This window comes from Acinetobacter sp. 'aerobic (ED)' (assembly GCF_904886855.1).
In the GTDB taxonomy this organism is placed as follows: Bacteria; Pseudomonadota; Gammaproteobacteria; order Pseudomonadales; family Moraxellaceae; genus Acinetobacter; species Acinetobacter courvalinii.
This window is the reverse complement of sequence record NZ_CAJHGI010000003.1, coordinates 288,357-346,027: the sequence shown is the minus strand read 5'-3', so window position 1 is coordinate 346,027 and position 57,671 is coordinate 288,357. Positions and strand designations below refer to the sequence as shown.

Annotated in this window: 47 protein-coding genes, 4 tRNA genes and 2 pseudogenes (1 of these 53 only partly in view); 15 read left to right on the top strand and 38 right to left on the bottom strand. The window is 45.3% G+C overall.

The window, feature by feature from the left end; translation table 11 throughout:
- From pilV to ispH, 3 genes are all read right to left on the bottom strand, one after another.
- Window positions 1-15: the 5' portion of a type IV pilus modification protein PilV gene (pilV, locus tag JO943_RS07750; RefSeq protein WP_202740442.1), read on the bottom strand. 528 nt of this gene lie to the left of the window's left edge; the window shows 15 of its 543 coding nt (coding positions 1-15); its start codon is at window positions 13-15; its stop codon lies beyond the left edge, outside the window.
- On the bottom strand, window positions 15-581 hold the full coding sequence (locus JO943_RS07745) for a Tfp pilus assembly protein FimT/FimU (protein ID WP_202740441.1): 567 nt from the start codon (window positions 579-581) through the stop codon (window positions 15-17). The genes pilV and JO943_RS07745 overlap by 1 nt, the downstream gene beginning before the upstream one ends.
- Window positions 582-721: 140 nt before the next feature.
- Entirely contained in the window at window positions 722-1,672 is a 951-nt protein-coding gene (ispH, locus tag JO943_RS07740; RefSeq protein WP_005227615.1) for a 4-hydroxy-3-methylbut-2-enyl diphosphate reductase, read from the bottom strand.
- Between the two features lie 103 nt (window positions 1,673-1,775).
- On the opposite strand from ispH, the gene gmk reads away from it, so the two are divergent.
- The 6 genes from gmk (at window position 1,776) to bfr (ending at window position 6,722) form a co-directional block, all read left to right on the top strand.
- Window positions 1,776-2,399, top strand: coding sequence for a guanylate kinase (gene gmk, locus JO943_RS07735; protein WP_005227618.1), 624 nt, complete (start codon window positions 1,776-1,778; stop codon window positions 2,397-2,399).
- Between the two features lie 69 nt (window positions 2,400-2,468).
- Complete coding sequence (gene rpoZ, locus JO943_RS07730) at window positions 2,469-2,747, top strand: DNA-directed RNA polymerase subunit omega (protein WP_004657467.1); 279 nt, start codon at window positions 2,469-2,471, stop codon at window positions 2,745-2,747.
- Between the two features lie 207 nt (window positions 2,748-2,954).
- Window positions 2,955-5,069 (top strand): RelA/SpoT family protein, encoded by a 2,115-nt coding sequence (locus JO943_RS07725; protein ID WP_005282720.1) that lies wholly within the window; start codon window positions 2,955-2,957, stop codon window positions 5,067-5,069.
- Window positions 5,070-5,233: 164 nt separating this feature from the next.
- Entirely contained in the window at window positions 5,234-5,614 is a 381-nt protein-coding gene (locus JO943_RS07720) for a RidA family protein (protein ID WP_005227623.1), read from the top strand.
- A 182-nt stretch (window positions 5,615-5,796) separates the two neighbouring features.
- Window positions 5,797-5,991 (top strand): bacterioferritin-associated ferredoxin, encoded by a 195-nt coding sequence (locus tag JO943_RS07715; protein WP_004776027.1) that lies wholly within the window; start codon window positions 5,797-5,799, stop codon window positions 5,989-5,991.
- A gap of 266 nt (window positions 5,992-6,257) precedes the next feature.
- Window positions 6,258-6,722 carry a heteropolymeric bacterioferritin subunit Bfr gene (bfr, locus tag JO943_RS07710; RefSeq protein WP_005227625.1) on the top strand — a complete coding sequence of 155 codons (465 nt, stop codon included), beginning with the start codon at window positions 6,258-6,260 and terminating at the stop codon, window positions 6,720-6,722.
- 62 nt (window positions 6,723-6,784) lie between these two features.
- On the opposite strand, the gene JO943_RS07705 is transcribed toward bfr, so the two are convergent.
- From JO943_RS07705 to JO943_RS07615, 20 genes and pseudogenes are all read right to left on the bottom strand, one after another.
- On the bottom strand, window positions 6,785-8,437 hold the full coding sequence (locus tag JO943_RS07705) for a PglL family O-oligosaccharyltransferase (protein WP_202740440.1): 1,653 nt from the start codon (window positions 8,435-8,437) through the stop codon (window positions 6,785-6,787).
- Between the two features lie 81 nt (window positions 8,438-8,518).
- Entirely contained in the window at window positions 8,519-9,253 is a 735-nt protein-coding gene (gene tfpZ / locus JO943_RS07700; protein WP_202740439.1) for a TfpX/TfpZ family type IV pilin accessory protein, read from the bottom strand.
- A gap of 35 nt (window positions 9,254-9,288) precedes the next feature.
- Entirely contained in the window at window positions 9,289-9,723 is a 435-nt protein-coding gene (locus JO943_RS07695; protein WP_413814527.1) for a pilin, read from the bottom strand.
- Window positions 9,702-9,804, bottom strand: a pseudogene (locus JO943_RS18640) (pilin); the annotation flags it as partial. The pseudogene JO943_RS18640 and the gene JO943_RS07695, both read right to left, overlap by 22 nt.
- A gap of 195 nt (window positions 9,805-9,999) precedes the next feature.
- Complete coding sequence (locus JO943_RS07690) at window positions 10,000-10,527, bottom strand: pilin (RefSeq protein ID WP_265102659.1); 528 nt, start codon at window positions 10,525-10,527, stop codon at window positions 10,000-10,002.
- A 435-nt stretch (window positions 10,528-10,962) separates the two neighbouring features.
- Window positions 10,963-11,523 carry a TPM domain-containing protein gene (locus JO943_RS07685; RefSeq protein ID WP_032873663.1) on the bottom strand — a complete coding sequence of 187 codons (561 nt, stop codon included), beginning with the start codon at window positions 11,521-11,523 and terminating at the stop codon, window positions 10,963-10,965.
- Entirely contained in the window at window positions 11,517-12,584 is a 1,068-nt protein-coding gene (locus tag JO943_RS07680) for a TPM domain-containing protein (RefSeq protein WP_202740436.1), read from the bottom strand. The genes JO943_RS07685 and JO943_RS07680 overlap by 7 nt, the downstream gene beginning before the upstream one ends.
- Before the next feature lie 37 nt (window positions 12,585-12,621).
- Window positions 12,622-13,212, bottom strand: a complete 591-nt coding sequence (locus JO943_RS07675) for a LemA family protein (protein WP_005227639.1) — start codon at window positions 13,210-13,212, stop codon at window positions 12,622-12,624.
- Window positions 13,213-13,390: 178 nt separating this feature from the next.
- Entirely contained in the window at window positions 13,391-14,281 is an 891-nt protein-coding gene (locus tag JO943_RS07670) for a metal-dependent hydrolase (protein ID WP_032868557.1), read from the bottom strand.
- A 114-nt stretch (window positions 14,282-14,395) separates the two neighbouring features.
- On the bottom strand, window positions 14,396-15,805 hold the full coding sequence (locus JO943_RS07665) for an MFS transporter (protein ID WP_202740435.1): 1,410 nt from the start codon (window positions 15,803-15,805) through the stop codon (window positions 14,396-14,398).
- A 199-nt stretch (window positions 15,806-16,004) separates the two neighbouring features.
- Window positions 16,005-17,426: an FAD-dependent oxidoreductase gene (locus JO943_RS07660; RefSeq protein ID WP_004776047.1), complete on the bottom strand. Its 1,422-nt coding sequence runs from the start codon at window positions 17,424-17,426 to the stop codon at window positions 16,005-16,007.
- Window positions 17,427-17,497: 71 nt separating this feature from the next.
- Entirely contained in the window at window positions 17,498-21,979 is a 4,482-nt protein-coding gene (gene gltB / locus JO943_RS07655; RefSeq protein ID WP_202740434.1) for a glutamate synthase large subunit, read from the bottom strand.
- Between the two features lie 461 nt (window positions 21,980-22,440).
- Window positions 22,441-23,298, bottom strand: a complete 858-nt coding sequence (locus JO943_RS07650) for a hypothetical protein (protein ID WP_199949041.1) — start codon at window positions 23,296-23,298, stop codon at window positions 22,441-22,443.
- A 19-nt stretch (window positions 23,299-23,317) separates the two neighbouring features.
- Window positions 23,318-24,400: a 3-dehydroquinate synthase gene (aroB, locus tag JO943_RS07645; protein ID WP_199973320.1), complete on the bottom strand. Its 1,083-nt coding sequence runs from the start codon at window positions 24,398-24,400 to the stop codon at window positions 23,318-23,320.
- 19 nt (window positions 24,401-24,419) lie between these two features.
- Entirely contained in the window at window positions 24,420-24,989 is a 570-nt protein-coding gene (aroK, locus tag JO943_RS07640) for a shikimate kinase AroK (protein WP_104021896.1), read from the bottom strand.
- A 10-nt stretch (window positions 24,990-24,999) separates the two neighbouring features.
- The gene (gene pilQ / locus JO943_RS07635; protein WP_171070963.1) at window positions 25,000-27,132 is read right to left on the bottom strand and encodes a type IV pilus secretin PilQ; all 2,133 of its coding nucleotides are present in this window, start codon (window positions 27,130-27,132) and stop codon (window positions 25,000-25,002) included.
- Between the two features lie 61 nt (window positions 27,133-27,193).
- Window positions 27,194-27,721, bottom strand: a complete 528-nt coding sequence (locus JO943_RS07630; protein ID WP_005227658.1) for a pilus assembly protein PilP — start codon at window positions 27,719-27,721, stop codon at window positions 27,194-27,196.
- 3 nt (window positions 27,722-27,724) lie between these two features.
- Window positions 27,725-28,444 (bottom strand): type 4a pilus biogenesis protein PilO, encoded by a 720-nt coding sequence (locus JO943_RS07625; protein ID WP_009506583.1) that lies wholly within the window; start codon window positions 28,442-28,444, stop codon window positions 27,725-27,727.
- On the bottom strand, window positions 28,441-29,097 hold the full coding sequence (locus JO943_RS07620) for a PilN domain-containing protein (RefSeq protein ID WP_005227663.1): 657 nt from the start codon (window positions 29,095-29,097) through the stop codon (window positions 28,441-28,443). The genes JO943_RS07625 and JO943_RS07620 overlap by 4 nt, the downstream gene beginning before the upstream one ends.
- Window positions 29,097-30,155: a pilus assembly protein PilM gene (locus JO943_RS07615; protein ID WP_005227665.1), complete on the bottom strand. Its 1,059-nt coding sequence runs from the start codon at window positions 30,153-30,155 to the stop codon at window positions 29,097-29,099. The genes JO943_RS07620 and JO943_RS07615 overlap by 1 nt, the downstream gene beginning before the upstream one ends.
- Before the next feature lie 163 nt (window positions 30,156-30,318).
- Here JO943_RS07615 and ponA point away from each other — a divergent pair, with 163 nt between their 5' ends.
- Entirely contained in the window at window positions 30,319-32,913 is a 2,595-nt protein-coding gene (ponA, locus tag JO943_RS07610) for a penicillin-binding protein PBP1a (protein ID WP_202740433.1), read from the top strand.
- A gap of 16 nt (window positions 32,914-32,929) precedes the next feature.
- On the opposite strand, the gene JO943_RS07605 is transcribed toward ponA, so the two are convergent.
- From JO943_RS07605 to JO943_RS07570, 8 genes and pseudogenes are all read right to left on the bottom strand, one after another.
- On the bottom strand, window positions 32,930-33,748 hold the full coding sequence (locus JO943_RS07605; protein ID WP_202740432.1) for a putative RNA methyltransferase: 819 nt from the start codon (window positions 33,746-33,748) through the stop codon (window positions 32,930-32,932).
- 59 nt (window positions 33,749-33,807) lie between these two features.
- A complete protein-coding gene (gene mraY / locus JO943_RS07600) occupies window positions 33,808-34,926 on the bottom strand; it encodes a phospho-N-acetylmuramoyl-pentapeptide-transferase (protein ID WP_005227668.1) in 1,119 nt (372 codons plus the stop codon).
- On the bottom strand, window positions 34,927-36,324 hold the full coding sequence (locus tag JO943_RS07595; protein WP_202740431.1) for a UDP-N-acetylmuramoyl-tripeptide--D-alanyl-D-alanine ligase: 1,398 nt from the start codon (window positions 36,322-36,324) through the stop codon (window positions 34,927-34,929).
- A gap of 25 nt (window positions 36,325-36,349) precedes the next feature.
- Window positions 36,350-37,849, bottom strand: a complete 1,500-nt coding sequence (locus tag JO943_RS07590; RefSeq protein WP_202740430.1) for a UDP-N-acetylmuramoyl-L-alanyl-D-glutamate--2,6-diaminopimelate ligase — start codon at window positions 37,847-37,849, stop codon at window positions 36,350-36,352.
- 3 nt (window positions 37,850-37,852) lie between these two features.
- Window positions 37,853-39,686, bottom strand: a pseudogene (gene ftsI, locus JO943_RS07585) (penicillin-binding protein PBP3).
- 10 nt (window positions 39,687-39,696) lie between these two features.
- Complete coding sequence (locus JO943_RS07580; protein ID WP_202740429.1) at window positions 39,697-40,035, bottom strand: cell division protein FtsL; 339 nt, start codon at window positions 40,033-40,035, stop codon at window positions 39,697-39,699.
- 2 nt (window positions 40,036-40,037) lie between these two features.
- Window positions 40,038-40,958, bottom strand: coding sequence for a 16S rRNA (cytosine(1402)-N(4))-methyltransferase RsmH (gene rsmH, locus JO943_RS07575; protein WP_005227683.1), 921 nt, complete (start codon window positions 40,956-40,958; stop codon window positions 40,038-40,040).
- 197 nt (window positions 40,959-41,155) lie between these two features.
- Entirely contained in the window at window positions 41,156-42,151 is a 996-nt protein-coding gene (locus JO943_RS07570; protein WP_009506617.1) for a sulfate ABC transporter substrate-binding protein, read from the bottom strand.
- A gap of 404 nt (window positions 42,152-42,555) precedes the next feature.
- On the opposite strand from JO943_RS07570, the gene JO943_RS07565 reads away from it, so the two are divergent.
- The 7 genes from JO943_RS07565 to JO943_RS07535 all read left to right on the top strand — a co-directional run bounded on the left by JO943_RS07565 (window position 42,556) and on the right by JO943_RS07535 (window position 46,723).
- Window positions 42,556-42,861: a hypothetical protein gene (locus JO943_RS07565; RefSeq protein WP_005227687.1), complete on the top strand. Its 306-nt coding sequence runs from the start codon at window positions 42,556-42,558 to the stop codon at window positions 42,859-42,861.
- Between the two features lie 104 nt (window positions 42,862-42,965).
- A complete protein-coding gene (gltX, locus tag JO943_RS07560) occupies window positions 42,966-44,474 on the top strand; it encodes a glutamate--tRNA ligase (RefSeq protein WP_202740428.1) in 1,509 nt (502 codons plus the stop codon).
- A 58-nt stretch (window positions 44,475-44,532) separates the two neighbouring features.
- Window positions 44,533-44,608, top strand: a tRNA-Ala gene (locus tag JO943_RS07555).
- A gap of 62 nt (window positions 44,609-44,670) precedes the next feature.
- Window positions 44,671-44,746, top strand: a tRNA-Glu gene (locus tag JO943_RS07550).
- Window positions 44,747-44,857: 111 nt separating this feature from the next.
- On the top strand, window positions 44,858-46,264 hold the full coding sequence (locus tag JO943_RS07545; protein ID WP_005227689.1) for an amino acid permease: 1,407 nt from the start codon (window positions 44,858-44,860) through the stop codon (window positions 46,262-46,264).
- A gap of 210 nt (window positions 46,265-46,474) precedes the next feature.
- Window positions 46,475-46,550, top strand: a tRNA-Glu gene (locus JO943_RS07540).
- A gap of 97 nt (window positions 46,551-46,647) precedes the next feature.
- Window positions 46,648-46,723: transfer RNA gene (locus JO943_RS07535), tRNA-Glu, on the top strand.
- Window positions 46,724-46,761: 38 nt separating this feature from the next.
- Here the strand turns inward: JO943_RS07535 and JO943_RS07530 are convergent.
- Together JO943_RS07530 and JO943_RS07525 are read right to left on the bottom strand one after the other, a co-directional pair.
- Window positions 46,762-47,715: a hypothetical protein gene (locus tag JO943_RS07530; protein ID WP_005282654.1), complete on the bottom strand. Its 954-nt coding sequence runs from the start codon at window positions 47,713-47,715 to the stop codon at window positions 46,762-46,764.
- A 172-nt stretch (window positions 47,716-47,887) separates the two neighbouring features.
- Window positions 47,888-49,507, bottom strand: a complete 1,620-nt coding sequence (locus JO943_RS07525; RefSeq protein ID WP_202740427.1) for a hypothetical protein — start codon at window positions 49,505-49,507, stop codon at window positions 47,888-47,890.
- 230 nt (window positions 49,508-49,737) lie between these two features.
- Here JO943_RS07525 and JO943_RS07520 point away from each other — a divergent pair, with 230 nt between their 5' ends.
- Window positions 49,738-50,076: a hypothetical protein gene (locus JO943_RS07520; protein WP_005227693.1), complete on the top strand. Its 339-nt coding sequence runs from the start codon at window positions 49,738-49,740 to the stop codon at window positions 50,074-50,076.
- A gap of 30 nt (window positions 50,077-50,106) precedes the next feature.
- Here JO943_RS07520 and JO943_RS07515 read toward each other — a convergent pair whose 3' ends face one another.
- From JO943_RS07515 to JO943_RS07495, 5 genes are all read right to left on the bottom strand, one after another.
- Window positions 50,107-51,051 (bottom strand): cation diffusion facilitator family transporter, encoded by a 945-nt coding sequence (locus JO943_RS07515; protein ID WP_202740426.1) that lies wholly within the window; start codon window positions 51,049-51,051, stop codon window positions 50,107-50,109.
- Between the two features lie 266 nt (window positions 51,052-51,317).
- A complete protein-coding gene (locus tag JO943_RS07510) occupies window positions 51,318-54,467 on the bottom strand; it encodes an efflux RND transporter permease subunit (RefSeq protein ID WP_005227695.1) in 3,150 nt (1,049 codons plus the stop codon).
- Window positions 54,457-55,683 carry an efflux RND transporter periplasmic adaptor subunit gene (locus tag JO943_RS07505; protein WP_005227696.1) on the bottom strand — a complete coding sequence of 409 codons (1,227 nt, stop codon included), beginning with the start codon at window positions 55,681-55,683 and terminating at the stop codon, window positions 54,457-54,459. Before JO943_RS07505 ends, JO943_RS07510 begins: the two co-directional genes overlap by 11 nt.
- Window positions 55,683-57,104, bottom strand: coding sequence for a TolC family protein (locus JO943_RS07500; protein ID WP_202740425.1), 1,422 nt, complete (start codon window positions 57,102-57,104; stop codon window positions 55,683-55,685). Before JO943_RS07500 ends, JO943_RS07505 begins: the two co-directional genes overlap by 1 nt.
- 53 nt (window positions 57,105-57,157) lie before the next feature.
- A complete protein-coding gene (locus JO943_RS07495) occupies window positions 57,158-57,556 on the bottom strand; it encodes a cation efflux protein, CzcI-like (RefSeq protein ID WP_202740424.1) in 399 nt (132 codons plus the stop codon).
- Window positions 57,557-57,671 lie beyond the last annotated feature (115 nt).

Here is a 57,671-nt window from a genome sequence, read left to right as displayed (position 1 = left end):
CTTTCTTGTTATCATCAACACGTCCCCGAGCTAATACTATCTACAGTACCGATTTTCGAGACAAAAATTGTCCGGCTTTCAGCCAGTTCTGCATTACATAGAGTAAATTCCAGAGGAACAATTTCAGGAATTTTACGAGGATTATTCGTCGGATCATTATCACATTCGTTTGGACTAGGTGTCGCACTACAAACCGGATTATCAACAAGCTTGGTACGTTGTTGTGCTATACCCAAACCAGAAAATACGACATCCACCTTATCACTCGTCAATTCAATGTCATCACGAGGTGAAATCCAATGTAATTCATTCGCAGTATTTGCAGGACAAACCATTTTCGTTTCACCAGTTATCGAGTCTGCCTCCGTCGGGCAAGTCAATTTCAAGGTAATCTTTTTACGTAGTGAAATGGCCTGTCCTCTTGTTTCCCCAAAAACTAGAGCAAAATCTTTAGCGGTTGTATCTAATTGCTTTCTTGCAATGAGATTGCCAAATGAAGGCACCGCCATCATCGCAATCACAGCCAGCACCGCAATCGTCACCATCAATTCAATTAAGGTGAATCCCCGAGTTTTCCCCATTTCCCCAGCACCCAATTTTTAAAAATTCACTACTCTATCTTAAATTTTATTTTTACAGAACCAATACAAAGCAGATAAGCAGCAAAAAAAACGGATGGAGTGTCATCCATCCGTTTCCAGTTCACATTTTTCTAATAAAATTAGGCTTGTATCACCTGTATACGCAACTCTTTTGGTAGACTAAAAGTGATATTTTCCTCACGTCCCTGTAGCTCTTTTGGTGGTGTTGCACCCCAATCTTGTAAACGCTGGATCACCTGTTTAATTAAAATTTCAGGTGCAGATGCACCCGCAGTCACCCCAATTTTACTGTCGGCTTTAAACCAGTCTTTTTGCAGCTGATCGGCATTATCAACCAGATAAGCAGATTTGCCCATGCGCTCGGCCAGTTCGCGTAAACGGTTTGAATTGGATGAGTTTGGCGAACCCACCACCAATACTACATCACATTGCTCCGCCAGATCACGTACCGCATCTTGACGGTTTTGTGTGGCATAACAAATATCATCTTTACGTGGACCTTGGATTTGTGGAAATTTCGCCCGTAACGCATCAATCACTTTCGCCGTATCATCAATTGAAAGCGTGGTTTGGGTAACGAAGGCCACTTTATCAGGATGATTGACCGTTAAGGCTTCCACATCTTCTTCATCTTCAACCAGATAAATGGCGCCGCCTTTGGTTTTATCATACTGGCCCATGGTGCCTTCAACTTCCGGATGGCCTTCATGTCCAATTAGAATCGCTTCAGTCCCTTCACGGGCATATTTAGTTACTTCGATATGTACTTTGGTGACTAAGGGACAAGTCGCATCAAATACTTTTAGACCACGGCGTTCTGCTTCTTGCTGTACTGCTTTGGATACGCCATGCGCACTAAAAATCACAATGGAATCGTCAGGAACCTGATCCAGCTCATCCACAAAAACGGCGCCACGCTGACGCAGATCATCGACCACAAATTTGTTGTGGACCACTTCATGACGGACATAAATTGGCGGATTAAAACATTCCAGTGCCCGATTGACGATTGCTATAGCACGGTCAACACCAGCACAAAAGCCTCGTGGATTGGCCAACACGATTTCCATAACAACCTCTCTGATCAACTGAATTTTTACGCCAAACTATTTCGTTTAATGGCACGCTACACTACAATAGCCAAGATATTTTATCATATTCAGGAAAAATATCATGTCGGGTCTCTTGTTTGTCGTTTCTGCAGCCTCAGGAACGGGCAAAACATCTTTGGTCAAAGCCCTACTCGATCGAGTCAGCAACCTGCACGTTTCTGTCTCACATACTACACGCGGTCAACGTCCTGGTGAACTCGATGGCGTTCACTATCATTTTACCAGTAAAGAAAGCTTTTTAGCACAAGTCGATGAAGGTGGTTTCATCGAATATGCCGAGGTGTTTGGAAACTATTACGGTACGTCACAAGCCAAAGTGAAAGAGCAGCTTGAACAAGGTCATGATGTTTTACTCGAAATTGACTGGCAAGGTGCTGAACAGGTTCGTCGACTTTTTCCTGAATCAAAACAGATCTTTATTCTCCCACCAACCCAGTATGACTTAAGACAGCGCCTGTCAAATCGTGGTACCGACTCTGTCGACGTGATTGAACACCGCTTAAGTTGTGCCGTAGAGGATATGCGTCATTTTGCCAGTTTTGACTATGTCATTATCAATGATGATTTCAATAAAGCAGTACATGACCTGGAAGCCATTATTACCGCAAACCGTTTGGTGACCTTGCAGCAAAGCAATCGTCATCAGCAATTAATCCAAAACTTGATTACCCTTAATCGCGAATAACTTGAGTCTTGTATAAAAGCCTTTTATACTACTCAGTCTTTCAAATGTGATGTTCAGACGAGACAACTTATGGCACGTGTAACCGTTGAAGATTGTTTAGACCATGTAGATAACCGCTTCGAGTTGGTACTGGTAGCGAGTAAACGTGCACGTCAATTGGCACGTCAAGGCATGGAACCAACTGTAGAGTGGGATAATGACAAACCAACAGTGGTTGCATTACGCGAGATCGCAGTAGGACATGTGACTAAAGAAATTTTAAAACAACGCGATCAAGACTATCAAACATCAAACCTTGATATGGTGTTGTCTACAAATTCATTAAACTTAGAAGGTTTCACTTTCTAAATCGAATTTGCTCTGCTGAAAAGCCCATTGTGAAGACACTGGGCTTTTTTGTTTGTTATAAAATTCGGCGTTATATTGGTAAAAACAATATACTTCATTGAAAAAATTTACGAGTTTTTATAATGAACAAATTGACAAGCTTTGCAATTTGCTTTTCATTAGAAGATAAGCTTATTCATTACTGAATTCATGTTAAAAAGGTGTTATATGCCAGGCGAAGAAGTCAGCCAAGCCAAGCAACAGCTCAAAGTCATCATTGAAGCCTATCTCAAGGATAGTGACGTTCAACGTGTGCTTGCTGCCTGCGATTTTGCTGATTTAGCCCATAGCGGTATTACCCGTAAAAGCGGTGAACCCTATGTATTACACCCGATTGCGGTCAGTTGCATTCTTGCGCATATGCGTCTGGATGCCGATACCCTGATGGCCGCTTTACTACATGACGTGATTGAAGACACTGACTTTACCAAAGACGAAATCGGACAGAAATATGGTCTGGTGGTAGCCGAACTGGTGGATGGCGTGACCAAACTCAGCCATTCCAGCGATAAAGAATATAACAAAGCCGCATCATTCCGAAAAATTTTACAGGCAACTCTACAAGACCCGCGTGTCATTATTATTAAACTGGCAGACCGCTATCATAATATGACCACCTTGGGCGCACTGCGTCCCGATAAGCGTGCCCGTATTGCGCAGGAAACCTTTGATATTTTTGTACCTATGGCGCGTCTGGTCGGTATGAATGAAATGGCGGATAACCTTGAACATCTCTGCTATCAAAATCTTGATCTGGATATGTTCAATGATGTGCAAACCGCCTTATTGGAAACCAAACCCAAACGTTGCGAATATCAGGCCATCTGGGAACAAAAACTGACCGACCTATTAAAAAATCATGACTTAAAAGGTCGTATTAAAAAGAAAAATAACAATATCGAATTACTGCGTCACTTTGTTAAAAATGAAATCGACCTGAATGAACTCAGCCATAGCCATGCCTTTGAAATCATTTTACAAAGCATCGCTGACTGTGACCGTCTGGTCGATGCGCTCAAAGATAATTTTCAGGTTTTACAATATAGCGACCATATTCGCCGCCCTCTTCCAGGGGGTAACCAGTCCTTAATGATCAAGCTCAAGGGCGAGAAAACCACGCTTTCCTTGACCATTCAAACCGAACTAATGCGCAAAGCTGCACGTTTCGGGGTGGTGCTGGGTGAAAATGCGCCACAAGCCTGCCGTTCTGCGATCCAAGCGTCGATGCAGAATCTGAATACCTTAATCGATAGCGGTTGTGCCAAAACCACATTTAGCGACTTGCTGGACTATTTGCATCAGGAAAAAATCTGGGTCTATACCCCACACGGGCAATTACACGAATTACCGCAAGGTGCAACGGTGGTTGATTTTGCCTATTCAGCCAGCCTATTTTTAGGTAACCATGCAGTGGGCGCCAAAGTCGATGGCGAAATCCGTCCTTTATCGACGCCCTTGCATAGCGGACAGGTGGTCGAGATCATTACCGATGTACTGGCCACCCCCAATCCGGACTGGCTCAGCTTTATCAACACCCAGAAAGCCCGTCGTGCCTTACAGAACATGCTACGCGAGCAAGACATTGATGAACAGCGTCTGGTCGGTCAGCAAGCCCTGAACCGGGCCTTAAAACTGTTCCAGCGTTCGATCAATGACCTGTCGCAAACCGACTGGATTAACGTACTTGAATGGCGTCACTTAAGTAGCAAAGACACCCTGTTTGAACAGATTGCAGTCGGTGATTTACTGCCTCAGCTGGTCGCCAATCATTTATTTTCACAAGACTATTCACAGCATCAGGAAACATCTGACCGCTTGATCGCTGGGACTGAAGGTGTCGATGTCAAATATGCGCATTGCTGCAATCCAGTTCTGGGCGATCCGATTCAGGGGCACTTATCACGACGCGGCTTAATCGTGCATCGTTCACGTTGTCGTAATTTATTACATGAACAACATCTACACCCAGAAAATATTATGCCGCTTAACTGGCAATCTGAAGAAATTGATGATGTCCGCTTCAGTGCTTATCTGTGCATTCATATGGAAATGAATGATGAACAAATCTCTGACCTGATCTATCAATGCCGTAAGGCCAAAACAGGCGTTGAAATGGTCCATTCCCAAGACCAGAAAACCTACGTCAACATCGTCGTCAGTAACCGTAACCAGATTGCCCAGATCATTCGTGATTTACGTATGCACTTCGGTTTCCCACGCATTGAACGCCTGAATATGCCAATTGTGCAGCCCGAAGTTGCCAAAGCCGAAACAGTGCATTAACACTCAGGCTGTGCCGTAATCAATATTGCACAGATTCCAATCCAGTAAAAACTCAAGAATAGATTCAAACAACAGCGACTAAACAGTATTCAGCGCTTTCGTGTCTGCACTTTTGTGTTAAAGTCGCATTGTTTAAGAGAAAACATAGGACTTAGGAGAGCTTAATGTCACGTCAAGTTATTCATACTGAACACGCCCCTGCTGCTATCGGAACATATTCTCAGGCAATTCTTGTTGGCAACACGCTCTATCTCTCAGGCCAGATTGGTTTAGATCCGTACAGTATGGAACTTGTAGAAGGCATTGAAGCGCAAATCCGCCGTGTATTCGACAATCTGAAAGCGGTATGTACTGCTGCTGGCGGTAGCTTGGCGGATATTGCCAAACTGAATATTTTCCTGACCGATCTTTCACACTTTCAACTGGTGAACCAGATCATGGGCGAATATTTTGCTCAACCTTATCCAGCGCGTGCAGCACTGGGTGTCGCGAGTCTACCCAAAGGTGCACTGGTCGAAATGGATGGTATTGTGATCATTGCATAAGATATTTTTTAACTTATAATTATCAATAAGATAAAAAATACTCAAAATACCGCCGATCAAGCGGTATTTTTTTATTCAAATTCCCAATAAAGTTATGAGCTGCATTAGAATGAAATTCATTGACAAACGATAACAATTATCAATAATATCAATTATCACATTTATATTTGTGGATCACTCCCATGTATGTCTGTTTATGTCGTGGAATTACAGATCAGGATATCAAAGACGCTGTTGCAAACGGCGCTGAAAGCTATCGTGAAATCCGTGACCTACTCGACCTAGGCACCTGTTGTGGTCGTTGTGCACCTGAAGCACGTGCAATTATTAGTGATGAGCTTGCTGAAATTGCAGCACGTATCTCCATTGCAGCCTGATTTAATTTAAAAACGACGCATTCATGTAAGTATCTTTTACGACTCCACCGCTTCTTGCAGAACCGCAAAGGTTCCTCATCCAGCGGTTTTTTTATGAAAATCACATCCCTAACTGAATTTCGGTTGTTTCAAATACTCCTCTTATGATTGTGATTTTCATTTGCCGTTCTATAAATTACTCGCCAGAACATTATTTGTTGATTAATATAAGATAAATTGCCTTAGCTACTAGGGCATCAACACTTGGTGTTTTTGGAGTAAACGCAATGAAAGGCAATCGCGAAGTTATCAACCAACTGAATCAGGTGCTTTACCACCATTTAACCGCCATCAACCAGTATTTCTTGCACTCACGTATGTTTAATGACTGGGGGATTGAACAGTTAGGTTCAGCTGAATACAAAGAATCGATCCGTCAGATGAAACACGCCGATAAAGTCATTGAGCGTATTTTATTTCTGGAAGGCTTACCGAATTTACAACATTTAGGCAAACTCTATATCGGCCAACATACCGAAGAAGTGCTGAACTGCGATATTCGTAAAGTCAAAGAAAATATCGAAGCGATCAAGCAAGCGGTTGAGCTTGCCGAAGCTCAACAAGATTATGTGACCCGTGACCTGGTCCAGGAAATTCTAGAGAAAGAAGAAGAATATTGGGACTGGCTCGATACCCAACTTGATCTGGTTGAAAATGTAGGTATTGAAAACTATATTCAAAGCCAGATTTAAATCTGCATCAAATAAAAAAACCAAAGCATTGCTTTGGTTTTTTTTATTGCAAACAGCCTAGTTTAAGACTGTTTTACCTTTGTCTTATTATTTAATTCGATAATCTCTGCCAGACTCACCTTTTGCTTATACAACTGTCTCAAAACCACCAACTGTTGCTCTGCTTCCTCCAACTTTTGATTGTAGGCCAGTAACTGCGCATACTTCTTCAGGTTATACGGCGTGGCTTTATTCTTGACCATTTCTCCCAACAGGCTTAGCTCAGTCTCAGACATTTTGGTTTGCGGTTTTAAAGCAATCCAGTCAAGACGTTGCTGAAACTGGGTCAGTACTATAATTTTAGAACTACCCAAAATTTCTGCTGTAGGCGCTTGGTTTTTAAAGACCAGACGGCTATTTTCCTGATAGAGCTTATAATCACGCCAGATCAGCAATACCACGATCAGTGCAAGCACTCCAATACAGCGAATGACATGCTTATTGACCGTTATGCCTTTTAGTTTTGGTGTTTGGGCCTGAATGAGTCCCAGCAAAAAGCCCATAGGCAGCAGGAAGTAAGCATAGCGTTGTGGAAACTCCAGCATGGCATGAATCAGGATGGCACAGACCATCAAGATCGCAATAATCGAGCTGGTTTCCTTGGCATTCTTATTCAGCCAGAACAACCATAACGAGATATAGCCAATAATCAGCAGCCCGAGTGGCACACCATTCCAGACCAGCAAATCCAGCATTACATTATGCGCGCTGTTAAACCAGACCTGTACGGTATTAAACTGAATACTCTCGAATACCGCAATACTGGTTTGACTCCAGCCATAACCAAACCATGGCTTCTCGGCAATGGCATGTAAGATCTGCACCCACATACCCAGGCGCTCATGCCCCGACCCTGCACGTTGCGCAATGGATGCAGTCTGGGTCACACCAGTATCAATACTTGAGCTTAAGAATTGGCTCAGAACAGGAAGTAAGTAACCTGCAATGATCAAGTACAGCCCGACCCAAAGCAGTAGTCTCGGAAAATTAAATCGCGGTGAATTTTTGTATTGTTTATAAATCCAGTAAAAGAACAGAAATATACACACCACCCAGGAAGTTCTGGATTGAGTCAGCGTGATGGCAAAGAGCGTGACCAAGCTTGCTGGGATTAACAGCCACAAAGTCAGCCTTCTTTTTTCATATAAATATAAGCCACCCATCAGGCCCATAATTAAAAAGGTGGCCAGATTATTCGGTTGTCCGAAATTGGCATAAGGTCGGCTGGTCTTGAGCTTTATAATTCCATCAATATAGGCTTCGAGATTTAACCACTGCACAATGGCCATAATTGCACTGATGAACGAAATACTCAGCAACAGATAGCTTACGCCCAGCATGATCCGTTCACGTTGCTCTGCTTGTAGGCTTAAGTTGTAGCCCGCAATAATCATTAACCAGAACACAAACAGGTAACCGAAGCTCAGGAATGCGGTACTAAAATCCGTAAGTAAACCAAAAGCCCACTGGCATAGCGGAATAAACGCAATACCCAGCATCAAGATTTGAGGACGCGGGATTTTTACATTTTTATTGAACAGCAGGGCCAGTAACGCCACGCCACCACCAAAGCTTGCCAGTTCACTGGAAAAGGTCACCCAGGGATAGGTATGGACTGGGGATAGCCAGGCAAAACTAAACAAGATGCTGGCAAGTAAAAAGCATAAAAATTGCATAGGTCATACATGAAAAAAGGCCTAACGAATTATATCGTTAAGCCTTGGGATAGAAATCGAATATTAGATAAAAACTACAATTTACTTCCATGGACGTAAGTCGACAATCTTAACCACTTCGCCTTTTTCTGTGTTAATGAGAACGGTCATATCTACTGCATTGGCTTTTAGAGGAACAAAGGCAGTTGCTTGTGGATAGTTAGATAGCGTCTTTTCCACCAAAGCTTTATCGTTGAATTGGTTTAAAACATCCAAATTTTGTGCCCGTTGTTGAATCTGTTTTTTTACGTTATCCAAAGGTACATAACGTTCTGGCTTCTGGGCAATCGAAATTCCTCCAAGCACTTCTGCAAACATTTCATCGCCACGAATATTTTTATCTTTAGCAAATTCAACACCGACCAATTGAGGTTTTAACCATGAAGGCTGTTGATATTGAGGACTTGCTTGAGCTATCTGTTCTCTAAGAATCTCGTTATTACGTATCAGCTCAAAGCGATCTACATTATAAGCCAGCCACGCTGGTCGCCCCTGAGCAATACTATAAACGCCATAACCTAATGCTATAATCTGAATCAGGATAATGATACTAAGATCCATCTTTAAAGTCTTTTTTCCTTCTTTATAAACCAGCAGCCCTAGTGATGGTCCAATAATCACGTCAATTGCCAGCATCATTAAAAAGATATGTGTCACTCCAACTGCTTTTGCCAATGGAAATGGATACCAGATAAAAAACACCACCCCGACCACGATTAAAGCAATGAAAAAAGAAATTACTAAGTGACCTAAAAAAAACTTAAGGCGTTTTGACACTAAAATTACCTATCTATTCTCAAAAATTAATATTTCTACCTACATTCTGCAGGTGCATATTTTGCAGGTAAACTTCCCAAATCTGCAGCTAGACCTTTTGCTGTAGCATTCGTAGCAGATGTAGTCGCACAGGCCCAATCTATTGTTCCATTTGATGTTGCTGTTAATTTAGTTCCACCGATATTCGGTGTTAATACTACCGTCTCTCCCAGCACATCAGTTGGTAAACCAACTGCTGTATTACTCGTTAACGTCACAGTAATCACACCATCATTATCAATTTTTATATCATCGACATAACGCGTCTTTTTTTCGCTGGCAGCCCTTGCACTATAATCTGCTGCTGTACTCGCCATTACAGCCGCCCCACCCACAAGAAAAGACTCGCTCACCATTGTTTTGGCAGCACTCGCCATCACCAAAGCTTCACTGACTTTTGCACGTGCAGCATGGTATTGATATGCAGGTATAGCGATAGCAGCCAATACCCCAATAATTGCCACAACAATCATCAGTTCAATAAGGGTAAAACCTTGTGACGATTTATGCATGACCCAACTTCCTAAATATAATTTAATTGTTCAATTCAAGAACCATGCCACAAATATAACCCTTATAATTCAAAAGCTTAACTTAATACAAGTTTAATATCTATATACAATAAAGTCATAATATGACAACTTTTAAAACTATATGTATAAAAAAAGAGTGCCTCAGCACTCTTTTTAAAATTTCTTATATACAAATTAACGGCATTCTGATGGGGCAAATTTAGCTGGTAAAGCATCAGCAGCTGCAGGAGCACCAGTTGCAAAACCACGAGCCGTTGCTTGAGCTGTTGTAGAAGTCATACAAGACCATTCAACTGAACCTTCCAAACCATCAGCTAATGCTTTAGGCGAACCAGCTACAGAAATATAAGGAGCCATCACCACTTGTTTTTGGCGAGCATCAGTTGGCAAACTTGCATCTGCAGAAGTTAATAATGTAAGTGTACCTGTTCCTGTATCAGCAGTAATAGACTCAAGATACTTACTTACTTCAGCCCCCGATGCACCACGCGTTACTGCTTGAGCAGCAGAATCAACACCAACCATACCATTGGTTTGGAAACCTTCAGAAATTGCAGATTTAGCAGATGCGCCCGCAGCAATTACTTCAGATACTTTTGCACGTACCGTATAGTCTTGATAAGCAGGAATTGCCACTGCCGCCAAAATACCAATGATCGCCACAACGATCATCAATTCGATAAGAGTAAAACCCTTTTGCATTGATTTCATAACATTTCTCCAATGGATATTTTTTATAAGCTTTTTTCAGCTACTTAGTATTTAGCATGTTTTATGCCAGTCCTTAGCTTAGCCAATTTTACTCTAAAAAAACAGGGACTTAAAAAATTTTCATGCTGTATAAAAGCAGAGCAATTTAGACGTTTTAAGAAAAAAAATGACAAATAACGTCAGCTTTACTGCTTTATTATGCGTTTTTTTAGATATTAAATTTGACTACTTTCGAATTGTATTTAAATTGAGCGACCTGAATCACACAAAATTTATTTCAATTATTTTTTATTATTTCTTGCCGTTTATCGGAAGCTGATAAGAAGGCTTGCGATTTAGAAATTTATCTATACAGAATTGTCTGCACAATAATTTATTTTTTCTAAAATAACAAGCCAGGTTTTTGATGAAAATTAAAAACCGAACTTAATTTAAAATGATCGGCTCATTTGGCAGTTCATTCTGATCATTCAGGTCTGATTTTACATAATACTGATCTAGAATCTGTCCAATTTCAGTCACCCCATTAGTCACCGCTTGCAGATATTGCTTCTGGGCCAGTAACAACACCATACTTTGACAAATGCCGTTCCAGATTTCAGTCTGGGTCGCGTTCTTTAAGCCACGATCAATCACGATTTCAACTTTACGCTCGCACAGATTCAAATACAGCAATACACCGCTATTCAGTTCAGTATCCCAGACACCCAGTTCAGCAAATAGTTGCTGCGCGCGTAAGCGGGTATTTTGCTGATAGGCTTGAGAACATGGGATATGCCCTTCAATCACCACCTGTATTTCACCGACATGGCCTTTTTCTGCCTGCTGTACCGCTTTGGCAATCTCGGTTCGGTCCTGCTTGCTAAAATAACGATGCGCCGATGAGACATAGAGAAAATGCTTGAACCAGCGTTTTAAACTCGGTTGCACATGCTCTTCCAGTTTCGGCTGGGTAATAATCTGTGTTGTATCTGTCTTGGTTACCATGAGCCTGATGCTCCTCCCCCGCCAAAGCTACCACCGCCGCCACTATAGCCACCGCCGCTGCCGCCAAAACCTCCACCACCACCGCCTCCGCGGCCGCCACCTGATAAGAACATCTGGAAAATCAGCTGTGCCAATGAAGTAATCAATAAAAAGAACACCCCGACACCAAGTAACAAACTCATCACCAGACCTGCACCATTGACCAAGCCAGCAACCGTTGCTGCCACGGCGGCGGTTGAGGCACTTAAGCGCTTGCCGATAATAAATGAGCCGACCACACCCGCAATCAGGATAAATAAGGCCATCATGAGGGTATTGTCTTTGGCTTGCTGCGCATGTAAGGCCTGCTCATGTCGGTCTTTCAACTCTTGAGCCGCCTGCTGGGCAATTTCAGGGTCTAAATTCACAATACGGGTGATTTCATCTAAACCCGCTGAAATACCCTGTGCATATTGGCCCTGTTTAAAATAAGGCGTAATCTGGTTGCGAATAATCCGGCTCAGCACCAGATCTGGCAGTACCCCTTCCAGACCATAACCGGTCAAAATCTGGATATTACGGTCATTTACCGCAATTGCCATCAGCAAACCGTTATCGCGTTTGGCTGAACCCAGTTGCCATTTTTCTCCAGCACGCAGGGCAAAATCAAAAATCGCTTCCTGCCCGGTGGTCGGCACGATAATTACACCGACTTGGGCCTTCCCTTGCTGGTACAGACTTAGAATTTTCTGATTGAGCTGCTGCATTTCTGCATCACTCAGGATTTTAGCCTGGTCAATCACGGGCTGGTTTAATGTGGGTAAGCCACGAATGGACTCACCCTCCGCCATATCATCGGCGACTTTAGGCAATACTGGTGTTTCAGTATTCGTGCTGCTTGCAGGTGCGGTTTTATTGTTTTGCTGTTCCTGAATAATTTTGCCTGCAACCACCAGATCACTTTGATCCGTTGCGGTTGCAACCTCGGCCCAGACCGTATGTTGAAAACAAAATGTCGCAAACACCAGCAACAATGCAGCCCCGAGCTGCTGTTTTAATCTTTGCGTTAACATTGCGAACATACGGTCACTCCCCAGCATTCAAAAACAATTTCAGAACTTAATTAAATGAAACTGTTGGTGCCTGTTGGGCAGACTGTTCTGCCTTGAAGTTTTCCTTGGTTTTCATGCCGATTACTTTAGCAGTCAAGGCTTGAGGGAATTGACGCACATAGCCGTTATAGTCCTGAACCGTTGTAATATAACGGTTACGCGCAACCGCAATACGGTTTTCAGTGCCTTCAAGCTGCGCCTGAAGATCGCGGAACTGTTCATTGGCTTTCAGGTCAGGATAGTTTTCCGAAACGGCGATCAGACGTGACAATGCACCGGTTAATTGACTTTGCGCCTGTTGGTATTTCTCAAATAAGGCAGGATCTTCCAGCACTTCTTTATCGACTTTCAAGCCCGCCACATTCGAACGTGCCTGAGTTACTTCAGTGAGCACCTGTTCTTCGTGTTTGGCATAGCCTTTTACCACATTGACCAGATTCGGCACCAGGTCAGCACGGCGTTGATATTGGTTCTGTACCTCAGACCAAGATGCGTTCACCGCCTCATCTTTCACTTGTAAAGTGTTATAGCCACACCCTGTGAACAGAAGCGTGCTTGCCAATACGGTTGCCAGTGCGGTTTGTTTCATGACTTTCATAAAAATTTATCCTCAAGTTTTTCTTTATATTTTTGCGTTAGTTCATTGTAATGGGATTTTTTTGCCTGCTGTGTAACATTTATTAAAGTTGATGAATGAGACTGTTTAAATAAAAAAGGCATTACTCAAGCCTGTTGATGTAATGCCGCGCTAAGCAAACTTTATTTTAAGAGGGAATTTAACTATACAACTGGGGTGGGGCGCCCTCCTGAAAGCTGACCATGTCATACTCATCCGCCATACGTGCCTTCCAGTAATTGACCAACTGCGTGTAATCATGTTTTGCGGGATGAAAATCCGCCTGATAATAGGACAAATATTCTGGAATCAGCTGGATTAACATTTTCGCCAGTAAATAGGTTCCGAACAGATTACCCCCCAGTTTAGGCAGACTTTTCCATTTGTCCTGCCAGATCAGCCGCGACGTGGCGTAAAAAGTCAGACTGGCAAAGCCCGTAGTCACGCTACGCATTAGGAGACGGCGGATACGGTCATCACCATAGACTTGCTGATAGACATCAAAAGCAACCGAACGATGCTCAATTTCCTCAATCGCATGCCATACCCACAATTTCATGGCATCCTCATCCAGTGTGCTTAAAATTTCTGGATGTTTCAGGATATAGCCGCCTAGCATGGCAGTAAAATGTTCAAAGGCACAGGTCAAGGCCAGCTGTAATTTAGGATGAATATTGCGAAGCAGCTCATCGCGTTTTGCCAGCCACGCCTGAAAACGGTCTAGATTATAGTCATCGCGTCGCCATGCATCATTAAATTCGGTATGGGCCTTGGAGTGCATCGCTTCTTGCCCGATAAAAGCCGCAATTTGTGCCTGTAATTGGGGATCTTTTACTTTGTCTCGAACATTGCGGACACTATTAACAAAATACTGCTCACCAATCGGGAAAGTGGAAGACAGTGCGGTCAGCAGATGCGACATCACCGGTGAATTGGCAAAATAATGACGTTTGATTTTTTCTGGGTTAAATTGCAGACGACGTACAGTAATCCCCAATGCCTTGGGACGATTTAAATAGCTTTTTCCTACATTCGCATTTGCAAGTGCCATCGTGATTACCTTGTTCATTTTATAGTCCGTCTTCGAGTATTGCGCTGTAAAAAACTCTAGGACAGGGCAAAAAAGCTTAGAAGATTTGCCAAAACTACCAAAATGATGACCGGTCTATGACGATGAAACAGGCGCGACACATTCTTCTGGTTTAATTTTTCTCAAGCTCAGCATGCCTATAATAAACAGTCCCCCCATGATGGCGACCACACTGTGAAAGGCCAATAACTGGGCTTGAGCCATAGAATAATGCAAGCTTGTCACCGCCCATTTGATCATAAATGCAGTCAGCGTACCTAATACTGCTATCCCAAAAGTTAGACCTAGTTGTCTGAGCATATTTAAAATTGCCGCAGCAAAACTGGCATCTGCCTGCGTTACCGCATGCAAGCTCAAGCTACTGGAACTAGGGACAATCAAGCCAATACCAGCTCCCAGCATGCCGCTTAAACCAATAAACAACAGATAAGAAGCGTTACTCTGGAAACTGATCATTGCGATCAAGGCGATACCCGAAATGAGCAACCCCATTTTGAGTAAGGGCAATACGCCATAACTTTGCTGTAAGCGACCAAAGCCAATAGAAACCACCGCCTGCATCAGAAATTGCGGGGCGATCAACCAACCGGCTTGGGCCGCACTTAAATGCACCTGCTCCTGATAAAACAGGGCAAAAACAAATAAGGAACTATAGCCTGCAAATCCCAACAGAAAGGAGATCAGGTTAAAACGTAAAAAAATACGGTTATGGAATAAATGACGTGGAATGAGCGGATGCGAAGCCGTGTTCTGATGTCGAATAAAAATCAGCGCAAACACCATCGAAAGCAGGAAACTAAAGACGATCAGATAGCCAATATGCGCTTGCTGTACCATGATGATGCTATAGGTTAAGCTGGCAATTGCAACTACACTATAAATCAGTCCTAAATAGTCAAAACTTATGCTTTGCTGATGCTCATCGGCAACAATGCCTTTCCAGCCTAAAAACAATGCCAACAAGCCAACGGGCAGATTTAACCAGAAAATACTTTGCCACCCCAGATAATGTACCATCAGGCCGCCCATCAAGGGCCCAACAATCAAGGCAAAGGCACTGAATGAACTCCAGTTGCCAATTTCCCGTGCCTTGCGATCGACTTGGGTAAAATGATGCACAATGATCGCCAAAGTCAGGGGGATCAACATCGCCCCTGCAATGCCCTGAATTACGCGTCCCACAATCAATACGTTAAAAGCAGGTGCTGCGGCACAAATCACCGAGCCGAAAATAAAAATCACGACACCAGCCAACCACAAGCGTTTACGTCCTAGCCACTGGCTTAACGCCCCCACCGCGAGCATCAAGCTCGACATGCTCAAAGCATAACTATCAATCACCCATTGTAGATCGGCAAGCTGGCTATTGAACTGTGTCTGAATTGCGGTTAAAGCCAGATTGACACTGCTCAAATCAACCAGGCAGAGAAAAGTACTGGTATATAGTGCCGCAATTAAAAGCCTGTCATTAAGTTTTGATGTCATTATTTTATCTACTTTAAAATGAGAATTATTATCATTTAAAGAATAGCAATTTATTGCGCTTTTATTCAAGTCTTTTCATTATTCTACTTATTGCATAGATGCTGACCATCAATCGCTTTTATCCAACGCCTGTAATTCATATAAAAAAATGCCCAAGCATGAGGCTTGGGCATTTAAAACTTAAATACTGAAAAAGAGCTTACACGCCAAGATAATCCAGAATACCTTCCGCTGCTTGACGGCCTTCCCAGATCGCAGTCACAACCAGATCAGAACCACGTACCATATCGCCACCGGCAAAGATTTTTGGATTTGAAGTCTGGAACTTGAACTCTTGTTGTTCCGCTGCAACCACTCGGCCTGAACCATCTAAACTTACATTGGCGCCACCAAACCAGTCTGCAGGACTTGGGCGGAAACCAAAGGCAAGCAACACTGCATCTGCAGGCAAGATTTCTTCAGAACCAGGAACAGGCTCAGGGCTACGACGACCACGGCTATCAGGCTCGCCCATTTGCGTAGTCACGACTTTAACGCCAGTCACTTTACCGTTTTCACCGACAATCTCGATCGGTTGACGGTTGAACAGGAATTTGACACCCTCTTCATAAGCATTCTTCACTTCACGTGCAGAACCCGGCATGTTGCTTTCGTCACGACGATATGCACAGGTCACATCGTGCGCGCCTTGGCGTAATGAGGTACGGTTACAGTCCATCGCAGTATCACCACCACCCAATACGATGACTTTCTTGCCATCAACACTGATGTATTCGCTTGGATCTTTTTCCCAGCCTTGGCAACGGTTGACATTGGCAATCAGGAAGTCTAATGCATCGTAAACACCATTCAGGTCTTCACCCGGGAAACCACCTTTCATATAGGTGTAGGTTCCCATGCCCATGAACACCGCATCGTATTCAGCCAGCAATTGTTCAATAGTGACATCAACGCCAATCTCGGTATTTAAACGGAACTCAATGCCCATACCGGTAAAGATTTCGCGACGACGCTTCATCACATCTTTTTCCATTTTAAATTCTGGAATACCAAATGTGAGCAAACCGCCAATTTCAGGGCGTTTATCAAATACCACTGGCTTTACACCACCACGCGCCAGAATATCCGCACAGCCCAAGCCTGCCGGGCCTGCACCAATGATCGCGACTTTTTTATTGGTCCACTTAACGCCAGACATGTCTGGACGCCAGCCCAAAGCAAAAGCAGTATCATTGATATATTTTTCAGCATTACCAATGGTCACTGCACCAAAACCGTCGTTTAAGGTACAGGCACCTTCACACAAACGGTCTTGCGGGCATACGCGACCACAGACTTCCGGCAAGGTGTTGGTTTGATGGCACAATTCAGCGGCTTGAAAAATCTGGCCTTCTGCAATCAGTTTTAACCAGTTTGGAATGTAGTTATGTACCGGACATTTCCATTCACAATAAGGGTTACCACACCCTAAACAGCGATGGGTCTGATTGGCAGCCACTTCCGCAGTAAAAGGTTTATAAATTTCCACAAACTCTGCCTTGCGGACAGTAATATCTTTTTTCTCTGGATCTTGGCGTGCTACATCCAGAAATTGAAAGTCATTATTAAGGCGCTCTGCCATGTCTCTCTCCGTGGGTAGGCGCAGCGATGTCCCTCATCTCTGCACCTGCCTATGTCTATGCAGTCGTGGAATTATTGTGGATCGGCTTGGGTAGTTTTCAAAAGCGTCTGTAAATTAGCAGCTTTTGGTTTCACCAGCCAGAACTTACGACTATAGAAGTCGAACTCATTACGGATCTTGTAAGCCCATGCACTACCCGTTTCCTGAATGTGCTCATCCAGAATACGCAGTAGGTTTTCTTTATGGTCTTCCATCGCCTCTGTCGAGATACGATTCAGATCAATCAGTTCGTGGTTATAGTAGTCGACAAAGTCATTATCAAGGTCAAGGACATACGCAAAACCACCGGTCATACCTGCACCGAAGTTATGGCCTACTTTACCTAATACGGTTACCACACCACCAGTCATGTATTCACAACAGTGATCGCCTGCACCTTCAATCACGGCAAATGCGCCTGAGTTACGCACCGCGAAACGCTCACCGGCAGTTCCCGCAGCAAAGACTTTACCGCCAGTCGCACCATATAAGCAGGTGTTCCCGATAATAGCCGTATTTTGGGTTTGGAACGGCGATCCTTTTGGCGGGAAGATCGAGACACGACCGCCTGCCATACCTTTACCGACATAGTCGTTGGCATCACCTTCAAGCTTGATATGCAAACCACCCGCATTCCATACCCCGAGTGACTGACCTGCAGTACCGATCAGGTTCATGACCACTGGATTGTTTTCCATCCCCAGATTGCCATAACGACGGGCGATTTCACCTGAGATACGCGCACCAATCGAACGGTCACAGTTACCGACAGTGAAGTTGAATGAACCCCCTGTACCCGCCTCAATTGCCGGCAACATTTCTGCTACCATTTGCTCAGCCAAGACACCCTTATCAAATGGTGCATTGCCCTGAACCTGGCAATATTGCGCCTTACCTTCAGCAGCAGGATGTGAGGTCAATAAGGCACTGAGATCAAGATGGGCATGTTTGTCTGTTTCACCTGGTAAAACTTCAAGCAAATCAACACGGCCAATCAAGTCTTTCAATGAAGCAACACCCAATGCAGCCAACCATTCACGGGTTTCTTCTGCAATAAACTTGAAGAAGTTGATCAGCATTTCAGGTTCACCAATATAGTGTTCCTGACGTAAATGATCTTGCTGTGTTGCAACACCGGTTGCACAGTTGTTCAAGTGACAGATACGCAGATATTTACAACCCAATGCGATCATTGGCGTAGAACCGAAACCGAAGCTTTCTGCACCTAAAATAGCCGCCTTGATCACATCCAGACCGGTTTTCAAACCACCATCGGTTTGTACACGAACCTTGCCACGCAAGTCATTGACACGGAGGGCTTGATGCGCTTCGCTTAGACCTAATTCCCATGGTGAACCCGCATGGTGAATCGATGAAAGTGGTGATGCCGCTGTACCACCGTCATAACCTGAAATGGTAATGAAGTCGGCATAGGCTTTTGCAACACCCGCAGCAATGGTTCCCACACCCGGCTCAGAGACCAGTTTGACCGAGACCATGGCTTGAGGATTAACCTGTTTCAAGTCAAAGATCAATTGTGATAAATCTTCAATCGAATAAATATCATGATGCGGTGGTGGTGAAATCAGGGTCACACCCGGCACCGAGTAACGTAAACGTGCAATTAAGCCATTCACTTTACCACCTGGTAACTGACCACCCTCACCCGGTTTTGCACCTTGTGCCACTTTGATCTGCAACACTTCAGCAGAGGTCAGGTAGGCAGGTGTTACCCCAAAACGACCAGAAGCAATCTGTTTGATTTTCGAGTTACGAATCGTGCCATAACGCGCAGGATCTTCACCGCCCTCACCCGAGTTAGAACGACCACCAATGGTATTCATGGCAATCGCAATTGCTTCATGTGCTTCTGGTGATAATGCACCTAAAGACATACCTGCAGAGTCAAAACGTGGCAGGATGTCTTCAATCGTTTCAACCTGATCAAGCGCAATTCCAGCAGTGGTTTTTAACTTGAATAAGTCACGAATGGTCGCCACTGGACGGTTATTCACCAGTTCTGCGTATTCTTTAAAGTCCTGATATTGGCCTGAACGTACCGCTTTATGCAAGGCATTGATCACGTCTGGATTAAACGCATGGTACTCTTTACCAAATACGAATTTAAGCAGACCACCTTGATCAATCGGCTTACGGTTCTGCCAAGCAGTGGTCGCCAATTTCTTCTGGTCATTTTCCAGATCGGCAAAGGTTGCACCTTGAATACGGCTTGGCACGCCGAGGAAACATTTATCTACCACTTCAGATGATAGACCTACCGCTTCAAATAACTGACCGCCACGATAAGAAGCAACCGTCGAGATGCCCATTTTAGAAAGAACTTTCAGTAAGCCTTTCTCAATCCCTTTACGGAAGTTGGCTTGCGCTTGAATTGGATCGCCCAGTAGCTCACCTTTCGCAACCAGATCATTGATCACATCATAGGCCAGATATGGGTAAACCGCAGTCGCACCAAAGCCAAGTAATACCGCAAACTGATGTGGATCACGCGCAAAACCGGTTTCAACCATAATGTTCGCGTCAGTACGCAAACCGGTCTTGATTAAATGGTGATGTACCGCACCTGTTGCTAAGGCAGCATTTGCAGGCAAATACCCTTCGCGGAAATTTTTATCAGTTAATACAATCAGTGTTTTACCATCACGAACCGCTTGTGCAGATTCTTCACAGATACGCTCAATCGCGGCCTGTAAACCTTCAGCTTCTGCATAGTTCAGGTCAATATCTACTACGCCATAGCCTTCGCGATCTTTCTCTACATCACGCAGCTGCTGCATTTTTGAATTAGACAAGACCGGGCTGGAAATAATGATACGATCCGCATGTTCCGGGCCTTGTTCGAACACATTCTGTTCACGACCTAAACAGGTTTCCAGTGACATCACGATCGATTCACGGAGTGGATCGATTGGCGGGTTGGTAACCTGAGCAAACTGCTGACGGAAATAGTCAGATACATGGCGCACTTGACGAGACAATACCGCCATTGGGGTATCATCACCCATTGAACCAACCGCTTCCTGACCACTTTCAGCGATCGGACGTAACAGTTGATCGCGCTCTTCAAATGTCACCATGAACATTTTTTGCGCTGCTTTTAACTTGTCGCCGGTTAAGCCTTGATCGACCAGTTGCTCTTCAAGCTGTGGATTGGCCTGTAGGCGAATCGCATGATCACGCAACCATTCACGGTATGGGCGCATGTTCTTGAGGTGATTGCTGACATCCTTGGTATCCAGCACTTTGCCTGTCAAGGTATCAACAACCAGGATTTGACCCGGACCGACACGGCCTTTAGACACCACATCTTCTGGCTCGTAGCCCCATACCCCGATTTCAGAGGCAAGGGTAATGTAATCATTCTTGGTGATGACCCAACGCGCTGGACGCAAGCCGTTACGATCCAGCATACAGATCGCATGACGACCATCCTGGATCACCAGACCTGCCGGACCATCCCAAGCTTCCATATGCTTCGAGTTAAATTCATAGAAAGCACGTAAGTCAGCATCCAGAGTTTCAACGTTTTGCCATGCCGGTGGAACCAGCATACGGAGTGCACGGAACAGATCCATGCCACCACCGACCAGAATTTCAAGCATGTTATCCAGACTTGACGAATCTGAACCGGTCCGGTTAACGATCGGATTCAGCTCAGTCAGGCCAGGTAATAACGGGTTTGCAAATTTCGGGGTACGTGCCAATGCCCAGTTACGGTTTGCGGTAATGGTATTGATCTCACCATTGTGCGCAAGGTAACGGAAAGGTTGTGCCAAAGGCCAACGTGGCAAGGTGTTGGTCGAGAAACGTTGATGGAACACTACAATATGCGATTTTAAACGCTCATCGGCCAAGTCGGTATAGAAGTCAGCAATCGCAGCCGGCATCATCAAACCTTTATAGCTGATTACGGTCGAGCAAAGCGTGGTCACATAGAATGACGGATCGTTTTGTAATTGTTGTTCTGCACGACGGCGTGCCAGGAAAAGCTTACGGTTAAATTCAACCTCACTCACCCCCATTGGGCAGTTCACAATGACCTGTTCAAATGCAGGCAGAGATTGCAGTGCAATTTCACCGAGGACATCGTTATTGGTCGGAACCACACGCCAAGCCAGTACGCGTAAGCCATCTGACTCAATTTCTTTGGTTAAAATATTTTTGGAATGTTGCGCTAATGCCGGATCTACATTTAAAAATACGGTACCTACAGCAAAAATTTCACTCAGTGTAATATCACTCAGTTTTTTTGCTTCGTCACGGAAAAATTGCTTTGGCATTGCCAATAATAAGCCGCAACCATCTCCCGTCTTGCCATCTGCGGCAATACCACCACGGTGCGTCATGCAACTTAAACTGTGAATCGCGGTTTCTACAAGATGATGACTTGATTCACCCTTCATGTGGGCGATCAGACCAAAACCACAGTTATCCTTAAACTCGTCAGGCTGATATAAACCTTGAGCGGGAGCTACAGTATTAGGCGATGGCATGTGCATAGCGTACCCTTCTTTCAACATGGCTCTTTCGAGCAACAAACATTCAATTCATTTTCTGCGATATTGCCGATCAACTCATTTAAAGTTCAATGCTTCGCGAAAACATTTTTACTGGCGGATTTGCAATATACGCCTTTCTTTTTCAAGACGCAGTGCATTTCGCCATCTAAAGTGTTTTCAGTTATTACACCCTCAAAAAAGTTTGTAAAGCACAAAAACTTTCCATTTCACGAAACTAATGAATCATTTAGTTTCAAAAGGCGCAATGAGCAGACAAATTAGCACCACAAGGATGCAAAAAACATGCCATGTAAAATTAGGTTTACTAAATCATTAAAAAAATTAAAATAACTTTAAGTTATAAGGGGCAAACCACTTGCCCCTGTCTGAAAAGTGCACCAAAAATAATCAGGGTGCTATAAAAAGAATCATATGTGCACAATTTTAGTGCATCATTAATTAAATGGATCGCTGACTTCTCGTTTAGAAGAATCTGAATTTTCTTTTATTTTTTCAGCATTTGCTGCTGCAGGCGGTGCAGATTGGCTTTGTTTGACATTTACCACATTGCCCTGTGCATCACGTTGAGTCACCGTGGTTTTTACTGTAGTGGATGATTCAGCCGTCCGGTTGCCCGTTACTGGTGCTCGATTCATTAACAGGGTCTCATCAACTTTTGGCAATGCCGCAGGTCTGAGCTGAACCGCATAAAGCTGATTGGACGCCGATTTCATTTCATCAGCGCCCAAATCATTGACCAATTCAGCATAGGTCGACAGTTGTTGCGCTTTAGGTTTGACCGAATCAGGCAGCGCCAGATTAAGCTGTGCAAATTGACGGGTAGCTTCTTCTGCATTTGAAAAAGCACCATAAGTAAGCACATATTGCTCGACCTGATCTTCGCCGCTGAGACGGAAATACACAAACTTCTTGCGATCTGAACGATTGAGCAAGAAGTTTTTAATAATGGCCTCATCCGAACTGCGGAAAATTTCCACGGTCCATTGACGTTGATGGTCCTTCATATATTTGGTGCCACGGAATTCGGGTGCATGGTCATTGGCCACCACCACGCGTGTAGTCAGATCCAAAGGTTTGACTTCGTCCGAGAGTGCACCCAGATGCGCAGTCGCCGCCACTTTTTCCGGTTGAATCTGAACCTGTGCTTCGGTTTCAGCGGGCTGTTGCTCTTTCACCAATGCCTTGGTATCGGTAACGCCCCAGAATATCAACGCAGCAATTAAACAAGCCAGCGCAAAAACCAGCCAGCTATATTGTTGAATATTTTGCCAAATTGATCGTGACACAGCCATGCTTTACCCAAATAATTAATTATGCAGATTGATTCGCAAGAATAGATTGTTTCATTAGCTCAACGTCAAAGTCTTTGGTAATGACGGCCTGACCCAAGCTTTTCAATAAAACCAGACGTAACTGACCGTTTAAGACTTTTTTGTCATGCGACATATAAGCCAAGAATTCATCTAATGGAATTTTTGGACATGATATCGGTAAATTGGCGCGTTGAATGATATTTTTTGTACGTTGCACCTCTTCGGCTGAAATCCAGCCTAAACGATGAGATAAATCTGCTGCCATCACCATACCGGTCGCCACCGCTTCACCATGTAACCAGGTGCCGTAACCCAGATAAGATTCTATGGCATGGCCAAAGGTATGCCCCAGGTTTAATAAGGCACGCTCGCCCTGCTCTTTTTCGTCATTGGCCACAATCCGCGCTTTATGAGCACATGATCGATAAACCGCTTCTGCCAGTAAATTTGCATCACGTCCGATCAATCCATCCATGTTTTGCTCTAGCCAGACCAGAAAATCAACATCACCCAATAAGGCATATTTAATCACTTCTGATAGTCCCGCAGACAGTTCGCGATCTGGCAACGTCTCCAGCTGTGCCATGTCCGCCAGCACCACTTGTGGCTGCTGGAAAGCTCCCAGCATATTTTTGCCCAAGGGATGATTGATCCCGGTCTTGCCACCAACACTGGAGTCAACCTGTGATAATAAGGTTGTCGGCACCTGCACAAAATAAACGCCACGCTGGAAACAGGCTGAGGCAAAACCAGCCATATCGCCAATCACTCCACCGCCCAAGGCCAGTACGGTACAGTCACGGTTAAAACCGGCTTCAAGCAAAGCATCAAAAATAAGATTCAAATGCTGAAGATCTTTATATTGCTCACCATCAGGCAGAATGCATTGCGCAACCTGTTTATCTAGCTGGATCAAGGCATCCATATAATGTTGTAAATACAAAGGTGCAACTGTTGAGTTAGATACCAGCATCACTTGTCGACCATGTAAATACGGCTCAAGCAATGCTTTCGGGTCTAAATGACTGCCAATAAATATGGGATAACGACGGTCACCCAACTCAACATGTAACGTTTGCATAATAACAACCAACCAGCGATTACTTAACTTGTTTAGATAAAATGACGTGCAAGATACGTTGTGCCAAATCCCGTGCCGCACCTTGATTTGTTTCGATGACGTAATGTGCGACTTCGCGATATAAAGGATCGCGCAGGGCCAATAAGTCACGTAGTTTTTGCTCTGGATTTTCGACTTGTAATAAAGGGCGATTTTTATCGCGATAGGTACGCTGTAGCTGTAACTCTACAGGTGTATAAAGATAGACAACGATACCACGCTGTTTGAGAAATTCCCGGTTTTTGACTTGGGTGACTGCGCCACCGCCTGTAGCCAATACCAATAATGGACGAGAGGTTAAGTCATTCAATACATTGGTTTCGCGTAACCGAAATCCGACTTCCCCTTCTTTTTCAAAAATCCATGGAATTGTGGCACCTGTTTTACGTTCGATTTCATGATCGCTATCAATAAAATCACGGCCTAGCAATTCTGCTAAATGCCGGCCAACTGTTGTTTTTCCTGCCCCCATTGGCCCTACCAAATAGATATTTGGTAGGGTTTCAAACGCTTTGCTTGGCAACGCGCCACCTATATGAATTGCGATTATTGAAAATATATTAATGATTTCTGGTCAAAGTGTCATTAACAATTCTCGGCGTAATAAAAATAAGCAGTTCACGTTTATTGTCTGTTTTCAAGTCACGGCGGAATAAACGTCCGACATACGGCAAGTCACCGAGGAACGGTACTTTGACCTGAGAACTGATATTTTCCTGCTCAAAAATACCACCAAGCACTACGGTTTCACCATTATCGACCAGTACATTGGTATCGATCTGGTTTTTATTGATAGTGAGCTGACCTGTCGGAGTCGGGGTACTTTGCGAGTCTTTGGTAATGTTCAGTTTCATCATCACCTTACCATCAGGGGTAATGCTTGGCGTTACATCCAGACTCAAGGTCGCGTCAATAAACTCTGTTTTAGGCACCGCATTCGCACCACCACCCGTTGATGAGGTATACGGAATTTTCTTACCCGATTCAATTTTGGCCGCCTGCTTGTCAGCAGTCATGACTTTCGGTGTCGAAATCACTTCACCATAACCATCGGCCTGTACTGCCGAAAGTTCCAAGTCCAGCATAAAGTCAGAAAGACTGATCAAACCAAAGGCAATACGGCTTGCCCCAGGGGTAACTGCACCCAAGTCGACATTCAGGTTATCAGGACGTTCAATTTCATATTTCCAGCCCCCTGTATCACTATCTTTCTCAGGCTTTCTTAAGTTCCATAGAGTTGTATCGCTACCACCGACCAACAGGTCATTATTTTTGGTAATCCCCTGCGACAAGATGCCCCATTTCACTCCCATCTCTTTGGTAAAATCGGTACTGGCACTGACAATACGTGCTTCAATCATCACCTGTTTCACCGACACATCCAGCAGATCAACCATCTTACGGATCTGGTCAATCTTCTGTGAAGTATCATTCACAATTAAGGTATTGGTCCGCGGATCAATCGAGATGGTTCCCCGTGGACTTAACAGGCCACCCGCCAAGGTGTCATTACTGATAGAATTAGAAGAATTACCATTGTTGGTATTGGCATTTTTGCCTTGAGTAATCAGCTTTTCAATATCGGCTGCTTTTGCATAGCTTAAGGTAATATATTCGGTTTGCAGCGGCGCCAGTTTCACGCTTTGCGCCTGCGCTTTGGCTTCTTCTTCCTCTGCCTTAATCAATTCTGAAACCGGTGCAATCCAGATCACATTGCCGTTACGACGCTTGTCCAGATTCTTGGTTTTCAGAACAATATCCAGAGCCTGATCCCACGGCACATCTTTAAGACGTAAGGTGATGTTACCCTGTACGGTATCCGCGGCGACCATATTGATACCGGTAAAGTCAGCCAGCAACTGCAAGACACGACGTACTTCAATATCCTGGAAATCTAAAGAAATCTTATTGCCGGTATAGGTTTGGGTCTTGGCCTTGGTTGGCGATTTATCTTCAGGACGTTTTAAACTGATGGTCAGTTTATTCTCTGCCTGATAGGCCATATATTCATAGCTGCCTGCAGACTGAATCGTTACCACGCCATTGCCTTTATCATTATAGGCATCGATACTAGCAACAGGTGTTGCAAAGTCATTGGTATTTAGACGACGCGCCAAATGAGTAGGGATTTTATTGCCCATGGTCCGCACAACAATTTTACTGCCTTGCTGTTGCACATCGACTGGCGTGTTATTGCCAAGCAAATCAATCACCACCAGACCTTCACCCTGATTGCCACGCTGGAAACCAATATTGGAAATCCCTTGTTGAACCTGACGAACAGCAGCGATTGGGGTTGCCATAGCAGGTTTGGCTGAATTGATTTTCAGTACAAAAGTATTGCCTTCAACACGGGTGGTAAAGGCGCCTGCATCTTTTAAATTTACAATCACGCGGGAACGCTGATCATCAGCCGCGACTTCCACAGAGCTTGCTTCATTGGTAGATACAGGAATAGAGGTCTGTTTTAAACTCTGTTGTGCCTTATCAAAATCCAGAATCAAGCGGGCAGGCTGTTCCAGCTGATAAGCTTGTGGCTGCGGCGGTAACCCGTTAAACATGACACGGATCTCGGTCCCTTGTTCAGCCAAATTCATCGGCACAATGTTGGTCATGCTGACTTGTGCCGAAGCCACTTGCATCACTGCAAGCGTAATCGCAGCCATAGAAAATTGACGGAATGCATGATTCATGGTCTTCGCTTCCCCAAATAAAGAATCTTTAAACTGTTTTTTCATTGTTATTCCTTTAATCTTATGGTGCTGGTCCGATCAGAACGAGTGTTCGCGGTCTTTCCACATAACCTTCTCGTCCATCCGGTACGATTTCCACCAAATCTATCTGCGTCGGGCTAATTTTAATGATGCGCCCCTGATTCATCCCCAAATAACTCCCCACTTGTACGCGCTCGATTTGACCATCTGGTGTTTGAATCAAAGCAATAGTGGCATTGGTTCTACCACGCATACTTCCCTTCATATTTAAGGATTCGAGGGCATAGCTCTCTAGTGGTTGTGGCTGACGATTGAAGTTCGGATATACACGTTTACCGGCCATAATCTTTAACTCGGCCGCCAAAGAGCTTGGCATAAACGGGCTTTTCAGCTGATGTGCCGAATAGTTAAATAAAGGTACAGGTGTAAATACCGGTGCAGGCTCAATCGGTAAAGGCGGCTGATTGCGAATTTCAGCCATCTTCTGGTTGACTGCATCAATACGCGAATCACATCCCACCAGCCCCAATCCAAGCAACAAGCTCAGTAGTAATTTATAATTATTCATGGCTTATTTTCCTCCTGCAGCAGGTGGATTATTTGTCGCTGCCGCAGCGGCATTGGCCTGATCATCCGCCCCTACATAGCGGTAGGTTTTGGCTTTCACGGTATAATTCACCACCGGAATATCCGACTTTTTCTGGGTATCTTCTTTTGCTTCTACGGTAAAGTCATGCAAAGTAACAATACGAGGCAAAGCCGCAATACCGGTAACAAATGCACCAAAGGCATGGTAGTCACCTGTCGCATCGATACTGATCGGTTGCTCAATAAAGAACTCTTGCTTGACTTCATTTTCCAGACGGATATTTTTAAATTTCAGACCTGAATTCACTCCGGTCAGGTTAATGTCTTCAACCAGACTTGGAATTTCTGTCTCTTTTGGCAGTTGCTCTAATTGTTGATTAAAGTTCGCTTCCATTTCTTGCAGTTGCGCTTGATATTGCTGCAAGTTACGCAGCTTGGAATCTTTTTCACGAAACTCATTGAGCAAGCTCTGTTCCTGGGCCTGAGCATTTTCAATCGCTTCGAGCTGAGATTTAATCACCACAAAATAACCCAGCGCCAGCACGGCTAGAAACACAAAAATCCAGCAGGTAATTTTGACAGATAAAGGCCAACTGCCGTAATTGTTCATATCCAGCGTATTAAATTGCTGGAAGAACTGCTCGACCGTCATTTTCTTTTTCTTGACCGCAACGCTGTCTTGATTCAATTCATCTTGGTTCATTTCGCGGCCCCCACTGCTACTACCCCTGATGCTGCCTGTTCTGATGCGGGTGCAGCTTCAGCCGTTGTACCAATTTCACCCAAATCGACAGTGACAATAAAACTGCCATAATTTTCCTCAACCCGAGGAACCAGCGAACTTGCTGCTTTATCTTTGTTTTTATCTTCATCCACTGCCAGGAATGAATTCATGAAGGCATTGCGATACCATGGCGAAGCTTCCAAGTTACGCAACAGTTCAGCCACGGTATTCGGGCTTTCTGCTTTTCCTTCAATCGTGAATTTATCACCGGTGCGTGTGAACTTGGTTAAGTACATGGTCGGTGGTGTGACCCGGACCAGCTCATCCACCAGACGTACGGTAACCGGACGCTGTCCTTGTAAACCCTGAATCAGCTTCATACGCTCAATAATCGCATTACGGCGTTCTTGCAAGCCATCCAGTGCCTTCAGTTGAGTATCCAGATTCTGGTTGGTACTCACAATCAGCTGATTGGCCTGTTCCTGATCACTGAGTTTATGATCAAAATACATCCAGCCTGAAAAGACCGAAGCAACCCCTAATGCAGCAACCCCAACACAAAAAGCGACAAACTGTTTCTTTCGTTGTTCTCTTAGCTCATCACGCCAAGGGAGTAAGTTAATCTTTGCCATTAATCAAAACTCCTCATTGCCAAACCGCATGCCACCATTAATGAAGAGGCATCATTTTCAATTTTTTTAATATCAATTTGGGGAGAAAAACCCATTTGTAAAAATGGATTGGCAATGGTCACCCGGTAACCGAGCTTTTGTTGTAACAGCTTGGCCAGACCAGGAATATTGGCATTCCCGCCAGCAAGCAGAATATGATCAATCTCATTGAACTGAGAGGATGAAAAGAAGAACTGCAGTGAACGTGCCGCTTGCTGAACAACGGCATCAAGGAAAGGCTCAAGCACCTCGGTATCATAATCATCCGGCAGGGTTCTTTCTTTTTTGGCACGACCGGCTTCCTCAAAAGACAAGCCATAGCGACTTTGGACATCTTGAGTCAGTTGACGACCACCAAAGACCTGCTCACGGGTATAGATAATTTTGCCTTTCTGCATTACAGACAGCGTGGTCATGGTATGCCCGATATCCAGAATACCCACGGTATTGGCACCCATCGGCAAGGTATCAGCAAAGACACTGAAAGCACGCTCCATGGCGTAACTTTCCACTTCTGCAATTTTCGCGGTGAGGCCAGCCAGCTCAAGCACTTCGACGCGCGTGTCTACATTTTCTGTCCGTGTTGCCACGAGCAGGACGTTTACCCGGTTTGGATTGGCCAAACGATCCGGTAAAACTTCAAAATCCAGACTCACTTCATCTAATGGGAACGGAATGTATTGCTCAGCGTCCATACGGATCTGAACTTCACGTTCCTCATCCGACATGTCAGCATCCATTTCTATGATCTTGTTAATGACCATAGACGTAGGCACTGCGATTGCAACATTGGTGGTGTGAGGATTGGCAAGGTTCACCACTCTCTCTAACGCATCCCCCACCGCCTCTGGGTTCAGAATGCTTTTTTCCACTACACTGTTTTCAGGTAATGGCATCACCGCATAACTTTCAACCCAATATCTACCGTTCTTTACAGAGAGCTCCAATAACTTAACAGTTGTCGAACTAATATCGACACCCACTAACCCCTTATTTGGTTTACGATATAACCTGAGCACAGTACTTTCCTATTTATTTTTTTATCCCCAAAAATACAACATACTAATTTTGTTTTGGTCTTTAATTGATACGGATACAATAACTCATCTAACAATCCGCATGTCTAAAGGATATACTGACCACAATTAGTTTGCCATTCGCTCTTATTAAAACTTACTTATTATGAAAAAGCTATCCAGTTCTGGTATTGTTCGCCCATTTTTTTTGATCATTATTATTATCTTAGTCTCACTTCCAATGGGATTTTATGGCATGTATCTCTATCTCGCGCCATCATTGCCAGATATGAGTTCATTAAAAAAAGCGCCTTTATTAAAACCATTGCAGGTCTATACGGCTGATAATAAGTTGATTGCGGAATACGGCGGAAAACTCTCCATTCCTGTTAAGTATGAACAGATTCCTCCAACCTTCATTCATGGTTTCCTTGCAGCAGAAGACTCCTCATTTTTTGAGCATAACGGCATCAGTTTTAAAGGCTTAGGGCGAGCTTTAACTGAATCTGTTACGGGCTCGGATGTGCAGACTGGCGGCTCAACCATTACCATGCAGGTTGCGAAAAACTATTATTTAAGTCCGGACCGTACGCTTAGACGTAAACTGACGGAAGTGTTTCTGGCACGAAAAATCGAACAGAACTTAACCAAACAGGAAATCCTGACAGCCTATGTCAATAAAATTTTCCTAGGTAAAAATGCCTATGGTATCGCTGCGGCAGCTCGTATCTATTACAACAAAAACCTGAATGAGCTGACCACCGCACAAATGGCCATGATTGCAGGCTTACCGAAAGCACCGTCAAAATATAATCCGGTGGTGAATCCAGACCGTGCGCTTGAGCGCCGTAACTGGATTTTAGGCCGTATGCTGCAACTGGGGTATCTCAACCAGAATCAATATCAGCAAGCTGTTGCCGAGCCGATCAATCTCAACATGGTAGATCGCTCTGTCAGTAACGTTTTTCCCTATGTCGGAGAAATGGTCCGTTCCGAATTAGTTGAGCATTTTGGCGAACAGGCGATTGATTCGGGCTATAAGGTTTATACCACCATTGACAGCAACCGCCAGCGCTATGCAGAACAGGCGATTCAAAACGGACTGGAAGCCTATGACCGTCGTCATGGCTGGCGCGGTCCAGAAGCACATGACAAACCATTAAAACAGTTCATGGCTTATGCCAACACCTACCCTGCGCAAGTCACCAAAGTGAATAATAATTCCTTTGAAGCCTTGATGCAGGATGGCTCAACCGTAACCGTGAACTGGTCAGGCATGTCTTGGGTGCGACCATATCGCAATGCCAATAGCGTCGGTGGTGGGCCATCCAATGCTTCGCAGATTGTTAAAGTTAAAGATATTGTGCGTTTACGTCCAAATGAAGGCAAAACGGTATGGGCTTTGACTCAAGTACCTAAAGTACAGGGCCAGCTCATTGCCATTAATCCGAATGACGGTGCAATTGAAGCCGTTGTAGGTGGCTATAACTTCTATCAATCAAAATTTAACCGTGCCTTACAAGGTTGGAGACAACCCGGTTCGACCATTAAGCCTTTCGTGTATGCACTGGCTTTAGAACGTGGTATGACGCCATATAGCATGGTGAATGACAGTCCGATTACCATTGGTAAATGGTCACCAAGAAACGCCGATGGACGCTATCTTGGTATGATTCCGTTACGCCGTGCGCTGTATTTGTCACGAAACTCGGTTTCTGTGCGTTTATTACAAAATGTCGGCATCGAGCGTGCCCGCCAACTGTTTATGGATTTTGGTTTACAAGATGACCAGATTCCACGTAACTATACCATTGCCTTAGGTACGCCACAGGTATTACCGATCCAGATGGCAACCGGTTATGCCACATTTGCCAATGGCGGTTACCGTATCCAGCCACACTTTATCACCCGTATTGAAGATGCGTATGGCAAAGTGATTTATGAAGCCAAGCCTGAATATGCATGTATTCCATGTATTGCCACGGCAAATAACAGTGCGAAGCAAGCAACGGCGGATGCAAGCAAAAAAGATGACGTCAAAGAAATTACCAATGAGACACTGGATGATGTCAATGCGGCATCTGATGTTGAACTGACTGCTGCCGATACTGCACAGGCCAGCAAACCAAATGGTGACTACCGCCAGGCGCAACGCATCCTGAAATCAAGCTCGGCCTATGATATGGCCAATATTCTTCGTGATGTAATCCAGCACGGTACTGGACGTGCAGCGATGAAAATCGGCCGTGATGATCTGGGCGGTAAAACAGGGACCACCAATGATGCCAAAGATGCCTGGTTTGCAGGCTTTAACGGCAAGTTAGTTGCTGTGGCCTGGGTGGGCTTTGACCAGCCGCGCACGCTGGGTCGTCGTGAGTATGGTGGGGTTGCTGCGCTTCCGATCTGGACTAACTTCATGGGTCAGTCTTTAAAAGACACACCATCAGCATGGGTACGTCTGGATAAAGATGCCAAAGATCCGATTTCGCGCGATAAGTTACAGATCCAGCAAAGCGAAGACAAAAAAGAATATCGTGCTTCGCCACCGCTGGCTCGTCCAATGTATCGCCCAGCACCACCAGCGCCAACGCGTTCAACCGAAAATGACTTTTCTGACTTGCCTGGCACTACAGCACCAAGCGTCGGTGAGGAACGTCCAATCACGCCTGCGAAGAAGCAGCCTCCGGCAATGGGCTCAAACAATCCGGCACCTCAAAAAGAGCGTGACGGAATTGAGAATCTGATTAATCAGATTCAATAAGAAAAAAAACAAGCCATCAAATTGATGGCTTGTTTTTTTTCTGGAACAGATAAATCTGGAAGGCTGCCGTTGCTGCGAATTGTGACGACTGTTCCAGCAGTTTGCGTCGTTCGGGATTGGCCTTATAAGCATAGGGTGTCATGGCAATCAGGTTTTTTAAAGCCTGCTGATCCAGCGACATGACACTCTCCACCACCTGTTCCTGTTTGAGCTCAAACTGTGCTTCTAACTGCTCCACAAACTTCTGTGGTTCATGCAGGTTCACCTGCTCAAACAAGGCGGCACGCAAATCATATAAATGACGTGGCGCAGGCGTGACTACAATCAGATATCCATCCTGTTGTAACACCCGCATAATTTCATCTTGAGGAATAGGACTAAACAGACTGGTGCACAAATCAATGCAATGGTCCTGAACAGGCAAGGTAGCCCCCGTTCCCACTACCCAGGTCACTTTTGCATTCAGCTTGGCTGCTCGCTGTACCGCCGTCTTGGCAATATCCACCCCAATACATTGCTTGGTCTGAGCCTGCATGGCACTGGTGTAGTAGCCCTCCCCACAGCCAATGTCCAGTACCGCTTCAGGTTTAAGCTGTTGCAGCATCTCGACCACCGCCTGCTGTAAAGGCTGGTAAAAACCGGCTTGCAGAAACTCACGGCGCGCCAGTACCGATTCAGGTGTATCGCCCGGTGACTTGCTATGTTTATGTTGCACCACATGTAAATTGACATAGCCCTGTTTTGCGACATCATAGTGATGTCCTTGTTCACAACGCCATGAGTTCTCTACCAAATTCAATGATTGGCGACAAACAGGACACATCAACAAACTCATCTATTTTCTCCAAACATAAAAAAAGCTGGTCAATACCAGCTTCTTTCTTGAATCTTGGTTTAACGTAATTTTAAGGTCATTAAGCCTAACACGACCAGGAAAATCGTGATAATCCAGAAACGGATGACCACCTGGGTTTCTTTCCAGCCCTGTTTTTCATAATGGTGATGCAGAGGCGCCATCAAGAACACACGTTTGTTACGCATACGCAATGAACCGATCTGCAAGAATACCGAAATGGCTTCCATTACAAAGACACCGCCCATAATCGCAAAGACGATTTCCTGACGCACCATCACCGCGATGGTACCGAGCATCGCTCCAAGTGCCAACGCACCGACATCGCCCATGAAGACTTGTGCCGGATGTGCATTGTACCAGAGGAAGGCCAGACCGGCACCGACCATCGCCGAACAGATCACCACCAGCTCAGAGGTATATTTAACATAAGGAATATGTAAATATTCAGCGAAACGGATATCACCCGATAAATAAGCAAATACGCCTAAACCCGCTGCTACCATTACGATCGGCATAATTGCCAAACCGTCTAAGCCATCGGTCAGGTTCACCGCATTCGATGCACCGTTAATCACCAGATAAGTAAACACAATAAATGCCAAACCTAATGGGAATACTGACAACGGAATTGAAAGGTTCTTAAAGAAAGGAATCAGCAAGTCCAGCATATTCGCGGTATGCACTGCGCTATCTTGCTGTTTTGCAATCACATATAAGGCAATACCGGCTCCTAGAGACGCCACCGAAGTCCAGAAAAACTTCTTGCGCGCAGGTAAGCCCGCATTATCTTTATAACGCACCTTAATCCAGTCATCAGCCCAGCCCACTGCACCAAACACCACCATCACGCCAAGCACGATCCAGACGTAAGGATTGGATAAATCCGCCCACAATAAGGTACTGATCCCGATAGAGAGTAAAATCAGGATCCCGCCCATGGTAGGGGTTCCCATTTTTTTGGCATGGTTTTCTGGCGCAAAAGAGCTGACTGCCTGACCATACTTGAGTGCCTGTAATTTGCGAATCATGACCGGGCCTAAGGCCAGACCAATCGTCAAGGCAGTCAGTAAGCTCAACAAAGAGCGCAATGTTAAATAACGAACAACCTGAAACGAACTGTTATAGTCCGCCAATTGTTCAAATAACCATAACAACATTTAAATTTTCTCCATCAAGTCAGCCATCAACGTTTCCATATGGGTATAACGAGACCCTTTGAACAGGAAACTCATTGACTGGGGTTGATGTGTGTGGACTAAATTAATTAAAAACGGTAAGGCTTCTGCCTGTGTTGCAAAGGCATGTAGCTTTGCTGAATGAGATGAACCTTGTTGCGCTGCGGCAGCAAACTCACCCACCACAATCAAGTGATCAAGTGGCAAGGCCGATAAATCACGTCCTAGATCATGATGTTCCTGCCAGCTACTGTCACCCAGTTCGCCAATATCACCCATGACCATGATTTTTAAGCCCTGCTGCTGCAAGAGCACCTGTGCTGCTGCACGCATCGAGGTCGGGTTGGCATTATAGGTATCATCAATAAACAGGTGATTGTGCTGCTGGATAAAGTTCAGACGACCTTTAGCACCTTGTGCTTGCTCTAAACCTTGCACAATATCATCCAGTGCAATACCCAGCGCTAAAGCAAATGCTGTAGCTGCTACGGCATTCTGTACATTGTGCGCGCCAGCAAATGGCAAATTCACCGCACGAACACCTTGTGGTGTATGCAAGTTAAACTGTGCCGATTGAGGATGAAGCTGAATCTCTGTCGCAAAAATATCACCGCCTTCACCAAAGCTCAGCGTCGGATGGGGCTGGGCATTTTCACGAATAGTGGCTGCAAAATCATCTTGCGCAGGAATAATTGCGGTACCTTGCGGCAAAATATGCGCATAGATTTCTGATTTAGCGCGGCAAATACCTTCGCGGCCACCAAATTCACCCAAGTGCGCTGTACCAATATTCAAAATACCTGCCACATGTGGCTGCACCAGATTGGAGGTGTAATCAATTTCACCTTGATGGCTAGCACCCAGCTCCATCACCGCATATTGATGTTGCTGACGTAGTTCCAGCAACATCATCGGCACCCCCAAATCATTATTCAGGTTGCCACGGGTAATCAGGGTCGGTGCTAAACGCGATAAAATACTGCCCAGCATTTCTTTGGTGGTGGTTTTACCACTACTACCGGTCAAGGCAATTACTTTCAACTGCTGGTTTTGCTGACGGCGATAGGCTCCCAGATGACCTAGCGCCAAACGTGTATCTTTTACGACGAGCTGTGCAATATCAGCCTCAACAGGATGCTCTACGATGGCAATCTGACAACCTTGTGCAGCGACTTGCGCGACAAAATCATGTGCATCAAAACGCTCGCCCTTTAATGCAAGAAATGCATCATCAGCCTCGGCATGACGTGAATCAGTCAAAATACGCTTAATTTTACCCTGCGGAATATTCTGCTGATACCACTGCCCTTGGGTGGCTTGTTGTAATTGTTCTGCTGTCCACGCTTCTAATGGAACAGTACTGGTTGTTGAGGTATGCATGGTTTTTTATTTACCTTTTTTCACACTATTGCACAGGATAAGCAGAATGTAGCGAATGCGATTGCGCAGCAATGGCAGACTGCACTTCAACCACATCATCAAACCAATGCCGCACGCCATCGATTTCCTGATAGTTTTCATGGCCTTTGCCCGCAATCACCACGATATCTCCGGCTTGGGCTTGCGCTACGGCAAATTTAATTGCTTCACGGCGGTCATGAATTTCATGCATGACGTGTGCACTAAAATCGATGCCCTGCTTCATATCGGTAAAAATCTGTTCAGGATTTTCAGTTCGTGGATTATCCGAGGTCAGCATGACCGGATTAGCGTGATCAAGCGCGGCCTGTGTCATGAGTGGACGTTTGCCACGGTCACGATCGCCACCACAGCCAAATACTGCCCACAACTGTCCAGTGACATGACGTTTTAATGTGGTCAATACCTGAATCAAGGCATCCGGTGTGTGGGCATAATCCACTACAAATAGACGCTCGGCATCCTGAATCACCTGCATACGGCCAGGGGCACCTTGCAGTTGCGGTACAAACTGCACCAGATCTGCCAGTGCGAAACCTGCATATTCGGCTGCAATCAGGCTGGCCAATAAGTTTTCAACATTAAAATGACCCAGCAATGGGCTGTGTACCACATAGGCGCCGGTTGGGCTGATCAGGGTAAAACTTGCCCCGCTTAAACGATACTGCAAATCAGCAATATGATAATCAGCCGTTGTTTGAGTCAAAGAGTAGGTCAGAATTTTGGGTTGTGACGGGTTGGCTTTTGCTGCATCCAGCATGATTTGGGCATGCGCATCATCCAGATTAATCACAATAGCTTTTAAAGTCGTAAATTTGAACAGCAAGGCTTTTGCTTCAGCATAGGCCTCAAGTGTACCGTGGTAATCCAGATGGTCACGGCTTAAATTGCTATAGACCGCAATTTCAAGCTCACAACCGTTGAGACGGCCTTGCTCCAGACCATGTGAACTGGCTTCCAGGGCGACAAAACGCGCACCCTGTTTGGCATAATCATGCAGCGCATGTTGCAATTGCAAAGCATCTAAAGTGGTATGTGTAGATGGGGTTAAGTTGGGTAAAATCCCGTTACCGGTGGTACCCATCACCGCACAGCCTTGACCTTGCGAGCTAATCAGCTCGGCAATCAGACGAGAAATGGTGGTTTTACCATTGGTTCCCGTCACCGCAATACCGCGTAATGACGCTACCGGATCGACTGCCTGCAAATATTGCTTTTGCCATTCGCCCATGTGATAGCGAACCTCAGGACACACCCACTCATTGGCAAAGCCTAAAGCCGTTTCACTAATGATCGCCAATGCCCCGGCATCTAAGGCATTCTGGGCAAACTGGCGTGTTTTTTCTGGCTGGCTATAACTGCTCAGGGCAATAAAAATCTGCCCCTTTTCAATCTTACGACTATCCAGAGAAAAACCCTGAAAAGGTTGGGTAGACCAAGCCGCATCAATGCTGATCGGATGTATCTGTTGAAAACTAATCGACATAATCTACCTACGGATTGGATTTTATAGAAGTATCAAGTGGTTTATCTAAAGGTACGTTCAGGAGACGTAATGATTCCTGCATGATGCGTGCAAACACAGGGGCAGCGACCAGACCACCGTAATAACGGCCTTGCGGGTTTTCAACCACCACAATGATGGCCAGACGCGGATCACTGATCGGTGCAACACCCGCAAACAAGGCACGATATTCACTGTTGGAGTAGCCTTTACGGTCTGCACGCAGTTTATGTGCAGTCCCTGTTTTACCCCCGACACGGTAACCCGGAATTACGGCCTGCTTGGCAGTACCGCCCGGCATGGTAACTTGCTCCAGCATGGTGAGGACCTGATCGGCAATTTTAGGTGCCAGCACTTGTGTGCCTTCAGGTGCCTTATCCAGTTTGCGCAAGCTCAATGGCATTTGCACACCATGGTTCGCCAACATGGCATAGCCTTGTGCCACCTGTAAAATGGTCGCATTCAGACCATAACCATAGGCCATGGTACCAAGCTGGGAGGGATTCAGCTTGTTGCCCGAATAGAGCAGACCCGCACTTTCACCCGGGAACTTGACTGCTGAACGTTGCCCGAAACCTGCCCGTCTAAAGAAAGAAGGAACCGTATCTTTTGGCAGCGACAAGGCAATCTTGGCTGAACCGACGTTTGACGACTTAATAATCACGCCAGACACCGTTAAGGCTCCGTAGTTATGCGTGTCGCGGATAGTATGCCAGCCTAAACGCATTGAACCTGGTGAAGTATTGACAATAGTCGACGGTGTATATTTACCACTTTCCAAGGCTGCGGCCACGGTAAACGGCTTCATGGTCGAGCCTGGCTCAAACATGTCAATCGCACCACGGTTACGCATGGCATCTTTGTTGCTGAGACCGTTTTTGTCATTCGGGTTATAAGACGGCCAACTGGTCATCGCCAGAATTTCACCGGTTTTGACATCAACCGCAATTGCGGTGGCAGAGCGGGCATTATTGGCCACACCTGCTGCGGTCAGCTCGCGATACATGATGTATTGCAAACGCGAGTCGATACTCAGGGTAATATTTTCGCCTGATTCGACTTCTTTAATCACTTCAGAAACTTTAAGACGGTTACCTTTTTTATCCCGAATGATTTTTTGCTCACCATCGACACCCGACAACTGTTTGTTCAGCTGCATTTCCAGACCTTCGATGCCCACCCCTTCACTATTGGTCAGGCCGATAATCTGTGCATTAGGCTGAGGTTGCGGATAGTAACGCTTATAGCTCTTCTCGGCATAAACGCCCTGAAAATTACGTTTGGTAATCAGGTCTGCCTGCTGGGGTGGAATTTCTTTTTGTAGTACCAGATAACGTGAACGAGGGCGTGCCTGCATCTGTTTCTTTAAATCTGCACGATCAACACCAACCGCATCGGCCAGTTCATCCAGATTCAGGTTTTTATCGGGCAATTGGCGTTTTAATTTACGGTTATTCGGATCTTTTTTCAGTTCAGCTGTAATTTCATCAAACTGTTGTTTGGTTTCCCAGTAATCTCTCGGGTCGATCACGATTTTCATGATCGGGGTACTAATCGCCAACGGCACGCCATGACGATCACTGATCACGCCACGCATCGCCTCAAGACGTTCGGTACGCAAGATATTGGCATTGGCCTTATTTTGTAAAAAGTCCTTATTGACCACTTGCACATAGAAGGCGCGTGCGACCAGAACCACAAAGCAAAGCAGCACCGTGCCCCACAGCAAATAAAATCGCCACATGTCCAAAGCAAGTGTTGGTCTTTCCGAAATCGACTGCTGTTTTTTTCGTATTGGTTTGCTTCTTTTATCTGCCATACAGCATGCCTTATTTATCTTGCTTTGAAGTCATAGGTAAAGAAATCACTACAGTTTGCGTAGCGGGTGGCGAGAACATACGCAGTTGGGTCACGGCCCGAGAACCGATCTGTGCTGTGGCACCAAAGGTTTGCTGCTCGATCAGTAAGCGGCCCCACTCTGCATTCAGATCATCGCGTTCGCGCATGTAGGCGCTTAAGTCACGATAATCATGACGATATTCAAAGACCTGAAACACCACCATCATTGCACTGGTAAAGACCAATGCAACGAGTACAGCATATACAACGACTTTTTTCAGTCCCTTTCTGCTGCTTGGTAAAACGTCGTCGTCATTCTTGTTGTTCATTGTTAGCCTTTTTGCTCTAAACGCTCCGCCACACGTAGCCATGCACTACGCGAGCGAGGATTTGCTTTTACTTCTGCTTCACTCGCACGAATACGAGAAACTTTCTTTAAACGTCGAGTATCAACCTGTGCTTGAGGCATGCCCCAACCTGAATCTTCGGCCAGACTCGATTCTTTTTGAATAAATTGCTTGATCAGACGATCTTCCAAAGAGTGGAAGCTAATCACCGCCAGCTGCGCCGTTGGTTTTAACAAGGCAACCGCTTGCGGCAAGAATGTCTCGATATCATCGAGTTCTTTATTGATGGCAATCCGGATGGCCTGAAAAGTCCGTGTGGCCGGATGCTTATGCTTTTCCCATTTTGGATGTGCTGTTTTAACCACTTCTGCCAGTTGAGCTGTTGTTGTCATTTCGCCTGCCAGTTTAATGGCTTTGGCAATACGGCGGCTATAACGTTCTTCACCATATTGGTAAATAATGTTTGCAAGTTTTTCTTCTTCAATATCAAGCAGCCATTCTGCCGCAGTTGGGCCTTGCGAATTATCCATACGCATATCCAGTGGCCCGTTTTGCATAAAACTGAAACCACGTTCTGCCTGGTCGAGCTGTGGTGACGACACGCCCAAGTCAGCCATAATGCCATCAACTTCGGTAATGCCAATCTTGGCAAGCTCAGCCTGCAGATCGGCAAAGCTGGCATGAATAATTTTAAAGCGTGGATCTTCTTGTTCTAATTGTGCTGCAACTTCAAGCGCTTGAGGATCTTTATCAAAGGCATAGACGCGCGCATTCTGATCAAGTTTTGACAATAAAAGCTTGGTATGTCCACCACGACCAAAGGTGGCATCGACAAAAATACCAGTATCGCGACCTGCCAATACGCCATCAACGGTTTCATGAAGTAAGACAGAAATATGCGACATAAGAATTGAATCAACAGCTGAAAATGTAACTGCACATTATCACCTTGTTTTACGCCAGCACCAAACGACTTTTTGTAGAGAATTCTTAACTTTTCATAGATAAAACCGTTTTCTTGTCATTTTTCATGCAATAAAAAAGCAAACACCTTGGGTATTTGCTTTTCAATCTTTTGTGTTGATCTGAATGAAGACCAAATTTACGGTTTTTCCGCATAAATCTGGTCAAAAATCGCACCATTTACAAAATGCGTTTTTTGCGCTTTTGCCCAGCCGCCAAACACGTCATTTATATTGAATAATTTGATCTTGGGAAATTGTTTGGCATATTTGGCCGCCACCTGAGGATTGCGTGGACGGAAATAATGTTTTGCTGCCAGTTCCTGACCGAGCGGCGAATAAAGAAAGTTCAAATAGCCACGTGCCAATTGACGGTTACCATTCTTATCTACCGTTTTATCCACGATTGCCACTGAAGGCTCCGCCAGAATCGAAATTGAAGGATAGACGATGTCAAACTTATCTTTACCTAAGCCTTGCGTTGCCAATAAGGCTTCGTTCTCCCAGGACAGCAATACATCGCCAATGCCACGCTCAGCAAAGGTGGTCAGGGAACCGCGTGCACCAGAGTCCAGGACTTTGACATTCTGATAAAGCTTTTTCACCAGCTCACGGGCTTTGGCATCATTCCCGCCCGGCTGTTTCAAGGCATAGCCCCAAGCCGACAAGTAGATCCAGCGCGGCGCCCCACCGGTTTTTGGATTTGGCGTAATGATCTCCACCCCGTCTTTGGTCAGATCATTCCAGTCGCGAATATTTTTAGGATTACCTTTACGTACCAGAAAAACCACGGTCGACGTATAGGGTGCAGAATTATCCTTAAACTGCTTTTGCCAGTCTTTACGGATTAAGCCGGCATTGGCAATTTCATCAATGTCATTTGCCAGTGCCAAAGTCACCACATCGGCTTGCAAGCCATCAATTACAGAACGTGCCTGTTTACCCGAGCCACCATGAGACTGTTTAAAATCAACCTCCTGACCGGTTCGTTGTTTCCAGTATTGACCAAAGGCCTGATTATATTCCTGATAAAATTCCCGAGTCGGGTCATAAGACACGTTTAAAAATGTCGTCGCGGCTTGCGCCACCCCATTTAAGCCCAGCGCCAATAATGCTGCTGCAATCACTGTTTTCATTGTTTATTGATCCAGTCCACCCCATTTGTAATCACTATATTTATTTAAAAATAATTTACAATCATGTAGTTATATCAATAAATTTATTGCTTTTCAGTTTTTAAGCTAAGGTAGCAATGGATAGACTGGATAAAAAGCAGCCAAAACAACATCTGGAAGCAAAAATGAGAAAAATTATCATTCTCCACTTTTTCTACACATTTGCTTGCTAAATTGCGCGTGTATACAAAGTAGCCAGAATGCTATAATTCTAGAGAAGGATGTGTTGAATTTTAAGATTTTTGTAAAAAGTGTGACTTAGTTCTACTTTTTTATTAAGATTTATGTTTAAATCGTATTATTAAAGCAATAGTATAGTAGTTTGGTAGTCTTATAGACTCAAATTCAAGAGGGGAATGTTAGCGATGCCAACATTAAAATTGAAGAAAACAGTATATATAAGTTTATTTTTGCTATGTTCTGTTCAAGCTGGACATGCAGCTGCAATTAAAGAAAGCAATAACATAAAAACGCTTGATAAATCTTCTTCAAGCTTGATCGTCAAAGCACTGGATCAGCAAAAACGCAATACCAGCATGCTACCGTCAACAGATGACGAGCTAAAAATGTTAAATACCATTCGTACGACACCAACCCAGACTTTTTTTGCCAGTCAACATGAGCGTTTTTCACGTTTCGTTCAAACCATATTCCAGCCGCATAGCTCATAATTTTTAAATATGTGCCCCTCACATGTTTAAATGAAGCCTAGTCCTGTTGTGACTAGGCTTTTTCGTTATAATAGTTTCAATTTTAATTTAACCTCCGATCATTTATGAAAGTCCGTACCCGTATTGCTCCTTCTCCGACAGGATTTCCGCATGTAGGCACCGCCTATATCGCGTTGTTTAATTTATGTTTTGCCAAGCAACATGGCGGTGAATTCATTTTACGTATTGAAGATACCGACCAGCTTCGCTCTACACCAGAATCTGAAAAAATGATTCTGGATTCTTTGCGCTGGCTGGGTCTGAACTGGTCTGAAGGCCCTGATGTGGGTGGTCCACATGCGCCTTACCGCCAGTCAGAACGGATGGGTATTTATAAGCAATATGCGCTTGAGCTGGTTGAAAAAGGCCATGCATTTTATTGTTTCGCAACAGCAGAAGAATTAGATCAAATGCGTGCAGAACAACAGGCACGTGGCGAAACACCAAAATATGACGGTCGCGGTTTAAAATTATCTCAAGAAGAAGTACAAAGTCGTCTTGCTGCGGGCGAACCTCATGTTATCCGTATGAAAGTACCGGAAGAAGGCATTTGCAAAATCAATGACCTACTCCGTGGTGAAGTTGAAATTCCATGGGCGCAAGTGGACATGCAAGTCCTGCTAAAAACCGATGGTTTACCAACATATCACCTTGCGAACGTGGTAGATGACCATTTAATGGAAATTACCCATGTATTACGCGGTGAAGAATGGTTGCCTTCTGCACCCAAACACCAGTTGCTTTATCAATATTTCGGTTGGGACATGCCAACACTGTGCCATATGCCGTTGTTGCGTAATCCGGATAAATCCAAACTGTCTAAACGTAAAAACCCAACCTCAATCAACTACTATCGTGACATCGGCGTCTTGCCAGAAGCCCTGCTGAACTATCTGGGTCGCATGGGCTGGTCAATGCCGGATGAACGTGAAATCTTTACCTTAAAAGACATGATTGAGAATTTTGACGTGCAACGTGTTTCTCTTGGTGGTCCGATCTTTGATGTGGAGAAACTCAACTGGCTCAACGGTCAGTGGATTAAAGGCCTGACACCGGGACAACTGCTAGACCGTTTACTGGCATGGAAGAGCGACCGTCAAACCCTTGAAGATATTGCAGCTGCGATTCAACCGCGTATCAACCTGCTCTCTGAAGCAGTGAACTGGGCAGGTTTCTATTTTAACCATATGCCACAAATCAGCAAAGAACAGTTCGAAAGCAAAAAACTGAGCGAAGAACAGGTTCGTCAAAGTTTACAGTTTGCCATCTGGCGTTTAGAAAGCCAGTTCAGCTGGAACAATGACACCGTCAGTCAGACCCTGATGGATCTGGCCAACCAGATGGAAGTCAAACTACGCGACTTCATGCCGGCTTTCTTTATTGCCATTGCCGGTTCAACCAGTTCAACCCCAGTGATGCAGGCCATGGTTACCCTTGGACCTGATTTGACCTTTGCCCGCTTACGTCATGCACTGGAAATTGTGGGTGCGCCGAGCAAGAAAGAACTGAAAGTCTGGGAAAAATTGAATGAATCCCTAAAATTGCCGAAAAATGATGCAAATAGTGAGACTTAATTCAGTTTAATGATTGACGTGTGAGCGCATTCCCCCTAATATTGCGCTCACACATTCTGGGGTCATAGCTCAGTTGGTAGAGCGCTACAATGGCATTGTAGAGGTCAGCAGTTCGATCCTGCTTGGCTCCACCACCGTTTCCGAATAGGAAGCGTGAAGCACAGTTATGCTCAAATCTTTGTGTGTTGCCTCATCTGTCCCTATCGTCTAGAGGCCTAGGACATCGCCCTTTCACGGCGGTAACCGGGGTTCGAATCCCCGTAGGGACGCCATATTCTGTCTGATAATAATTATATTTTTCTTACAATCTTGCCTCAAGCAGATTGCACATTTTCGAATTTTCCATAAAATAGCCGCTTCTCTATGCTTGGACAAATTGTCGTATGCAATCTTCCAACTCAAATGCGAATACAGAACCCAAAACGCTAAAGCGTGCCATGAGCACCCGCCATTTAGTCATGCTTTCTTTAGGCGGCGCAATTGGTACCGGCCTGTTTTTAGGTTCTGGTGAAGTTATCGCGCAAACCGGACCGATTGGTGCAATTATTGCCTATATTCTCGGCGGTCTGATTGCCTATATGGTCATGCTCTGTCTAGGTGAACTTGCAGTACATATGCCTGTTGCTGGATCTTTTGGTGCATACGCTCGAAAATATATTGGTCCAGGCACAGGTTACATGATTTCTTGGGTGTACTGGCTCACCTGGACTGCGACCTTAGGGACCGAGTTCACCGCTGCTGCCCTACTGATGCAGGAATGGTTTCCCCATATTTCCATGTGGATCTGGACCATTATCTTTGCCGTTACCATTCTGGGTCTGAATTTAACCTCAACCCGTATGTTTGCAGAATCTGAATTCTGGCTAGCGCTGGTCAAAGTGGTGACCGTGATTGCCTTTATTATTTTAGGCTTGATGGCTATTTTTGGTCTGATCCCGTTCCATGGTTATGAATCGGCACCGCTATTTCACAACCTGACCGCCCATGGCTGGTTCCCGCAAGGCTTAATTCCCATCTTCACCACCATGCTGATCGTGAACTTTGCTTTCTCGGGCACCGAGTTAATCGGTGTGGCAGCAGGTGAAACCAAAGATCCTGCTGAAAATGTACCCAAAGCTATCAATGCCGCGATCTGGCGTTTATTGATTTTCTTTGTCGGTACCATCATCGTGATTAGTGCACTGCTTCCTTTCCAGGTGGCAGGTTTAGGCGGTGAAGGCGTGAGTAGCAGTCCGTTCGTGACCGTGTTCAATTACATCGGTATTCCTTATGCCGACGATATTATCCGCTTCGTGATTATCACCGCACTGCTTTCAGCGGCCAACTCAGGCCTGTATGCGGCATCACGTATGATGTGGTCTTTGTCCGATCAGCGTCAGCTACCCAGCGTTTTCTCTCGCTTGTCAAAGAGTGGTACGCCTATCATTGCACTGGTCGTCACCATGTTTGGTGCAATTCCAGGTTTGTTATCAGAACACTTTGCACCTGAGACCATTTTCAAGAATTTACTTGGGGTGGCTGCCTTCACCATGGTGATCGTGTGGATGAGTATCTGCTGGAGTCAATTTAACTTCAGACGTCAATGGTACAAGGCCGGACACACTGCAAAAGATTTAAAATTTGCTGCGCCGCTTTACCCGATCGTCCCAATCTTGGGTTTTATCTTCTGTTTGATTACAGGGTTAAGTATGGCAGCCGATCCGGAAATGCAAGCAGGTTTTATTGGTTGCTTGCTGTTTATTGCCGCATGTTATGTGAGCCATTACATTTTCTATCGTCATCGCCAATAATTTGTTCCATAAAAAATGCAGCTTAAGCTGCATTTTTTATATCTGGAGCAAAACCCTTTTTTTATATTTTTGAGCTTAACTGCTTATTTTTGATTATTTATTCCTCGATATGTTTTATTTTTAAACACTTGTTTGGTTTTTTTAATTTTTCTTGAGAAAAGTGTTTGACACCCCACCCGATTCACCCTAATATACGCCCACCTCTGAAACGTCCCTATCGTCTAGAGGCCTAGGACATCGCCCTTTCACGGCGGTAACCGGGGTTCGAATCCCCGTAGGGACGCCACTAAATTCGAGGAAAAGCAAAGATGAATCATCCTTGCTGAGAATTTAGGCTTACACGCGATATGTTTCATATTCGGTAAGTAAATCTCCTCCGATAAGTCCCTATCGTCTAGAGGCCTAGGACATCGCCCTTTCACGGCGGTAACCGGGGTTCGAATCCCCGTAGGGACGCCAAATTCTAAAAAGCCACTGCATTGACAGTGGCTTTTTTCTTATCTGCTTTTATTTTCGTAATCCGTGCCAATCCCGACCTGGACTTCCAGACGGCCCGATTGCACGCGTAAACCACGAATCTCAAACTGATCCACCAGTTGCTGTACCAGTTCACGACTTTCCTGCAAGATATTCAAACCCGGCAAAATACTAAAATCAGTCAGGCTGAGCAGTTTATCGACCATCCATGAGCGGTTATTGATGAAGTCGATAAAACCCGCTTCTTCCAGATCGATATACCATAAGCGATGCCCTTCTTTCTGGATGCCCGGCACATCACGAATCAGGTGATTAATCAGAAAAGGAATTGGTAAGGAATTGATCAGTTCAAAACTGGCATTGCCCACACGACGCGCTGCCCAGTTGGTCAGGGTTCCACCATGACGAATCTGTAAATCCAGATGTTCATCGACCTGACGTAAGCGTAAATATTTTTCCTGACCGATACGACATTCCAACACATTAAATTCCAGTGAAAGCCGGTATAAAAAGCGACGGTAATGCCCATCCAGTTCAATATGAAAACGGTCATTGCCGCATTCAATTTTAATATCATCAATTTCAGAGCGATCCATGCGCTTGCGAATCTGGTTATTCAGCAGCATTTCCGGCAAATACAGGGTCAGACTACTTTTGCCCAAAGAAGCCCTTGCCATTGCCAAAGCCACCTGACGTGCCGCTTCACTGGTTTCCGAGACCATGTCCCGAACCGTATTGCGCATGCCTTCCACACCACGCTTGGTATGATGCGTTACCTGATCCAGTGCATCCAGCGCCGCATCCGCCACACCGGCAATATTGCGTGAGGTATCACTGGCAAATTCCACTGCATCTTGTGCATGTTGCAAGGTCTTATTAATGAGCCGACGTGATAATGATGGTTTCACAGCAGAGAATTCTGTATCTGCCGGCATAATATCGAACATCGCCTTTTTATCATCTTGTCGATTCAAGATGCTCTCCCTCTTCCCTTTGCTACTGGCTCACTTCTTATGAGCAACGATCTGCGTGCTGAACTTATTCGCCGTTTTTCTGTAGATTATCACGCTCTACCAGACAATTTGCGTATTTTTGTTGCACAGTTTTAATTTATTTCTACCCCCTCTTTAGCGCTTGTCCCATGAATTAATCAGGGTCTTTGCGAGCAGGTACGACCGCTTCGGCAGAGGGTAAGCGTTGAATCTGGCTAAAACGAATACGCTTATACTGTTCCAATGCCAGTTCAATCTGCTGTAATTTCTCTTGTGCCAATGGCTGTTCAAAATTCGGTAATTCTCGCAAGGCCACCCAAGCCACCTGCATCAGTTCAAAAGTATTACCTTTTTCCAGTTTGGGCTGCATCCAGCTTGCAAGATCATGTACCCGCTGTTGCATTTCAAACTGTAATGCAAACAGTCCGCTACTCAATGCAGTTTCTTTCAATGGCAAACATAAATCATGGACCTGTTGAAACAACTGAATCTGTTGCTCAAGATCAGGCAACAACATGTCGGCATAGAACCATCTGGCAAAAGCAGTCATCTCAGTGACCACCTGATCACGCTGGGTATATAAGGCATCTCGCTGTGGATGCTGTTTATCCAACTGTAGCTCGCCCAAATAAGCCATCAACCCCTGTTGCAGAATGAGCTGAATATTTTCAGAACGTGTTGCATCTTTGCGTTGTGATGGGCGCTGCTGAAGCCTCTCAATCAATTGATCATATTGAGCGGGCTGCACCAATAATTCCAGAATTGCTGGATCGTGTTGCATCACTTGCCATAAGGATTGAAGTAAAGATGGATCATCGCTCAATACACCCGCATGCTGTGTTGCAAGACAGCGCTGTAAAGCATGTTGCATTGCTTCGGACTGCGCCAGTCTTTCCAATGCACTTTGCTCGGTCAAAAGCTGTGGTGCACTGGCGATCACCTCCTGACTAAAAGGCAGATGATGCTCCCGCCCACCCCATAAGCTATTCAGTGTTTTACCCAAAGCATTTAGACTCCGCCCGGCATCAGCCATTACACTGGTTGCTGTTGCACGCGTATCGAGAATGGATTCTGGTAGCAGCAAGCTCACCGCCTGCCGCAAGATAATGCGATAGGCTTTTTGATCAATCGGTTTCTGATAGCGTATGAGTAAATCAAGCGCATATTCGATATCACTGACCTGAGGTTGATATTCGGGCTGATGGCGCTTGAGTAAACATTCAATATAGGCATAAAAAGCCACTTCATTAAATTGAGATGATTGTGCTGCGGCCCATTCAAAATACTCAATCGCCTGGGTATAGTGGCCGGCACCAGCATATGCTTTGGCCAGCGCATTGGCATGCAATGCACAAGGAGAATACTGCTGAAAATAATGGAGTAGCTCAATTTTAGGTTGCTGATCGAGGCATTGCTCCAGCTGGCGTAAATAGCCATTGATTTGCTGTTGGGTCGGTTGCGGGACGACAAAGTTAAGCTGATACATCAGGCATTGCTCATACCAGCCATATTTGCGTGCATGCGTGCTATAGGCAGCAATAAACTCATCTTCAATCAGCTGAATCAATTGGGTAGCATAGAGAATATCTTCATCATTCTCATGATGAAATTGCCATTGCTGGGGCAAAGTTAATTTAAAAAGCCGCAATAAAAAATTAGCACTCAGATCCGGGTTTTCCGAAGTTACCAGCATCAATTGATCTTGTGTGGACAGATGCTGTTTTCCCTTGTGAATGCGAGATAAACGTAACTTTAAAATTTTGGTGGGTAACATGCGTATCCTTTCGCATTATTCAGCCAACTCATCCTGCAAATTAGCATGACTGCCTCTGCTTTTGCGAATAGCTTTAGACGAGCTGTAGTCTCACATTTTCAAAGCTCATCACTGCGGCTAGTGGAGGGCTATAAACTCATAAATAAGTAAAGTTATGTATTTGAATCGCTCAGCATTTTTGCTTTTGCATAATTTTCGCTAAAATAGCCAAAACACTATAGGAAATCCTTATGCAATACCGCTGCCCTAAATGTCAAAGCGTGAAAATTATGCCTGTCAGCCAGGGTACCAACAGCCCTCGCCCTAACGTGCCAAAAAGTCTGGTGCTTTTAGTGCCTGCAATTTTTATTTTATTGTTTTTGGTGCTGATCAGTATTGGCATGTGGATTTTCGGTAATGGTGCCGGACAAAGCCTGCAAATCGCGACAGTTGTGGTTTTTGCAGTCTGTGTGATTGCAGGAGTTTTATTCTGGCGTGATCTGCCTGATTTCAAAATTTCAATGCAGGCGTTTATGCAAGCGCAAAAACATTGGAAATGCCGTGACTGCAATCACGAATGGCAGAATTAATCCGGTAACAACAGTAAGATTCACATCAGCTTAATGCTGATGTGAATGGTCATGTGCTTCATTGTCAGCATGTTGATGCGTATGCTGGCAGTTCATCTCTGCATCATCTTCAATTTGCAAGGTCACTTCGGCAATACCATGTTCATGTGACAGCATTTCTGTGGCCGTCCGATGCAACTGATTACGATCCGCCTTGGGTGCAAACAGATGGACCGTCAGATGAATATTCTTGGAGGTAATCGCCCAGACTTTCAACTGGTGAATGCTTTCCACACCATCGAGTGCCAGCAAGTCATTGCGTAGTTTCTCGATATCAACTTCTTCAGGCACACCTTCCAACAGGATATTGATGCTTTGCTTGAGTAAAATCCACGTTCTTGGCAAGACCCAGAAACCGATTGCAACCGCAATAATGGTATCAACCCAGTACCAGTTGGTGAAATAAATAATCACCGCACCAATAATCACACCGACCGAACCCAAGGCATCGCTCAATACTTCTAAATATGCGCCTTTCATATTCAGGCTTTCAGCAGCACTCGACATTAAAATCTTCATCGAGATCAGGTTAATCACCAGACCGATTGAAGCTACGATCAACATCCCCAAACTCTGGATTTCAGGCGGCTGGGTAAAGCGTTGATAAGCTTCGTAAAGAATATACATCGCCACAAAAAACAGCATGGAGGCATTAAACAATGCCGCCAGAATTTCAAAGCGTTGATAACCAAAGGTTCGCTTATTATCTGCTGGACGTTTGGCAATCTGGATCGCAACCAATGCAATGGCCAGTGCTGCGGCGTCGGTAAACATATGCGCTGCATCAGACAATAAGGCCAAACTTTGGGTAATTAAACCGGCAACAAATTCAACAATCAGAAATGTTGTGGTCAATACCAACGCAATCGTAAGTTTTTTGGCATTGCCTTCGGTAACGACTGCATGACTATGATCATGCCCTTGATGTCCACTCATGTTGGACTCCTTATAATTTTAAAATTCAACTTTCTTTCTACACTATCTCAAATCATCGATGAATATGATGAGTGAAGTGCAACGAATTGTCCTAAAATCTTTCGCTATCCGACCTCTAACCTACATTTACGATCGTGGCGGCGGCATGGATGCCGCCTGTTGGTCTGCGGCATCATGGAAGTGCCGTCAGACCGACAAAGGATTTTTGTTACTTTTGATCCTTCAAAAGTAAGTAAATCCAATCCCCCTCACTGGTAAATGCCTGATTATTGTTCAGAGGACTTTTCATTCATCCAGCGATAAACTACCGGCAAAATCAGCAAGGTCAGCAAGGTCGAAGAAATAATCCCGCCAATTACCACCGTCGCCAGTGGACGCTGTACTTCCGCGCCTGTACCTGTGGCAATGGCCATGGGAATAAAGCCCAGCGATGCGACACAGGCCGTCATCAGTACCGGACGCAAGCGTAATACCGCGCCATGCCAAGTGGCATAATGAATATCAAATTGTTCTCTCAACTCTTTGATAAAGCTCAGCATCACCAGACCATTCAATACCGCAACACCCGACAGGGCAATAAAGCCCACACCTGCCGACATGGACAAGGGAATATCACGTAACCACAGCGCGACCAAACCACCGGACAGGGCAAATGGCACACCACTAAACACCAGCAAGCTCTCTTTAAAGTTATTGAACACTGCCATTAGCAGAATAAAGATCATCAGCAATGCCAGTGGAACAACAATTTGCATTCTGGCTTTGGCTGAAGCCAGATTTTCAAACTGACCGCCATAGCCGAGCCAATAACCGCTTGGTAATTTTTGCTGTGCCAGTTTCTGCTGCATCTCAGCCACGAATGAGCCCAGATCACGGTCACGTACGTTGGTCGTCACCACCACACGGCGCTTGCCATTTTCACGGCTGACCTGTGCCAGACCTAAGATATTCTCCACTTTTGCCACATCTTGCAGTTTGATCAGACCGCCATTCGGCAATTGAATCGGCAACATGGCCAATTGCTGTGGCGTACGCATGACATCATCCAAACGCACCACAAAATCAAATCGACGGTCACCTTGCAAAATCTGTCCAACACTTTGACCACCAATACTGGCAGCCACCAGATCCTGAATGGATTTGACCGATAAGCCATATTGCGCAGCCAGTGCATGGTCGATATCGACATTGAGTAACGGTAAGCCATCGGTCTGTTCGACTTTAACTTCGCTGGCCCCCGGAATGGTTCTCAGGGTTTGAGCAGCTTTCTCAGCCTCTTGGTTCAGCACCTGCATATCATCACCAAAGATCTTGACCCCAATATCACTACGCACACCTGAGATCAGCTCATTGAAACGGAGTTCAATCGGTTGAGAAAATTCACTGTTATTCCCTGGGATCTTTTCAACGTAGGCCAACATTTTAGTTCGAAGCTCGTCGATAGTTTCCGATTTATCCGGCCATTGATCACGAGGCTTTAACAGTACCACTGCATCGGAAATATTCGGTGGCATGACATCGGTTGCCACTTCAGCAGTCCCGGTACGGGCAAAGATCGCCTTGATTTCAGGAAATTCTGCCATAAGCTGTTTTTCAACACTTTCCTGAATCTTGAGTGATTCCTCAATCCCGGTACTTGGCGCACGCATCAACTGCAACGCAAAATCGCCTTCACTGAGCTGAGGTGCAAATTCACTCCCGACACGCGTACCAATCGCAGCCGTTAACATTAAAATTGTCACAGCACCTGCCAGTACGACATATCGGAAGGCATACGCTCGATCAAGGAGTGCCTCATAATTGCGTTTCAGGGCCGCCATCCAGCGACTTTCCTTTTCCTTCACCTCACCTGTGACAAACAATGCCACCGCTGCCGGAACAAAAGTCACCGATAAAATAATGGCACCAATCAATGCAAGCACCACGGTCATTGCCATAGGATGGAACATTTTTGCTTCCACGCCCGCCAGTGCAAAGATCGGCAAGTACACCACCATGATGATAATTTGCCCAAAGATCAGCGGACGTCTCGCCTGTTTCGCTGCCAGAAATACTTCGGTGAAGCGTTCGGAACGGGTCAGTAATCGTCCTTTATGATGCTGTGCTTCGGCCAACCGCCGGATACAGTTCTCCACAATCACCACCGCACCATCCACGATAATCCCGAAATCCAGTGCGCCCAGACTCATCAGGTTGGCACTGATTTTCTGCTCTGCCATTCCTGTCAGGGTAAACAGCATCGACAGCGGAATAATACAGGCAGTAATCAATGCAGCTCGGAAGTTGCCGAGGAACACAAACAGGATCACAATCACCAGAATTGCGCCTTCAATCAGGTTTTTGGCCACCGTCTTAATGGCTTTATCCACCAGATCACTCCGGTTATACACCGTTTCAACCACTACACCTTCTGGCAATGAGCGTTTGATTTCCTGCATCCTGCTATCTAAGGCCTGAGCGATAGATTTACTGTTCTCGCCCATCATCATCATGGCGATCCCCAGTACCGTTTCTTCACCGTTATAGGTGGCACCACCGGTTCTGAGATCATGTCCAATCGAAACCGTTGCCACATCGGCCACCCGGATCGGTAAACTGTTTTTGGTACTGACCGTAATATTTTCAATATCCTGTACGGTCTTGAGCATCCCCGGAATACGAACCGTCAGTTGCTGTCCATTTTCTTCAATAAAACCCGCACCACGATTTTCATTGTTTTCAGATAATACCGTTTGCAAGTCAGTTAACGGAATTTGCAGTTGTTGCAAACGTTTCAGATCCGGAGCAACCACATAGGTCTTGTTATACCCCCCAATGCTGTTGATTTCGGCGACACCGGGCACACGTTGCAATTGAGGACGAACAATCCAGTCCTGAATTTCACGCAGGTCCATGGCTTGATACGGCGTGCCATCTGCCTTTTTAGCATTCGGTTCAGCCTTGATCACCCATTGATAGATCTCACCCAAACCTGTGGAGATCGGTGACATTTGCGGATCAATATCATCAGGCAAAGCACTCTTGGCTTCCTGTAAACGCTGGTTGATCAGCTGACGCGCCCAGTAGATATCAGTGCCATCTTTAAAAATCACCGTAACCTGTGACAGGCCATAACGGGAAATTGAGCGGGTTTGCTCCAGATTCGGAATACCCGACATGGCATTTTCAATTGGATAGGTAATCCGTTGCTCAACTTCAGGGGCCGTGAATCCCCCTGCCTGACTGTTAATTTGCACCTGAACATTGGTAATGTCGGGGACGGCATCAATCGAAAGCTTCTGGTAGCTATAAATCCCGACCCCAATCCAGGCCACCACAAACAGCATCACCCAAATCGCATTACGAATGGAAAATTGAATAATACGGTCAAACAGGCCTTCCGCTGGGGGAAGCCCTACATTCTCCTTAGTGTCCATGTTCAGCCTCTCCCTTCTCCATCTCGGATTTCAGAAGGAAACTGCCCTGACTGACATACTGCTGTTTTTCAGTCAGACCAGACCGGATTTCCACCCACTGTCCATCACTGGAGTAATTGCCCAGCTGGACTGGTGCAGGGGTGAAATGCAATTGATCTTTTTCTTGCTTGGCTACAAAAACCGTGGCTTTGCCTTCAATCTGCTGAATCGCCGCTTTGGCAACGCGCAGCACAGGTTGCTTGTCTGTGCCTTCTAACAGCACATTGACCATCAAGTTAGGTCGCAGTTCCTTAGCCGGTGTCAGGACTTTGGCACGTACTTGCAAACGACCAGTTTGGGTATCGGCCGCTGTGGTTAAGGTCTGAATTTGCGCCTTAAAGGTGTTGCTGGTTTGCAGCGACTTAAACTCGATCTGCTGATCCGGCTGGACATTGATGTTATTGACACTTGGTAAGATAAATTCAATCCAGAGCTGATCCAGCTGATCAATCACGAATAATTGTTTATCCGGGGTAATCTGCTCGCCCACCACGATATCTTTCAGACTCACGATCCCGCTTAATGGTGCGGTCAGCACATAGCGCCCCTGACTCCCTGTAGATGCACCTAAAGCAGATAAACGGCTGCGTGCGGCTTGCACCTGAATCTGGGCCTGACGATATGCATTATAAGCCCGCTGATAATCCTGACGTGCAGATACGCCCTGTTCCCAGAGTTGCTTTTCGCGCTGATAATCTTGCTGCGCCAGAGTCAAGGCTTCCTGTGCAATACTTAAATTGGCTTGTTGATCGACCAGATCCGGAATAAACAGGGTAGCAAGTACCTGCCCCTTCTTCACTTGCTCGCCCAGTGCCGCATTGACACTTTCCACCCGTCCGGCAAAAGTTGCAGACACATGCGCTTGTTGATCGGTATTCGGTACCAGCTTGGCAGGATAGGCATATTGCTGCGATACTTCTCCGACACCTACCTGAGCCAGTTTCACGCCGTATTCCGCCATCTGTTTTGGCGTCAGGTTTAAACTGCCTTCCTCAGTTTCACTGCCATGACCAGCTTCATCTTCAGCATGTCCTTCTTCGCCATGGCTATCAGCCGTAGCAGCATCACGACTGGTTTTGTTTTTCCCTGTAAAAAAGAGCAATGCACTCAATATCAGACCAGCCACCACAACAAGGATGACCCAAAACCACTGTTTCTTAGATTGATTCGTCGACATTATTCTGCTCCTACAACAGCGGGAAGGTTATTGGTCTCTTTCCACAGGGTCTGATTGATCTGGTTTAAGGCATCACTTGAACTCACCATACTCGGCTCAATTCCCAGTGCCAGGCTCTCTGCCTCAATCTGTTTCTGCCATGCACTTTTCAAAAGCTGGACCTTGTTTAAACGTTGCTCTTGCAATTGCATGGTGGCTTGCTGCACATCGGTAATGGCATATTTACCGACCTTAAAACCAAGCAGCATTTTCTCTTGCACGGTTTCAGACAATGGAATCTGGCGCTGATTGACTAAATCGAACTGTTGTTTCAATCCTGCCAACTCTGCGCTTAAAGTCTGGATTGCATTTAGGTTTTGCTGCTTATAGAACTGTTGCTGCTTAACCAGCAAATCTTGTTTGGCATTGGCAATGCGTAATGAATACTGCTGACGATTAAAAATATTTAACGGAATCTCGATACCTACCCGTAACTTGTTGTCAGTCGAGTTGGTGTCTGCTGTTTTACTTTGCACCATGCCTAAATTAACGGTCGGATTCGGGCGATTCGACACCTTTAAATAGTCAATATTGGCCTTTTGCCGTGCAATATCGAGCTGGATCGCGCGCTCGAATAAATTATTCTGCATATAGCTTTGCAAATCCTGTTGCTGCGGCCAGACATTGCTTGCCTGCGCAGAGAAGCGGTTGTCCGTACTGCCCCACAAATTAGCCAGTTGCCGTTTTGCTGTCGCCAGCGCCAGTTCGGTTTGCTGGAATAAACGCTGATTTTCAATATGTGCCATCAGGGTGCGGTCTAGATCGACCTGCGCAATACTGCCTGCCTTGAGTCGTAAGCGTGTCGCATCCAGGGTCGCCTGACTGGTTTTTAATTGTGCCTGAACCACGTCGTGCTCTAGCTCAAGAACCACCACTTGCGACCACAGATATTTCACCGCGAGTTCAAGTTGAGCATCGTATAAGGCTTGATTAAGACCGACCTGAGTCGCCTGTACATCAGCCAGTTTCACTGCCGCACGGCGTTCACCAAACACATCGAGTTTTTGTGAAAGACCAAATTCCAGTTCTTTATCTTTACCTGAGCGGAACTCGGTTTGCTGAATCGAAACACTTGGATTTGTCCATAAACCAGCCTGTTTCACATTGGCTTCGGCAATGCTTTGCTGGGTTTGCCAGACACCGATACCGGCCTGATGCTGTTTCACATCTTGCAGGATTTGTTCAAAATTTAGCTGCCGTTGCAGCGCTTGGGTCGAAGCATGATTTGCATCTAGCAAGGACTCTGCTGCTACAGCTTGACTAAAAAGCACAGCCGTTAGCGCAATTGCCAAGGCCGACCATTTCAATGACGATGGATGCGTATGAGGATTTGATGCATTGTTCTGAAATGCATGGATACGCTGATTTAAATTTAAAGACATATAAAGCCCCGCAAATAATAAGGTTGCGGTGGGCTATTTTTCGGCTACCCCACCTATAGCGGGGTCAATACAGGGGGCGGATTTAATCCAGAGAGATGGGGGGATTGGTAGGAGTTGGACCAGTAATATTTTTGTTCTGCCTGATGCATTCTTAAAACTGGTTGATCCAGTTGTTGCTGGGCTTCGGTCACCACCACATGAAAACAGGAAGGCAAGTGATCATGATGATCCTGCAGACTTAAGGGCATGGGTAAATCAGAAGCGTCCTGATCGACCGCAATGACAGGCTGAGCAGAAACTTGGGACTTTTCTGGAACGTGATGTCCAAAATGATTGAGTGAACTATACTCGCCTGACTTTTCATGCGCACAAAAAGCGGCCGCCACATTCCAGAAACCCTGAAACATGAACAAACTCAGCAAGACGGTGATGAAAATCGCGGAACGATGCAAAGTTTACTCTTTAGACAAAAATTGCTCGGATGAACTATAGCAAGTAAAGCAGATGTAATAAAATTACATGTCTGGATTTCGCTACAAAATCCCAGCTTAAGATCAAAGCAGACTA

Excerpts from the sequence above, each read along its gene's own strand:
- JO943_RS07605 (WP_202740432.1), bottom strand. The coding sequence starts at position 33,748 with ATGAGTTTGTTGATGTGTCCTGTTTGTCGCCAATCATTGAATTTGGTA.
- JO943_RS07520 (WP_005227693.1), top strand. The coding sequence starts at position 49,738 with ATGCAATACCGCTGCCCTAAATGTCAAAGCGTGAAAATTATGCCTGTC.
- JO943_RS07500 (WP_202740425.1), bottom strand. The coding sequence starts at position 57,104 with ATGTCTTTAAATTTAAATCAGCGTATCCATGCATTTCAGAACAATGCA.
- JO943_RS07650 (WP_199949041.1), bottom strand. The coding sequence starts at position 23,298 with ATGGCTGTGTCACGATCAATTTGGCAAAATATTCAACAATATAGCTGG.
- aroB (WP_199973320.1), bottom strand. The coding sequence starts at position 24,400 with ATGCAAACGTTACATGTTGAGTTGGGTGACCGTCGTTATCCCATATTT.
- JO943_RS07725 (WP_005282720.1), top strand. The coding sequence starts at position 2,955 with ATGCCAGGCGAAGAAGTCAGCCAAGCCAAGCAACAGCTCAAAGTCATC.
- JO943_RS07680 (WP_202740436.1), bottom strand. The coding sequence starts at position 12,584 with ATGTTCGCAATGTTAACGCAAAGATTAAAACAGCAGCTCGGGGCTGCA.
- JO943_RS07675 (WP_005227639.1), bottom strand. The coding sequence starts at position 13,212 with ATGAAAGTCATGAAACAAACCGCACTGGCAACCGTATTGGCAAGCACG.
- JO943_RS07565 (WP_005227687.1), top strand. The coding sequence starts at position 42,556 with ATGCCAACATTAAAATTGAAGAAAACAGTATATATAAGTTTATTTTTG.
- ponA (WP_202740433.1), top strand. The coding sequence starts at position 30,319 with ATGAAAAAGCTATCCAGTTCTGGTATTGTTCGCCCATTTTTTTTGATC.
- JO943_RS07525 (WP_202740427.1), bottom strand. The coding sequence starts at position 49,507 with ATGTTACCCACCAAAATTTTAAAGTTACGTTTATCTCGCATTCACAAG.
- rpoZ (WP_004657467.1), top strand. The coding sequence starts at position 2,469 with ATGGCACGTGTAACCGTTGAAGATTGTTTAGACCATGTAGATAACCGC.
- JO943_RS07630 (WP_005227658.1), bottom strand. The coding sequence starts at position 27,721 with ATGAATAATTATAAATTACTACTGAGCTTGTTGCTTGGATTGGGGCTG.
- JO943_RS07720 (WP_005227623.1), top strand. The coding sequence starts at position 5,234 with ATGTCACGTCAAGTTATTCATACTGAACACGCCCCTGCTGCTATCGGA.
- JO943_RS07665 (WP_202740435.1), bottom strand. The coding sequence starts at position 15,805 with ATGACATCAAAACTTAATGACAGGCTTTTAATTGCGGCACTATATACC.
- JO943_RS07690 (WP_265102659.1), bottom strand. The coding sequence starts at position 10,527 with ATGCAAAAGGGTTTTACTCTTATCGAATTGATGATCGTTGTGGCGATC.
- JO943_RS07685 (WP_032873663.1), bottom strand. The coding sequence starts at position 11,523 with ATGGTAACCAAGACAGATACAACACAGATTATTACCCAGCCGAAACTG.
- JO943_RS07625 (WP_009506583.1), bottom strand. The coding sequence starts at position 28,444 with ATGAACCAAGATGAATTGAATCAAGACAGCGTTGCGGTCAAGAAAAAG.
- JO943_RS07715 (WP_004776027.1), top strand. The coding sequence starts at position 5,797 with ATGTATGTCTGTTTATGTCGTGGAATTACAGATCAGGATATCAAAGAC.
- mraY (WP_005227668.1), bottom strand. The coding sequence starts at position 34,926 with ATGTTGTTATGGTTATTTGAACAATTGGCGGACTATAACAGTTCGTTT.
- rsmH (WP_005227683.1), bottom strand. The coding sequence starts at position 40,958 with ATGTCGCATATTTCTGTCTTACTTCATGAAACCGTTGATGGCGTATTG.
- ispH (WP_005227615.1), bottom strand. The coding sequence starts at position 1,672 with ATGGAAATCGTGTTGGCCAATCCACGAGGCTTTTGTGCTGGTGTTGAC.
- JO943_RS07515 (WP_202740426.1), bottom strand. The coding sequence starts at position 51,051 with ATGAGTGGACATCAAGGGCATGATCATAGTCATGCAGTCGTTACCGAA.
- bfr (WP_005227625.1), top strand. The coding sequence starts at position 6,258 with ATGAAAGGCAATCGCGAAGTTATCAACCAACTGAATCAGGTGCTTTAC.
- JO943_RS07510 (WP_005227695.1), bottom strand. The coding sequence starts at position 54,467 with ATGGACACTAAGGAGAATGTAGGGCTTCCCCCAGCGGAAGGCCTGTTT.
- JO943_RS07505 (WP_005227696.1), bottom strand. The coding sequence starts at position 55,683 with ATGTCGACGAATCAATCTAAGAAACAGTGGTTTTGGGTCATCCTTGTT.
- JO943_RS07545 (WP_005227689.1), top strand. The coding sequence starts at position 44,858 with ATGCAATCTTCCAACTCAAATGCGAATACAGAACCCAAAACGCTAAAG.
- pilQ (WP_171070963.1), bottom strand. The coding sequence starts at position 27,132 with ATGAATCATGCATTCCGTCAATTTTCTATGGCTGCGATTACGCTTGCA.
- gmk (WP_005227618.1), top strand. The coding sequence starts at position 1,776 with ATGTCGGGTCTCTTGTTTGTCGTTTCTGCAGCCTCAGGAACGGGCAAA.
- JO943_RS07745 (WP_202740441.1), bottom strand. The coding sequence starts at position 581 with ATGGGGAAAACTCGGGGATTCACCTTAATTGAATTGATGGTGACGATT.
- gltB (WP_202740434.1), bottom strand. The coding sequence starts at position 21,979 with ATGCCATCGCCTAATACTGTAGCTCCCGCTCAAGGTTTATATCAGCCT.
- JO943_RS07660 (WP_004776047.1), bottom strand. The coding sequence starts at position 17,426 with ATGGCAGAGCGCCTTAATAATGACTTTCAATTTCTGGATGTAGCACGC.
- JO943_RS07670 (WP_032868557.1), bottom strand. The coding sequence starts at position 14,281 with ATGGCACTTGCAAATGCGAATGTAGGAAAAAGCTATTTAAATCGTCCC.
- JO943_RS07705 (WP_202740440.1), bottom strand. The coding sequence starts at position 8,437 with ATGCAATTTTTATGCTTTTTACTTGCCAGCATCTTGTTTAGTTTTGCC.
- JO943_RS07595 (WP_202740431.1), bottom strand. The coding sequence starts at position 36,324 with ATGCATACCTCAACAACCAGTACTGTTCCATTAGAAGCGTGGACAGCA.
- gltX (WP_202740428.1), top strand. The coding sequence starts at position 42,966 with ATGAAAGTCCGTACCCGTATTGCTCCTTCTCCGACAGGATTTCCGCAT.
- JO943_RS07620 (WP_005227663.1), bottom strand. The coding sequence starts at position 29,097 with ATGGCAAAGATTAACTTACTCCCTTGGCGTGATGAGCTAAGAGAACAA.
- JO943_RS07590 (WP_202740430.1), bottom strand. The coding sequence starts at position 37,849 with ATGTCGATTAGTTTTCAACAGATACATCCGATCAGCATTGATGCGGCT.
- JO943_RS07570 (WP_009506617.1), bottom strand. The coding sequence starts at position 42,151 with ATGAAAACAGTGATTGCAGCAGCATTATTGGCGCTGGGCTTAAATGGG.
- JO943_RS07580 (WP_202740429.1), bottom strand. The coding sequence starts at position 40,035 with ATGAACAACAAGAATGACGACGACGTTTTACCAAGCAGCAGAAAGGGA.